Origin of the sequence: Actinomyces israelii (assembly GCF_030253495.1) — a bacterium.
Taxonomy (GTDB): domain Bacteria; phylum Actinomycetota; class Actinomycetes; order Actinomycetales; family Actinomycetaceae; genus Actinomyces; species Actinomyces israelii.
Genome location: NZ_CP124548.1, coordinates 1,087,276 through 1,144,805 on the forward strand (window position 1 = coordinate 1,087,276; position 57,530 = coordinate 1,144,805).

Annotated in this window: 47 protein-coding genes (2 of these 47 only partly in view); 19 read left to right on the forward strand and 28 right to left on the reverse strand. The window is 73.5% G+C overall.

Features of this window, described 5'->3' with window-relative positions:
- From modB to AIF0345_RS04500, 7 genes are all read right to left on the reverse strand, one after another.
- On the reverse strand, positions 1-181 hold the 5' portion of the coding sequence (gene modB / locus AIF0345_RS04470) for a molybdate ABC transporter permease subunit (protein WP_285297374.1). It extends 1,970 nt beyond the left edge of the window; 181 of the gene's 2,151 nt are visible here — the first part of the coding sequence; its start codon is at positions 179-181; its stop codon lies off the left edge, out of view.
- A gap of 84 nt (positions 182-265) precedes the next feature.
- Positions 266-1,216 (reverse strand): molybdate ABC transporter substrate-binding protein, encoded by a 951-nt coding sequence (modA, locus tag AIF0345_RS04475; protein ID WP_285297376.1) that lies wholly within the window; start codon positions 1,214-1,216, stop codon positions 266-268.
- A gap of 375 nt (positions 1,217-1,591) precedes the next feature.
- Entirely contained in the window at positions 1,592-2,386 is a 795-nt protein-coding gene (gene narI / locus AIF0345_RS04480) for a respiratory nitrate reductase subunit gamma (RefSeq protein ID WP_285297378.1), read from the reverse strand.
- Entirely contained in the window at positions 2,383-3,270 is an 888-nt protein-coding gene (gene narJ / locus AIF0345_RS04485) for a nitrate reductase molybdenum cofactor assembly chaperone (protein WP_285297380.1), read from the reverse strand. The genes narI and narJ overlap by 4 nt, the downstream gene beginning before the upstream one ends.
- A 2-nt stretch (positions 3,271-3,272) precedes the next feature.
- A complete protein-coding gene (gene narH / locus AIF0345_RS04490; RefSeq protein ID WP_285297382.1) occupies positions 3,273-4,880 on the reverse strand; it encodes a nitrate reductase subunit beta in 1,608 nt (535 codons plus the stop codon).
- Positions 4,880-8,641 carry a nitrate reductase subunit alpha gene (locus AIF0345_RS04495; protein WP_285297384.1) on the reverse strand — a complete coding sequence of 1,254 codons (3,762 nt, stop codon included), beginning with the start codon at positions 8,639-8,641 and terminating at the stop codon, positions 4,880-4,882. The genes narH and AIF0345_RS04495 overlap by 1 nt, the downstream gene beginning before the upstream one ends.
- 111 nt (positions 8,642-8,752) lie before the next feature.
- Entirely contained in the window at positions 8,753-10,084 is a 1,332-nt protein-coding gene (locus tag AIF0345_RS04500) for an MFS transporter (protein WP_268916512.1), read from the reverse strand.
- A gap of 276 nt (positions 10,085-10,360) precedes the next feature.
- Between AIF0345_RS04500 and AIF0345_RS04505 the strand changes: the two genes are divergently transcribed.
- Positions 10,361-10,969 carry a MogA/MoaB family molybdenum cofactor biosynthesis protein gene (locus AIF0345_RS04505; protein ID WP_285297386.1) on the forward strand — a complete coding sequence of 203 codons (609 nt, stop codon included), beginning with the start codon at positions 10,361-10,363 and terminating at the stop codon, positions 10,967-10,969.
- A 63-nt stretch (positions 10,970-11,032) separates the two neighbouring features.
- On the opposite strand, the gene mobA is transcribed toward AIF0345_RS04505, so the two are convergent.
- The 7 genes from mobA to AIF0345_RS04540 all read right to left on the reverse strand — a co-directional run bounded on the left by mobA (position 11,033) and on the right by AIF0345_RS04540 (position 19,531).
- Positions 11,033-11,722, reverse strand: a complete 690-nt coding sequence (gene mobA, locus AIF0345_RS04510) for a molybdenum cofactor guanylyltransferase (RefSeq protein WP_404976000.1) — start codon at positions 11,720-11,722, stop codon at positions 11,033-11,035.
- The gene (locus tag AIF0345_RS04515) at positions 11,722-13,155 is read right to left on the reverse strand and encodes a proteasome accessory factor PafA2 family protein (protein ID WP_285297388.1); all 1,434 of its coding nucleotides are present in this window, start codon (positions 13,153-13,155) and stop codon (positions 11,722-11,724) included. Before AIF0345_RS04515 ends, mobA begins: the two co-directional genes overlap by 1 nt.
- Positions 13,152-13,337, reverse strand: a complete 186-nt coding sequence (locus AIF0345_RS04520; RefSeq protein ID WP_043561330.1) for a ubiquitin-like protein Pup — start codon at positions 13,335-13,337, stop codon at positions 13,152-13,154. Before AIF0345_RS04520 ends, AIF0345_RS04515 begins: the two co-directional genes overlap by 4 nt.
- 1 nt (position 13,338) lies before the next feature.
- Complete coding sequence (locus tag AIF0345_RS04525; protein ID WP_285297390.1) at positions 13,339-15,180, reverse strand: proteasome accessory factor PafA2 family protein; 1,842 nt, start codon at positions 15,178-15,180, stop codon at positions 13,339-13,341.
- A complete protein-coding gene (gene arc / locus AIF0345_RS04530; protein WP_285297392.1) occupies positions 15,177-16,799 on the reverse strand; it encodes a proteasome ATPase in 1,623 nt (540 codons plus the stop codon). Before arc ends, AIF0345_RS04525 begins: the two co-directional genes overlap by 4 nt.
- A 716-nt stretch (positions 16,800-17,515) precedes the next feature.
- A complete protein-coding gene (gene moaC / locus AIF0345_RS04535; protein ID WP_268916517.1) occupies positions 17,516-18,034 on the reverse strand; it encodes a cyclic pyranopterin monophosphate synthase MoaC in 519 nt (172 codons plus the stop codon).
- Positions 18,035-18,103: 69 nt separating this feature from the next.
- Positions 18,104-19,531 carry a molybdopterin molybdotransferase MoeA gene (locus tag AIF0345_RS04540; protein ID WP_285297395.1) on the reverse strand — a complete coding sequence of 476 codons (1,428 nt, stop codon included), beginning with the start codon at positions 19,529-19,531 and terminating at the stop codon, positions 18,104-18,106.
- Between the two features lie 178 nt (positions 19,532-19,709).
- On the opposite strand from AIF0345_RS04540, the gene AIF0345_RS04545 reads away from it, so the two are divergent.
- Positions 19,710-20,186, forward strand: a complete 477-nt coding sequence (locus AIF0345_RS04545) for a molybdenum cofactor biosynthesis protein MoaE (RefSeq protein WP_285297397.1) — start codon at positions 19,710-19,712, stop codon at positions 20,184-20,186.
- Between the two features lie 14 nt (positions 20,187-20,200).
- On the opposite strand, the gene AIF0345_RS04550 is transcribed toward AIF0345_RS04545, so the two are convergent.
- The 3 genes from AIF0345_RS04550 to AIF0345_RS04560 all read right to left on the reverse strand — a co-directional run bounded on the left by AIF0345_RS04550 (position 20,201) and on the right by AIF0345_RS04560 (position 22,562).
- The gene (locus AIF0345_RS04550) at positions 20,201-20,485 is read right to left on the reverse strand and encodes a MoaD/ThiS family protein (protein ID WP_043561326.1); all 285 of its coding nucleotides are present in this window, start codon (positions 20,483-20,485) and stop codon (positions 20,201-20,203) included.
- 473 nt (positions 20,486-20,958) lie between these two features.
- The gene (gene moaA, locus AIF0345_RS04555; RefSeq protein ID WP_285297399.1) at positions 20,959-22,179 is read right to left on the reverse strand and encodes a GTP 3',8-cyclase MoaA; all 1,221 of its coding nucleotides are present in this window, start codon (positions 22,177-22,179) and stop codon (positions 20,959-20,961) included.
- 80 nt (positions 22,180-22,259) lie between these two features.
- Positions 22,260-22,562: a DUF2249 domain-containing protein gene (locus AIF0345_RS04560; protein ID WP_043561324.1), complete on the reverse strand. Its 303-nt coding sequence runs from the start codon at positions 22,560-22,562 to the stop codon at positions 22,260-22,262.
- A gap of 149 nt (positions 22,563-22,711) precedes the next feature.
- Here AIF0345_RS04560 and AIF0345_RS04565 point away from each other — a divergent pair, with 149 nt between their 5' ends.
- From AIF0345_RS04565 to AIF0345_RS04575, 3 genes are read left to right on the forward strand one after another with little or no spacing between them, the layout of a single operon-like run.
- Positions 22,712-23,740 carry a hypothetical protein gene (locus AIF0345_RS04565; RefSeq protein ID WP_285297401.1) on the forward strand — a complete coding sequence of 343 codons (1,029 nt, stop codon included), beginning with the start codon at positions 22,712-22,714 and terminating at the stop codon, positions 23,738-23,740.
- Between the two features lie 3 nt (positions 23,741-23,743).
- Entirely contained in the window at positions 23,744-25,102 is a 1,359-nt protein-coding gene (locus tag AIF0345_RS04570; protein ID WP_285297403.1) for a hypothetical protein, read from the forward strand.
- Complete coding sequence (locus AIF0345_RS04575; protein ID WP_268916523.1) at positions 25,095-26,669, forward strand: multicopper oxidase domain-containing protein; 1,575 nt, start codon at positions 25,095-25,097, stop codon at positions 26,667-26,669. Before AIF0345_RS04570 ends, AIF0345_RS04575 begins: the two co-directional genes overlap by 8 nt.
- Before the next feature lie 23 nt (positions 26,670-26,692).
- Here AIF0345_RS04575 and AIF0345_RS04580 read toward each other — a convergent pair whose 3' ends face one another.
- From AIF0345_RS04580 to gabT, 3 genes are all read right to left on the reverse strand, one after another.
- Positions 26,693-27,421 (reverse strand): helix-turn-helix transcriptional regulator, encoded by a 729-nt coding sequence (locus AIF0345_RS04580; RefSeq protein WP_043561322.1) that lies wholly within the window; start codon positions 27,419-27,421, stop codon positions 26,693-26,695.
- 61 nt (positions 27,422-27,482) lie between these two features.
- Positions 27,483-28,976, reverse strand: a complete 1,494-nt coding sequence (locus AIF0345_RS04585) for an NAD-dependent succinate-semialdehyde dehydrogenase (RefSeq protein WP_285297406.1) — start codon at positions 28,974-28,976, stop codon at positions 27,483-27,485.
- Positions 28,977-29,006: 30 nt separating this feature from the next.
- Entirely contained in the window at positions 29,007-30,332 is a 1,326-nt protein-coding gene (gene gabT / locus AIF0345_RS04590; RefSeq protein ID WP_285297408.1) for a 4-aminobutyrate--2-oxoglutarate transaminase, read from the reverse strand.
- A gap of 296 nt (positions 30,333-30,628) precedes the next feature.
- Between gabT and AIF0345_RS04595 the strand changes: the two genes are divergently transcribed.
- From AIF0345_RS04595 to AIF0345_RS04615, 5 genes are all read left to right on the forward strand, one after another.
- Positions 30,629-32,344, forward strand: coding sequence for a PucR family transcriptional regulator (locus tag AIF0345_RS04595; RefSeq protein ID WP_285297410.1), 1,716 nt, complete (start codon positions 30,629-30,631; stop codon positions 32,342-32,344).
- Positions 32,345-32,615: 271 nt separating this feature from the next.
- Complete coding sequence (locus AIF0345_RS04600; protein ID WP_285297412.1) at positions 32,616-34,043, forward strand: aminobutyraldehyde dehydrogenase; 1,428 nt, start codon at positions 32,616-32,618, stop codon at positions 34,041-34,043.
- Positions 34,044-34,060: 17 nt separating this feature from the next.
- Entirely contained in the window at positions 34,061-34,915 is an 855-nt protein-coding gene (locus AIF0345_RS04605; RefSeq protein WP_268916528.1) for a universal stress protein, read from the forward strand.
- Positions 34,912-36,477, forward strand: a complete 1,566-nt coding sequence (locus tag AIF0345_RS04610; protein WP_285297414.1) for an APC family permease — start codon at positions 34,912-34,914, stop codon at positions 36,475-36,477. The genes AIF0345_RS04605 and AIF0345_RS04610 overlap by 4 nt, the downstream gene beginning before the upstream one ends.
- 211 nt (positions 36,478-36,688) lie before the next feature.
- Entirely contained in the window at positions 36,689-38,056 is a 1,368-nt protein-coding gene (locus AIF0345_RS04615) for an aspartate aminotransferase family protein (protein WP_043561297.1), read from the forward strand.
- Positions 38,057-38,104: 48 nt separating this feature from the next.
- Here the strand turns inward: AIF0345_RS04615 and rsgA are convergent, their stop codons facing one another.
- From rsgA to AIF0345_RS04645, 6 genes are all read right to left on the reverse strand, one after another.
- Positions 38,105-39,193 (reverse strand): ribosome small subunit-dependent GTPase A, encoded by a 1,089-nt coding sequence (gene rsgA / locus AIF0345_RS04620; RefSeq protein WP_043561294.1) that lies wholly within the window; start codon positions 39,191-39,193, stop codon positions 38,105-38,107.
- A complete protein-coding gene (gene aroA / locus AIF0345_RS04625; protein ID WP_285297417.1) occupies positions 39,190-40,656 on the reverse strand; it encodes a 3-phosphoshikimate 1-carboxyvinyltransferase in 1,467 nt (488 codons plus the stop codon). The genes rsgA and aroA overlap by 4 nt, the downstream gene beginning before the upstream one ends.
- A 27-nt stretch (positions 40,657-40,683) precedes the next feature.
- Positions 40,684-42,903: an NADP-dependent isocitrate dehydrogenase gene (locus AIF0345_RS04630; RefSeq protein ID WP_285297418.1), complete on the reverse strand. Its 2,220-nt coding sequence runs from the start codon at positions 42,901-42,903 to the stop codon at positions 40,684-40,686.
- Positions 42,904-42,995: 92 nt separating this feature from the next.
- A complete protein-coding gene (locus tag AIF0345_RS04635; protein WP_285297420.1) occupies positions 42,996-43,490 on the reverse strand; it encodes a DoxX family membrane protein in 495 nt (164 codons plus the stop codon).
- Between the two features lie 162 nt (positions 43,491-43,652).
- Entirely contained in the window at positions 43,653-44,339 is a 687-nt protein-coding gene (locus tag AIF0345_RS04640) for a hypothetical protein (RefSeq protein WP_285297422.1), read from the reverse strand.
- Between the two features lie 111 nt (positions 44,340-44,450).
- On the reverse strand, positions 44,451-46,037 hold the full coding sequence (locus AIF0345_RS04645) for a serine/threonine-protein kinase (protein WP_285297424.1): 1,587 nt from the start codon (positions 46,035-46,037) through the stop codon (positions 44,451-44,453).
- 494 nt (positions 46,038-46,531) lie between these two features.
- Between AIF0345_RS04645 and AIF0345_RS04650 the strand changes: the two genes are divergently transcribed.
- The 8 genes from AIF0345_RS04650 to AIF0345_RS04685 all read left to right on the forward strand — a co-directional run bounded on the left by AIF0345_RS04650 (position 46,532) and on the right by AIF0345_RS04685 (position 51,942).
- A complete protein-coding gene (locus AIF0345_RS04650) occupies positions 46,532-47,233 on the forward strand; it encodes a sigma-70 family RNA polymerase sigma factor (RefSeq protein WP_043561281.1) in 702 nt (233 codons plus the stop codon).
- Positions 47,233-47,568: a mycothiol system anti-sigma-R factor gene (rsrA, locus tag AIF0345_RS04655; RefSeq protein ID WP_043561278.1), complete on the forward strand. Its 336-nt coding sequence runs from the start codon at positions 47,233-47,235 to the stop codon at positions 47,566-47,568. The genes AIF0345_RS04650 and rsrA overlap by 1 nt, the downstream gene beginning before the upstream one ends.
- A 213-nt stretch (positions 47,569-47,781) precedes the next feature.
- Positions 47,782-47,856, forward strand: a complete 75-nt coding sequence (locus tag AIF0345_RS16805) for a 50S ribosomal protein bL37 (RefSeq protein WP_404976001.1) — start codon at positions 47,782-47,784, stop codon at positions 47,854-47,856.
- A 248-nt stretch (positions 47,857-48,104) separates the two neighbouring features.
- Positions 48,105-48,830: a GntR family transcriptional regulator gene (locus tag AIF0345_RS04665; protein ID WP_268916536.1), complete on the forward strand. Its 726-nt coding sequence runs from the start codon at positions 48,105-48,107 to the stop codon at positions 48,828-48,830.
- 212 nt (positions 48,831-49,042) lie between these two features.
- Positions 49,043-49,759, forward strand: a complete 717-nt coding sequence (gene deoC / locus AIF0345_RS04670) for a deoxyribose-phosphate aldolase (protein ID WP_043561275.1) — start codon at positions 49,043-49,045, stop codon at positions 49,757-49,759.
- A 410-nt stretch (positions 49,760-50,169) separates the two neighbouring features.
- The gene (locus tag AIF0345_RS04675) at positions 50,170-50,565 is read left to right on the forward strand and encodes a hypothetical protein (protein ID WP_285297429.1); all 396 of its coding nucleotides are present in this window, start codon (positions 50,170-50,172) and stop codon (positions 50,563-50,565) included.
- A gap of 9 nt (positions 50,566-50,574) precedes the next feature.
- Positions 50,575-51,492 carry a LysR family transcriptional regulator gene (locus tag AIF0345_RS04680; RefSeq protein ID WP_285297431.1) on the forward strand — a complete coding sequence of 306 codons (918 nt, stop codon included), beginning with the start codon at positions 50,575-50,577 and terminating at the stop codon, positions 51,490-51,492.
- Between the two features lie 48 nt (positions 51,493-51,540).
- The gene (locus AIF0345_RS04685; protein ID WP_285297433.1) at positions 51,541-51,942 is read left to right on the forward strand and encodes a hypothetical protein; all 402 of its coding nucleotides are present in this window, start codon (positions 51,541-51,543) and stop codon (positions 51,940-51,942) included.
- A 96-nt stretch (positions 51,943-52,038) separates the two neighbouring features.
- Here AIF0345_RS04685 and AIF0345_RS04690 read toward each other — a convergent pair whose 3' ends face one another.
- Both AIF0345_RS04690 and AIF0345_RS04695 read right to left on the reverse strand, forming a co-directional pair.
- Complete coding sequence (locus AIF0345_RS04690) at positions 52,039-52,629, reverse strand: GDSL-type esterase/lipase family protein (protein WP_043561266.1); 591 nt, start codon at positions 52,627-52,629, stop codon at positions 52,039-52,041.
- Positions 52,630-52,828: 199 nt separating this feature from the next.
- Complete coding sequence (locus AIF0345_RS04695) at positions 52,829-56,614, reverse strand: multifunctional oxoglutarate decarboxylase/oxoglutarate dehydrogenase thiamine pyrophosphate-binding subunit/dihydrolipoyllysine-residue succinyltransferase subunit (RefSeq protein ID WP_285297435.1); 3,786 nt, start codon at positions 56,612-56,614, stop codon at positions 52,829-52,831.
- A gap of 431 nt (positions 56,615-57,045) precedes the next feature.
- On the opposite strand from AIF0345_RS04695, the gene AIF0345_RS04700 reads away from it, so the two are divergent.
- Positions 57,046-57,530 carry the 5' end (the start) of a hemolysin family protein gene (locus AIF0345_RS04700; RefSeq protein WP_268916542.1) on the forward strand. 892 nt of this gene lie beyond the right edge of the window, so only the first 485 of its 1,377 coding nucleotides appear in the window; it begins with the start codon at positions 57,046-57,048; its stop codon lies off the right edge, out of view.

Here is a 57,530-nt window from a genome sequence, read left to right on the forward strand (position 1 = left end):
ACAGCAGCTGGGGCAGCCGCCCCCAGGCGACGCGCGTGCCCAGGCCCACCAGGGGCAGGACGATCGCGCAGGCGCCCAGGACGGCCAGGGCGGTGACGAGCACCGGCAGAGGGGCGCGAGCGGCCCGCCCACGCCGGGACGGGGCGCGGGCGGGCCGCCGGGAGGATGGCAGTCGATTCACGGGACCAGGTCTACTGCGCCTGCGCCCCGTGCCGCATGACCAGCGTCATTCGGCACGGGGCGGTGGCGTCGGACGCGGGCGGCCTCACGGCGTGGCGGTCTCGGTGTCCGGCTTGTTGCCGGCCTCATCCGGTTTGCCGGTCCTATTGGGAGATGCCGCCTCGGACGCCTCCGGAGCGGCAGAGGGCATGGAGGACGGGGCGGCGGTCATTGCGCCGCTGCTCGGCGCGGCGGAGGCGCCTCCGGGAGCGCCGAAGCCGTACTTGGCCAGGATCTCCTGGCCGGTCGTCCCGGTGACGGCGTCGATGAAGGCCTTAGCGCCCTCCGGGTTGGTGGGGCTGGCGGTGGCGGCGATGGGGTAGTGATTGATCACGTTGTTGGCGGGGATGTCGATCTTCTCCACCTTGTCCCCGGCGGTAGTCGCGTCGGTGACATAGACGAGGCCGGCATCCGCCTCGCCGGACTCGACCTTGCCCACCACATCCTTCACCTGCTGCTCCTCGGAGACCGGGTTCAGAGTGATTCCCTTGGCATCTGCGAGCTTGTGAGCGGCCTTGCCGCAGGGGACCTCGGGGGCGCAGATGACGAGGTTGGCGCCATCCAGAGAGGAGTCCAGGCCGGTGATCCCCTTGGGATTGCCCTTGGGAACGATAAGGGTCAGGACATTGGTGGCGAACTCGGTCTGCTCGCCCACCAGACTCTTGTCGGCGGCGTCCTTCATGGTGGAGTCGTTGGCGGTGGCCAGCACGTCGGCGGCCTGCCCCTCGGCCAGGGCGGTCACCAGGTCCTGGGAACCTTTGAAGTCGAAGGTAATGGTCAGATCCGGGTTCTCCTCCTTGACCTTGTCGGCGATCTCCGGGAAGGCCTCCTTGAGCGAGGCGGCGGCCAGCACGGTGACTTCACCGCTGATCCCGGATGCGGCGCCGTCGGAGGCGCCTGCTGTCGAGTCCGTGGGGGACGAGCCTCCACAGGCAGCCAGTGAGATGGCGGACAGAAGGGCGACGGTGGCCAGGGCCGCGCGGCGGTGCATGCGCATGAATGGGTCCTTTCATCTGGGGATCCGTACGGGAGCGAGCTCGCGTCGACCGACGATGGTTGACTCGACCTCAGAGCGCTAGTGACGCATCACTCAACTAGGATCTCATGCCGATGACCGGGATGGAAGGACATGATTTCGTTCGCCCGAAAAAATTGATCGTCGTTGTCTTTCGATTATTGCGGTACTGGTTATCTTCCGACGGGCGGAACACGGCAGCGGGACGCCCCGGTGCGCGACTGCCCCCGCCGCGCACGGCCCGGAGAACCGATCTCGAGCCGGAAGCGAACCGATCTCGACGCGGAATACGGCCGATCTCGGCGAGTGGGAGTGGAGCGGGGGCGCCGGGCGGAGCGAGCAGGGGAGCCGGGCGGGTCAGGCCCCCTGGGAGGGGGCGACGTCGTCGGCGCCCTGGTTGCCGGTGCCCTGGGTGCGCACGGGCGTCCACCCGCGGCGCGGCGCGGCAGCGGAGGTTGCGCCCTCCCGGGAGCGGTAGACGACGTAGGGCCGGGTCACGTACCCCAGCGGCGCGCTCACGACGTGGACCAGCCGGGTGAAGGGCCAGACGGCGAACAGCAGCAGGCCGGCCACAATGTGCAGCTTGAACACCATGGGCACGTCCGCCATGAGCTCGGGCTGGGGGTTCAGCAGGAAGATCGAGCGGAACCAGGGGCTGATGGTCTCACGGTAGTCGTAGCCGCCGTGCAGGCCGCCCAGCAGCTGGGTGGACACCGTCGCCCACGCCCCCAGGCAGATCGGCACGAGCAGGAGGACGTACATGATCTTGTCGTTCGTCGTCGTCGCCAGGCGCACCGACTTGACCACGATGCGCCGGTAGAGCAGGCCGGCCAGCCCCACCAGCGTCATAATGCCCGCCAGCGTGCCGGGGATGACCGCCATGAGGTGGTAGACGTGCTCGGGGACGCCCGCCGCCTCGGTCCAGTCCTTGGGGACGCCCAGGCCCATGACGTGCCCGGCGGCCACGAACAGGATGCCGAAGTGGAACAGCGGTGAGGACCAGCGCAGGATCCGCGACTCGTTCCACTGGGAGGACCGGCTCGTCCACCCGAACTGGTCGTTGCGGTAGCGCCACACCAGGCCCGCGCCCAGCAGGAGGAACGAGAGGTAGGGCAGGGCGGTCCACAGGAAGTACTGCTCGAAGGTGCTCATGATCGGGGCTCCTGGGCTGCGTGTCGGTGGGGACCGGGGTCGGCCTCGGGGGAGGGCCCGGTCCGGGTGAGCCGCTCGGGCCGCGCGGGCGTCGCGAGGAACGCCGGGCCGACGGCGGGGCCGGCCGCCGCGCCGACCGGACCGACCGGGCTGGTCGGGCCGAGGGGCCTGATCGGCGTGGTGGGGAAGGGCAGCGTGTCCGTCACCCCGACGGTCTCGGTGGGCGGCCCGGCCGCCACCAGCGCCCGCACCCGGTCGGCCGTGGCGGCGTCGATCTCGGGCAGGGTCATGGAGACCGCCTCGACGATCCGGGCGTAGGGCGAGCCGGCGTCGACCAGGGCGGCGCGCAGCACCTCGATGCCCTCGCGGTGGCTGGACAGCAGCGTCTGGGCCACCTCATCGCCGCTGCGCGCGCTCAGCTCCAGGACCACGGGCAGGTAGTCGGGCAGCTCGTCGGCGGCCATCTCGTAGCCGGCCGCCGCCAGCGCCTGCTTGAAGGCCAGCAGCGCCGCCCCGCGGTGCCGGGTGTCGCCCACCGCGTAGTAGGTCAGGTACAGGCAGCAGCGCCGGCGCCGGTCGAAGGTCTCCACGTAGTGCTCGGCCAGCGCGCGCGCCCCCCAGGAGCGGGCCGTGGCCACGAACTCCTCGATGGGGGCGGCGGCCGCCGCGGGAGGGGCGTCCGGGCCGGCCAGGGCGGCGGCGACCGCCCCCAGGCGCTCCTGAAGGGCGTCCTCGGCCGGGTAGTCCAGCAGCAGGGAGGCCGACATGTGCACCGTGGCCCGCTGCGGCGCCGTCAGGGCGATCCGCTCGGGCGCGGCCAGCGGAAGCGGCGCCCGCACGAAGGAGGGTCTGCGGATCCGCTTGGGGGACGTGCTGGGGACCATGGTCAGCGGGCCCCGCCCGAGGCGCCCACCCCGGCCAGGCCCGGGCCGGCGGCGGGGACCGGGTCGCGGCGCACCGTCGGCATGGGCAGGGCCACCGGGGCGGAGCCGTCCTGCCCGAAGGAGGCGACGTCGGAGTGGCAGCCGGCCGGGGCGCCCTCGCCCAGCAGCATGCGCACGTCCTCGCCCATGGCCTCCATGCCGCGGGGTATCTCCGGCTTGGAGGTGGGGATGACGTAGCGGTCGTCGTACTTGGCGATGGCCAGCAGGCGGTACATGTCCTCCAGGTCCTGTCCGCTCACGCCCACCGAGGCGGCGATGGCCGACGGCGCCCGCCGGCCCAGGCGCACCTCGCGCATGTGGGAGCGCATGGCCGCCAGGCGGCGCAGTGAGCGCTCGACCGGGTCGGTGTCCCCGGCGGTCAGCAGCCCGGCGAGGTACTCCAGCGGGATGCGCATCTCGGCCACCGCCGTCAGCAGCACCCTGTGGTCCTCGCCGTCCAGGCCTGCTGCCGCGACCTCCTCGACGACCGGGCTCAGCGGCGGGATGTACCACACCATGGGCATGGTCCGGTACTCGGGGTGCAGCGGCAGGGCGACCTCGTAGGTGGTGATGAGGTCCCAGACGGGGGAGGCCTGGGCCGCGGTGATCCAGGTCTCGGGGACGCCCTCGTCGCGGGCGGCGGCGATGACCTCGGGGTCGTGCGGGTCCAGGAGGATCTCGCGCTGCGCCGCGTACAGGTCCCGGGGGTCCTCGACGGCGGCGGCCTGCGAGACGCGGTCGGCGTCGTAGAGCAGGACCCCGAGGTAGCGCAGGCGGCCCACGCAGGTCTCGGAGCACACGGTCGGCTGGCCGATCTCCAGGCGCGGGTAGCACAGCGTGCACTTCTCGGCCTTGCCGGTGGCGTGGTTGAAGTAGACCTTCTTGTAGGGGCAGGCGGACACGCACATGCGCCAGCCGCGGCAGGCGTCCTGGTCCACCAGCACGATGCCGTCCTCGGTGCGCTTGTACATGGCCCCGGACGGGCAGGCCGACACGCAGGTCGGGTTCAGGCAGTGCTCGCAGATGCGCGGCAGGTAGAACATGAAGGTCTGGTCGATCCGGTGCTGGACCTTCTGGCTCATGCCCGCCAGGACCGGGTCGTCGACCAGGGTCTCGGTCGAGCCGCCCAGGTCGTCGTCCCAGTTGGGGCCCCACTCGATGGTGGGCATGTACTCGCCCGTGAGCTGGGACCTCGCCCGGGCCACCGGCAGGGTGGGGGAGTCCTTGGGGGCCGAGAGCAGGCGGTCGTACTCGTAGGTCCACGGCTCGTAGTAGTCCTCGACGCCCGGCATGTCCGGGTTGGAGAAGATCTGCGCGAGGCGGCGCAGACGCCCGCCGGAGCGGGGCACCAGGCGGCCGCCCGGGGTGCGCCTCCAGCCGCCCCTCCACCGCCCCTGGTCCTCCCAGCCCCTGGGGTAGCCCACCCCGGGGCGGGTCTCGACGTTGTTGAACCACATGTACTCGGTGCCCCTGCGGTTGGTCCAGGCCTGCTTGCAGGTGACCGAGCAGGTGTGGCAGCCGATGCACTTGTCGAGGTTCATCACCATGGCGATCTGGGCCATCGCCTTCATCAGAAGGTCACCTCCTGGTTGGTGCGACGACGGATGAGGGTGACCTCGTCGCGGTTGTTGCCGGTGGGGCCGATGTAGTTGAAGGCGTAGGACAGCTGGGCGTAGCCGCCGGCGAAGTGGCTCGGCTTGAGCACGATGCGGGTCAGCGAGTTGTGCGTGCCGCCGCGCCTCCCGCTGGTCTCGGTCACCGGGGTGTTCATGGTGCGCTCCTGGGCGTGGTGCATGAAGACAGTTCCCTCGGGGATGCGGTGGGAGACGACGGCGCGGGCCGCCACGATGCCGTTGCGGTTGTAGGCCTCGACCCACTCGTTGTCCCTCACCCCGATCTTGTCGGCGTCGGCCGGGCTCATCCAGATGGTCTGGCCGCCCCGCCCCAGGGTGAGCATGTAGAGGTTGTCGTAGTACTGGGAGTGGATGGCCCACTTGTTGTGGATTGTCAGGTAGCGCACCGCCACCTGCGCGGTGCCGGCCGGCGAGGTGGACACCGAGCCCGGCGCGGCCTCCCCGTACAGCGAGGCGAAGTCCAGCGGCGGGCGGAAGACCGGCAGGGACTCGCCCATGTCCCGCATCCAGTCGTGGTCGAGGTAGTAGTGCATGCGGCCGGTCAGGGTGTGCCACGGCTTGGCGTGCTCGACATTGACCACGAAGGCGCTGTAGCGCCGCCCGCCGTGCTCCGACCCGGACCACTCGGGGGTGGTGATGACCGGCTGGGGCTTGACCTGGGTGTCGGCGAAGGTGACCTGCTTGCCGGCCTCCTCCTCGCTCAGCTCGATTAGCGGGGTGCCGGTGCGCTTGGACAGCGTCCTCCACCCCTGGGTGGCCAGGCGGCCGTTGGTCGCCCCGGACATGTGCATGACGGCGTCGCCCGCCTTGATCGGGGTGTCGATGAGCGGGCGGTCGGCGCCCGCCCCCCGGCCGGTGCCGTGGGCGCGGCGCAGCTTGTCCATCTCCTCATCGGCGATGAGCATAATGCCCTTGGCCGGGATGCCCGGCTTCTCCACCAGTGGGCCGATGGTGTCGAACTTGTTGAGGATCTGGGTGTAGTCCCGCTCGACGGGCACGAGCTTGGGCATGGTCACCCCCGGCACCCACCCCTCGGGCAGCGAGGAGATGTCCCCGTGCGCCATGGTCATGGCGTCGGGCGTGTCGTGGGTCAGGGGCACGGCGATGACGTCGGTCTGGGTGCCCAGGTAGCGCGGCGCCCAGGCGCTGACCATGGCTGCGAGCTGGCGGTAGATGTCGAAGTCGCTGCGGGCCTCCCAGGGCGGGTCGATGGCCGCGTTGAAGGAGTGGATGAAGGGGTGCATGTCCGTGGTGGACAGGTCGTACTTCTCGTACCAGGTGGCCGCGGGCAGGACGACGTCGGAGTGCAGCGTGGTGGAGGTGTTGCGGAAGTCCGCCGTCCACATGAGGTCGAGCTTGCCCTCGGGGGCCTGCTCGCGCCATGTCATGGTCACCGGCCGGCGGCCCGGCGGCGTCTCGGCGGCGCTGACGTCGCCGCCCGTGCCCACCATGTGGCGCAGGAAGTACTCGGTTCCCTTGGCCGAGCTGCCCAGCAGGTTGGTGCGCCAGGAGGCCAGGATACGGGGGAAGTTCTCCGGGGCGTCGGGGTCCTCGGCCGCGAAGCGCAGCTCGCCGCGCTTCAGCTGGTCGACGACGTAGTCCTTGGGCGCCATGCCGGCCTGCCTGGCCTGCTGGCCCAGCAGCAGTGGGCTGCGGTTGAAGGTCGGGTAGGAGGGGGTCCAGCCGCGTCTCATGGCCTCGACCATGGTGTCCGAGGCGGTCTTGCCGGCCAGCCTCCCCGCTCCCAGCGGGGAGGCGAGGCGCTCGGCGGGGGTGTTGTCGTAGCGCCACTGGTCGGTGGTCAGGTACCAGAATCCGGTGGAGATCATCTGGCGGGCCGGTCGCTGCCAGTCCAGGGCGAAGGCGAACTGCGCCCAGCCGGCGATGGGGCGGACCTTCTCCTGGCCCACGTAGTGGGCCCAGCCGCCGCCGTTGACGCCCTGGGTGCCGCACATGGAGGTCAGTGCCAGGACCGTGCGGTAGAGCTCGTCGGCGTGGTAGTAGTGGTTGATGCCTGCGCCCATGACGATCTGGGAGCGGCCCCTGGACTCCACGGCGTTGGCGGCGAACTCGCGGGCCACGCGGATCATGGCCGGCCCGGGCACGCCGGTGAGCTCGCTCGCCCACGCCGGGGTGCCCGGCGCGGTGGCGTCGTGGTAGTCCGCGGGCCACTGGCCCGGCAGGCCCGCCCGCTGGACGCCGTAGCCGGCCAGGAGCAGGTCGTAGACGGTGGTGACCAGGCGGCCGTCGGGCAGGCGGGTGGCGGGCACCCCGCGGCGCACGACGCCGCCGCCCACGCTGCCGGTGGGGGTGGAGGACCCGGGCAGGTCGAAGCGGGGCAGGAGCACCTCGACGCCCTCGACCGGGGTTGTCGTGACGGCCAGCTCGGAGATGCTCATGATCGGGGCGACGCCCTCCATGAGCAGGTTCCACCTGCCCTCCCCCTCGGGGGTGAAGCGGTCGGCGAGCGTCCCGCCGGGGTCGGCCGGGCCGCGGCGGCGGTCCCACACCAGGGGCCGGAACTCGTTCCTGGGCCGGCCCTCGGCCGCGCCCGGCACGGTCTCGGCGGTGACGAAGCGGCCCGGCACGTACCCGGTGGCGTCGGGCGAGACGTCCAGCTCCAGCAGGAAGGGGGAGTCGGTGTAGCGGCGCATGTACTCCAGGAAGTACGGCTCGTGGCGGCCGACGTGGAACTCCTTGAGGATGACGTGCCCCATGGCCATCGCCATGGCGCCGTCGGTCCCGGGGGCCACGCGCAGCCACTGGTCGGCGAACTTGGTGTTGTCCGCGTAGTCGGGCGAGACCACCACGACCTTCTGCCCGTGGTAGCGGGCCTCGGTCATGAAGTGGGCGTCGGGCGTGCGGGTCAGCGGCAGGTTCGAGCCCCACATGATGAGGTACTGGGAGTTGTACCAGTCTCCCGCCTCGGGGACGTCGGTCTGGTCCCCGAAGACCTGCGGGGAGGCCGGGGGCAGGTCGGCGTACCAGTCGTAGAAGGACAGCATGGTGCCGCCGATGAGCTCGTGGAAGCGCCCGCCGGCGCCGTAGGAGAGCATGGACATGGCCGGGATGACGGAGAAGCCGGCGCAGCGGTCCGGCCCCCAGGTGCGGATGGTGTGGACGTAGGCGGCGGCGATGATCTCCATGGCGTCGTCCCAGCCCACGCGCACCATGCCGCCCCTGCCGCGGGCCGACTTGTAGGCCCGCGAGATCTCCGGGTCGGCGGTGATCTCGGCCCACGCGGCCACGGCGTCGCCGCCCTGGCGCTCCTTGGCGGCCCGGAAGGCGTCGAGCAGCACCGAGCGCACGTAGGGGTAGCGGATGCGGGTGGGGGAGTAGGTGTACCAGGAGAAGGCAGCGCCGCGCGGGCAGCCGCGGGGCTCGTACTCGGGCATGTCCGGGCCCGTGGTGGGGTAGTCGGTGATCTGCTTCTCCCAGGTGATGATCCCGTCGGTGACGTAGACCTCCCAGGCGCACGAGCCGGTGCAGTTCACCCCGTGGGTGGAGTGGACCATCTTGTCGTGGCTCCACCGGTGCCGGTAGAAGGTGTCGGCCTGGCGCCCGCCGGTCAGGAACAGGCGACGGGCGTCCGAGCTGGCCTGGCCGCGGCGCAGGTAGGACCCCAGGGCGAGCAGGGCGGGGGCGCTCTCGACCTGCGTGCCGGGTCCGGCAACGAGTGGGTCGGTGGAGGTGGTCATCGTCTGTCTCTCCCTGTTGTCACTGTGTGGGTCGGCTGCGGGTCGGCTGCGGGTCGGCTGCGGGCCCGGGCGGCGGGGCGCCCGGCCGGTCGCCCGCCGTCGTCGTCGCCGTCAGCCCGGGAACGGCGCCCCCGGCCGGGCGTAGCGGAGCCAGCAGATGACGGCGCACAGCAGGCAGTAGGCCACCGAGATCCAGTACCAGGCGGTGGCGCCCAGCGACGCGATGGCCGCCCCCACGATGAAGGGGCCCAGGGACGCGATGGCGGCGGTGAAGCCGATGGCGCCGCCGGCCTGGCGCTTGGGCATGATCATGGGCATCTGCTTGAAGGTGCCGGCGTTGCCCAGCCCGGCGAAGAAGAACATCGCCAGCATGGACCACAGGAATCCGGGGAACTGGGCGGGGTCGGTGGGGTGGAGGAAGAAGGCCGCCACCGCCAGGGTCGCGCCCATGCCGATCACGGAGACCAGGGTCCACACGGCGCCGCCGAAGCGGTCGCACAACGGCCCCCAGCACATGCGCACGACCGAGCCGATGAGGGGCCCCAGGAAGGCGTAGGTGGCGCCCAGCGGCAGGAGAGAGCTGTCGAAGGTGGCGGCCAGGGACGAGCTCGGCCCGTAGGTGTTCTTGATCAGCAGCCCGAACTGGGCTGCGAAGCCCGAGAACAGGCCGAAGGTCGCCACGTACAGCAGGGTCATGTACCAGGTGTCGGGGTTGGAGAAGATGTCGATCTGCTGGCGGATATTCGCCTTGACGGGCACGTCCTTGAGCAGGGCGAAGGCCAGGAGGGCGGCCACGATGGTCCAGGGGACGAAGAAGACGGCGATGTTGTGGACCCACACCGGGCCCTCGCCTGCGCTCTGCGGGGCGACCCAGGTGATGCCGAACAGGCCGAAGCCCATGAGCCAAGGGCCTATGAGCTGGATGACGCTCATGCCCATGTTGCCCACGCCGGCCTGGAGGCCGAGGGCCGTGCCGGACAGGCGCCTGGGGAAGAAGTATCCGGTCGAGGGCATGTAGCCGGAGAAGGAGCCGGCGCCGAGGCCGCAGGCGAAGGACAGGGCCAGCAGCACCCCGAAGCCGGTGGTGCTGTCCTGCACGGCGAAGAACCAGCCGAGCATGGGCAGGGCGTAGAGCAGGGAGGAGTAGCCGACGAGCCTGCGCGTGCCCACGATCGGCGGCAGGAACATGTAGAGCAGGCGGATGAGCCCGGAGGACAGGCCCGGCATGGCGGCCAGCCAGTACAGCTGGCCCTCGGTGAGGCGGAAGCCGATCTCGTTGAGCTTGGGGGCGATCGCGCTGGGCAGGAACCACACGCAGAAGGCCAGGATCATCGAGTAGGTGGTGATGATCAGGGTCCGCCACGCGATGGGGGCGGACCAGCCCTCCGGCTCCTCGGGGTTCCATCCGGTGAGGACCCTGCCGCTGGTGTCGAGCGTGCTCATGAGACTCCTGTGGTGACGCGAGGACAGAGCGCGGTCAGCGTGATCGTGGCCTCGGGCCGCGTTGTCCGGGGCGGGCGCCACGAGGCACGAGTCCTCGTGGCCCAGATTGTTCCATGATGCCGGATCCGGGGCTCGGGCCACGCCGGCGCGGCCCGAGCCCCGTCATTCCGATGGTTGTTCAGGAGCATTTTTTCACGGAAGGCGCCGTATATAGCAAATGTCTCGTGCCCTAATAGATGCGGTGCGCCGTCGGCGCGGCCCCGTTACGGTGTGTTCATGCCCGACAGCACCGACAGCACCCGCCCCGACCGGCCCGCGACCTTCGGCGCCCGCCCGCACGGGGGCCGTCGGCCCTCCGCCGACGAGGTCGTCCAGAAGGCCCTGCACCCGCTGCCCGAGCCCGTCAGGGGCGCGGTCATCACCGTCTCGGACCGGTGCGCGAGCGGGGCGCGCGAGGACACCGCCGGGCCCCTGGCCGTCCGGCTCCTGGCCGGGCACGACGTCGTCGTCGACGAGGTGCGCGTCGTGCCCGACGGGGCCGAGCCGGTGCGCGCCGCCATACGGGCCGCCGTCGCCGACGGCGCCCGGGTCGTGCTCACCACCGGGGGCACCGGCGTGACCCCCCGGGACCTGACCCCCGAGGGCACCGCGCCCCTGCTGGCGGCGCGGCTGGAGGGGCTGGAGGCGCAGGTCCGCGCCCACGGCCTGACCAAGACGCCGCTGGCCGGCCTGTCACGGGGCCTGGTGGGGGTCACCGACCGCGGTGAGGACGGCGCCCTCGTGGTCAACGCGCCGGGATCGCGCGGCGGGGTCAAGGACACCGTGGCCGTCATCGGCCCGCTCGTGCCGCACGTCCTGGAGCAGCTCGGCGGCGGGGACCACTGAGCCGCCGCCGAGCTCCCGCGGGACTGGACTGGCAGTGAGCCGTTACTGAGCCGCCGCCGGGCCTCACCCGCGGTCCCAGGCGCGCACGTCCTCCCAGGTGTCCAGGTCGCGCGCTGCGGCCCGCAGGTCGCCCAGGTCCACGCGGACGACCGCCAGCCCCCCCAGGGCCCGACGCACGGAGACGTCCCGCAGCGCCACGCCCCCCGGCGCCGCGCACCGGGTCAGTGCCGCCGTGCGGTAGACGCCGAGCAGGTACTGGACGTGGTCGCCCTCCAGCGCGCAGGCGCCGTCAGCTCCCCGGGACGCCGCCGCGACCAGGGCGGGCAGGGCCCGCCAGGACTCCGGCGCGTCGCAGGTGACGACGGCGGTCAGCGCCGCTGGCCCGGGGTCCTGCGCGAGCCGCGCGAGCCCGGCGGCGATGCCCGCGACCGGGCCGCCCAGCGGCGGGTCCTCCAGCGCGCGCAGCACGCCCGCGGGCAGTGCGACCCCTCCGGGGGCCACGACGACGACGCGGCCCGCGCCCGGGCCCCCGCCTGCCGGCGGCCCCGCCGGTCCCGCGCGCCCGGACAGCTCCTTCAGCCCGGCCAGCACGTGGTCGAGCAGCCGGGCCCCGCGGGCGACGACGTCGGGCTTGGAGGCCCCGCCGAGCCGCCTGCCGGTCCCGCCCGCCAGCACGACGACGTCGACCCCCTCCCCGCCCGGCAGGCTCGTGCCCGCCAGGCCGTCGGCGTCCGGGCCGCCCGCGCCGTCGATCACGCCGGTCCCAGGGCCTCGATCTCGGCCAGGAGCGCCTCCACGCCCGCGTCCTCGGTCTGCCGCGGGTCGGGCAGGTCGATCTGGGGGCGGGGCGGGTCGTCCAGGCGCACGTGCGCCCAGCCGATCGAGGCGGCCCGACCGGTGCGCTCGCAGGCCGCGACCACGCGGCCGCGCAGGACGGCGCGGGTCCCGCGGGGCGGCCGGGTGCGGGCGTCCGCCACGTCCCGCGGAGCGGTCAGGGGCGTCATGAGCCCGGCGGCGCTCAGGGCCCCGCGCAGGCCGGCATCCGCCGACAGGTCGTGGTAGGCCAGCTCGGCGCGCCGTACCCGCGGGTCGCGCCAGCCTGAGGGGGAGCGCTCGGCGACCCGCGCCAGGACCCGGTGCTTGATCGCCCAGTCCAGCTCGGTGGCCACCGGCCCCGGCCGGCCCGAGCGCAGCGCCTGCGCGCCCCGGCCCGCCAGGTCGAGCACGCGCGCGGTCAGCCCGTCGGCCTCGTCGGCGGCCGGAGAGGCCAGACGCTCCAGGACGAGCTCCACCAGGTCGGGGCAGGTGATGTCGCTGCGGCCGCCGACCCGCCGGCAGGCGGTGTTCGGATCCTGGTTCCACACGTGGGCGGCGCGCGCCGGGTCGGCCAGCTCGCAGTCGGCCAGGTCCCACTGGCCGCGCTCGACCAGGGTCAGGGCCGCGTCCACCAGGACGACCTTGAGGGCGGTCGTCCACGGGCTGACCGCGGAGTCCCCGGCGACCACGTGCAGGCGCCGCCAGCGGCTCGCGTCGGCGTGCGGCTCGTCGCGGGTGTTGACGAAGGCGCGCTTGCGGGTGGGGTCCGCCGAGGCCGCGCCGTGGATGTGGTCGGCACGCGCCGAGTAGCGCATGGGCCCCAGCGGACGGCTGAGATCGTTGGTGCCACCGGCCTCGGGCCGGCCGCCGTCGGCGGGCAGCGCCCCGGCGCCGGCTAGGACCTGGCGGGCCGCCAGCAGCCCCACCAGCCCGCCCAGGGGCAGGGGGGCGTTGCGCCCCACCTGGTAGTTCTCGTGGCAGCCGAAGGTAGCCCCCCACGCGTCCGTGTTCGACTTCAGCAGGTGGATGCGCGCGCCGCGGGGCTCCAGACGGGCGTTGGCGGCTCGGGTCATGGAGGCCAGCACCGCGTCGCCGGCCAGGTCCTGGGCCACGACGTCGCTCACCCACACGCACTCCGGCCCCGCGTACTCCGGGTGCTGGCCGACGTCGACGTACAGGCGCGCCCCGCTGGTGGTGAAGCGGTGCGTGCCGCTGCGCGGGGAGGAGACGTCGCGGAAGACCTCCTGCACCGCCTCGTCGACGCTCAGCGGCGCGCCCTCACCTCCAGGGGCCAGACGTGCGCTGGTGACCCCGTACTCTGTCTCGATCCCCACGGCGCGGTGCAGGCGCCCAGCGGGGGCAGGCCTCACTGGCCGCCCTTCTGCCTGAAGCTCTGCACGAAGGTCAGCGCGTTGACCTCCAGGACGTCGTCGATGCCGTCCAGGACCTCGTCCAGCCCCTGGGCCGCCGCGCTGGGCGCCACCGGCGTCGGGGCCGGCTCCGGCTCGGGCGCGTCCTCGCGCGAGACCTCCTTGTGAATGCGATCAGCCATGTCACTGCCTCCTTGTGCTGCCGGCTGTGCTGCCGGTGCGCCGGGCCTCGTGCCCGGCGTCGTCGTCGCCCGCCGGTACCCGGGCGGCGGGCCGCCGCGGGGCGGACGGGTCCTCGCCGGAGCCGGCGTAGAAGCCCTCGTCCCAGGCGTAGGTGCGCGGCTCGTCGGGGATGTCGATCCCCAGCGCCTCCAGGGTCGCGATCAGGCGCGCGCCCTCATCGCCGTCGGTGCCGTCGGTGCCGCGCCCGAGCGCCCGCTCCACCTCCGCGGCGGTCGGGTGGGCTGGGTCGGCCAGAGTCACCCGCAGCAGGTCGGCGGCGCCGATGTCCACCACGAGCGAGGTCCAGCTCGCCGCCCACACCCGATCGGGGAAGGCCCTCAGGAACGCGGCCCGTCCTCCGGCGCGCGTGTCGGCGGGCGCCTGGTCCACGGCGGCGCTCACCGCCGCGTCGTCCACGACCCGGCGCACTGAGCCGGCCCGCTCCAGGGCGGCCGTGAGCGAGGACGCCGGATCGACGACGCCGAGCTGCAGGTCGGCCGCCCGGATGCGGGCGTCGTCCCAGCCGCAGCCGTAGCGGGCGCGCAGGCGCTCCAGCACCGCGAGCTTGGCGCACCACTCCACCAGGTGCGCCGCCTTGAGCGGGTCGTCCTCCAGAGCGTCGAGGGCCTCGCCCCACAGCGCCAGGACCTCGGCGGTCTCCTCGTCGAGCGCCTCGGCGCCGCCGGCCGTCCGGGCGGCGGCGGTGATCTCCTCCAGGAAGGCGCGCTGGATCTCCAGGGCGCTGGCCCTGCCTCCGGCCGCCAGCTCGCAGCGCACCCGCAGCCGGGGGTCGTGGGAGAAGGCGTGCAGCGCGCTGACCGGGTCGGCGAGGGCGACGCGCTCGGCCAGGTCGTGAGCCCGCTCGGGGTGGTTCTCGACCAGTGACAGCAGCGCCGCCATGGACCCGGTGCGCAGCAGGCCCGTGACCGCCAGGGTCGAGGAGTCGGCGGTGATCACGTGCAGGCGCCGCCAGCGGCCCGGGTCGGCATGGGGCTCGTCGCGGGTGTTGACGATGGGGCGCTCGCGGGTGGTGTAGATCGAGACCTCCTGCTCGATGTAGTCGGCGCGCGCGAAGACCTGGAACCCGGGCGTCCGGCTCTGCGCGCCGATGCCGACCCGCCCGGAGCCGCCGATGACCTGCCGGGTGACCAGGAAGGGCAGCGTGACGGCGGTGAGCAGGTCCCAGGGCACGTCGCGGCGCACCGCGTAGGACTCGTGGGCGCCCCAGGCCGCGCCGTGACCGTCGGTGTTGTTCTTGATCACCTGGACCCGCGAGCCGCGCTCCCGGCTCAGGGCGGTCTCGGCGCGGTGCATGAGCAGGTCCCCGGCCCGGTCGTACAGGACCGCCTCGCGGGGGCCCATGGCCTCGGGGGAGGCGTACTCGGGGTGGGTGTGGTCCACGTAGAGCCGCGCCCCGTTGGCGGCGTGGCTCGCCGAGCCCCGGTAGTAGTGGGACTCGAAGGGCGTCACCCGCTTGACCCAGCGCGTGGGCGAGCCGGTCAGCACCGCCCCCGCCTCCCGGTCCGTGCGGGCCTCAGGGGCCAGGTCGCGATCGGCGCCGTCGCGCGCGTCCCTGGTGGGAAGCTCGCCGGAGTAGTCGAAGCGGCAGCCGGCGCCGGCCAGCAGCCCCCGGCCGGTGGCGGCCGGCACGTGATCGGTGGACGGCGCGCCGCCGGCGGCCGCGTCACGCGCGTAGGTGAACAGCAGGGCGCGCGCCATCTGGTCGGGGTCGGCGCCCGGGTCGTCGCGGTCGATGAGGGCGTACTCGGTCTCCACGCCCATGATCCTGCGCACGGTGATCATTGTGTTTCCTTCCTGGGGGCCGGGGCGAGCGCGATGACCGGGTCGGTGCGCTGGCCGCGCCCGACGACGCGCGCCCACTCCTCGGGGTCCGAGGCGCCGGGCAGCTCGGCGGACTCGGCCACCTCGGCGTGCAGGGCCTGAAGCAGGTGGGCGGTGGTCAGCCCGCGGCGGCCCGCCAGGGCGTCCTTGACGGCGGCGGCCTTGGCGCGCTCGACGATCGAGGCGATCATCGCTCCGGAGACCAGGTCCGCCAGGTGCCAGGTCTCCACCGCCCCCGAGCGCCGGTGGACCTCCAGGACCGCGGTGTCCGGGCTGCGGGAGAACAGGGTGTCCAGCAGCGCCTCGCCTATGGCCCGCACGGCCCCGCTCACGGACCCGGCGGCGGCGAGCTCGTCAGGGTGGATCGGCAGGTCCTCGGTCAGGTAGCGGCTCAGGATCTGGCGGCTCGCCTCGCGGTCCGGCCTGTCGATGCGAATGCGCACGTCGAGACGGCCGGGCCGCAGGATCGCCGGGTCGATCATGTCCTCGCGGTTGGAGGCGCCGATGACGATGACGTTGCGCATCTCCTCCACGCCGTCGATCTCGGCGAGAAGCTGGGGGACCACCGTGGTCTCGACGTCGCTGGACACCCCCGTGCCGCGGGTGCGGAACAGGGACTCCATCTCGTCGAAGAAGACGACCACCGGCACGCCGCGGGCCGCCTTGTCGCGGGCGCGGGTGAAGATGAGGCGGATGCGCCGCTCGGTCTCCCCGACGTACTTGTCCAGCAGCTGAGGGCCCTTGATGTTGAGGAAGTGGGTGCGCCGGCCGGCGGTGCGTGCCAGGGAGGTGGCCACGGCGCGGGCGATGAGGGTCTTGCCGACCCCGGGCGGGCCGTACAGCAGCAGGCCCCGCGGCGGGCGCAGGCGGTGCTCGACATAGAGCTCGGGGTGGGCCATGGGCAGCTCGATGGCGTCGCGTATGCGCTCGATGGTCGCGTCCAGGCCGCCGATCATGTCCCAGGAGGTGTCGGGGGAGTCGTCCAGGAGGAGGTCCTCGACCTCGCGGCGGGCGATGCGGCTCAGGACGACGCCGTCCTTGAGGTCGGCCATGAGGGCGTCGCCGGGCCGTAGGCGCACGGAGGTCAGGGCGGGGGACAGGCGCAGGACGCGGGTGTCCTCGCTGCGCACGGCGACCAGGACGTGGCGCTCGTCCAGGCGCTGCTCGACGGTGACGAGCTCGCCGACGTCGGCGGGCTCGGCGGTGGCCACGGCGTTGAGGTGCTCGTCCAGGACCAGGGCCGTGCCGGGCTCCAGGCCGCCCAGGGGCAGGGAGGACGAGGCCGTCACCCGCATCCGCCTGCCGGCCATGACGACGTCGATGGTGCGGGCCAGGGCGTCGACCACACCCACGTGCGTGGCCAGTGACAGCGGCGGCGCAGTCAGGCGCTCGATCTCCTCCCGGGCGGCCGCCAGCTCCCGGCGCGCCGACGCCAGGGCGCGGGCCAGGCTGCGGTTCTTGCGCACCAGGACCTCGGTGTCGGGCACGGCCGGATCGGGCGCCGCAGCCCCGGCGCTCCCAGCCTCGGCGGCGTGCCCGGTCTTGTGCGGCTGCGTGCGCGCCGCAGTGCCCTCATCCACGTCTGCTCCTTCGCCTCGGTTCTGCCCGGCCGCCGACGATCCCCAGGGACCGGAATGGCACGCCCGTACCAGAACGAGGTTAGCGTGTTCGACCGCGCGGCAACAGGGGGCGGGCCCGGCCTCCTCGGCCGCCTCAGTCGGCTGGGCGTGCTCGGCGTCGAGGGGAGCTCGTCGTGTGTTCCGTCCGGGCGCCCGGACGTGCGGCCCGCTCGCGGTCCCTGCCGGCCTGTCTTGTCGAGATCGGTCGTGTTCCGGCTCGAGGCCGGTTCGCTTCCGCACTGAGACCGGTTCGCGGGGCCGGGTGGCCGTCGGGCGGCTGTCCAGCCGGTTCTTCACGGCCTCCTGAAGACCGGCCCTGACAGGAAAAGGTGGCTCCTACGCGCTTTTAAGGCGCTCACCGTTCCCGGGTGCGGTGAGGATCGGCATGTTTCCGCGGTTTTGTGGCGCGGGCGGGGCGGTACGGGCAGCTAAAAGTGCGTAGGAGCCACCTTTTCCGCCCGGCACACCGCCCGAGCCCCCTCGCCGGCGCCCCAGAACGCGTCTTGTCCCAGAACCGGCCCAGACGACTGGCTCCGGGAAGCGTCGGGCGACGCGGTCGGGCAGTAGGGCGCTCAGGCGAGGCGGTCCGCCGCCTTCGCGGTCGTAGGTCAGGCGCCGCGGTCGTAAGCCTGAGGCACGACCGCGAGGACCGGACGGAACCGGCCTCTCCCCCGGAATCAATCATCTTGGTCGGCCGGGCGCACCCAGTCGCCCGAGCGGCCCCCCGACTTCGCCGTCACCATGGCCTCGCGCAGCGCCACGCCGCGGTCAACGCCCTTGACCATGTCCACCACCGCCAGGCCCGCGACGGTCGCCGCGGTCAGCGCCTCCATCTCCACGCCCGTGCGGTCGGCGGTGCGCACAGTCGCGCAGATGCGCACGCCGTCGTCCTCGACGGCCAGGTCCACCCGGCAGCCGTGCACGCCGATGACGTGCGCCAGGGGCAGCAGGTCGGGGACCCGCTTGGCCGCCGCGATGCCGGCCACGCGCGCCACGGCGAGCACGTCGCCCTTGGGGACGGCCCCGTCGCGCAGCGCGGCGACGATGCTCGGGGAGCAGACCACGAAGGCGGTCGCGTCGGCGGTGCGCACGGTGGGGGGCTTGGCCGTCACGTCGACCATGCGGGCGGCGCCGGCGTCGTCCAGATGAGTCAGGCGGATAGGCGACGAGTCAGGCAGGCCGGGCTGGTCAGACATTGGCTCCTCCGGGTGATTCCTTCGGGTGCGGACGGGATCATGCGGTCGATCGGCATGTGCCTGTGAGCGTCAGCGCCAGCCCACGGATGCGGCGGGACCGCAGCGCGGGTGGCCCGAGCCCGGCGCCGCCGAGGCGCTCAGGGCGATGAGACCGACCTCGTCGCCCACGCCGACCTCGGGCACATCCTCACCCACGACAGCCAGTGCCTCGGCTGCGGGCAATGAGGCCACAAGGTGCGAGCCAGAGCCCAGCCGGTGGGTCGGCTCGACCCACAGGGTCGTGCTCTCGGGGGCTGCGCCCGGCGCCGGTGGGTCCGCGGTCATTCCGTCCGGGGCGTCGACGAAGCGCACGGGAAGGTACTGGCGTCTGCCCGGGGGAGTCCGCCACGCGGCGGCGGCGCGCACCCGCGTCGGGGCCGCCCCCTGGGCGCGGCGGGCCCCGCCTCCGGTGAGCGGGCGGGGGAGGACGTCGTGCCCGGCCAGGCGCGCCAGGGCCGGGACGACCACGGTGGTGAAGGACACGAGCACGCTCACCGGGTTGCCCGGCAGGGTGATGACGGGCACCTGCCGGGACGTTCCGCCGTCCTCGATGCGCACCGTGCCGTGGCCCTGCGGCTTGCCCGGCTGCATGGCGACCTTGGTGAGGCGCAGTCGCACCGCGCCGTCCGTCAGGATCCCGTCCTCCGCCAGCATGACCAGGGGGTCGAAGGCGCCCGCCGACACCCCGCCGGAGGTGACGATGATGTCGGCCCCATGCGCCGCCTCGGTGAGCGCCTCCGCCAGGGACGCGGCGGTATCGCCGCTGCGGGAGACCGAGGCGAGCCGCGCGCCGTGCTCGGCGACCAGCCCCGCCAGCAGCAGGGAGTTGGAGTCGGGGACGGCGCCGACCGGCAGCGCCCGGCCGGGGTCGACGAGCTCGGCGCCGGTGGACACGATGGCGACCCGCGGCCTGGGGAAGGCGCGCACCGCACCCAGGCCGACCGAGGCGAGGGAGGCCACGGCCGCCGCGGACAGCGGGGTGCCCGCCGCCAGGACGGGGTCGCCGATGCCGACGTCCTCGCCCGCTCGACGCACGTTGAGGCCCGACTTTGCAGCGGCGCGGATCTCGACCTCGACGGGCGGTGGGTGCGGGCCGGGCGCCTGGTTGGTGTCCTCGACCTTGACAACGGCATCAGCGTTCTCGGGCATCATCGCGCCGGTCATGATCCGCTGGGCCGTACCGGGGACCAGGGGCCCGGGGGCGGCGCCGGCGGGCACGTCTCCGGTCACCGGCAGGACGACGGGGGCCTGCGGCGCGGCCGATCCCGTGTCCTGGGCGCGCACCGCGTAGCCGTCCATGGCCGAGTTCGTCCACGGCGGTACCGGCAGGGCGGCCGCCACGTCCTGGGCGAGCACCAGTCCGTGCGCCGCGGCCAGGGGGGTGTCGGCGGCGGGCAGGGGCGCGAGCGCGGCGAGGACCTCGGCGACGTAGGCCTCCACACTGAGCATCTCGGGCATGGTTCTCCCTTCGGGGCCGGTTGACGGCGGCGGCGCGCGGGCGGGGCGCGGAGCGACGGTATATTCCCGAGGCTCATCATGCCCGTCCGCCGGGCTCGACGGCGCGCGGCGCACCCGGGACGTGTAGCGTCCCGTCCGGGGCGGGCGCGCCCCGGGGAACCGTTTGAGAGGAGCGACTGTGGCTGATACGGCTGACACCGCTGGGCCGGGCGACCGGCCGGGCGGCTGGGGCGCCGCGTGCGTCGTGCGGGCCGGGCTCGCCTCGGAGCCGGTCTCGGCGGCCGAGCTCGCCGCCGCTGTCGAGGACCGGGCGGCCGGCGCCGTCGTCACCTTCGACGGCATGGTGCGCGACCACGACCGCGGGCGGGGCGTGAACGGCATCGTCTACTCCGCCCACCCGAGCGCCGAGGAGGTCGTGGCGCGGATCGCCCACGAGGTCGCCGGGCGGCCCGGCCTGCGGGCGCTCGCCGTCGTTCACCGGGTCGGTGACCTGGGGATCGGGGAGACCGCGCTCGGCGTCGCCGTGAGCGCGGACCACCGCGCGGCGGCCTTCGAGGCCGCCCGCGACATCGTCGAGGAGGTCAAGAGGCGCCTGCCGGTGTGGAAGCACCAGATCTTCGACGACGGCACGCGCGAGTGGTCCAATACCGCCTGAGGGCGGGCCGCGCCTCACCCGCCGGCAAAAGGCGGCAGGATGTCAATACGGTCGCCGTCGGCCAGGGGCGCCAGCGAGTCCGCCGGCGTCGAGAGGGCGTTGACCAGGTAGCTGGAGACGCCGATGATCCGCGCCATCTCCAGGCCGCGTCCCGCGAGCTGCTCGCGCAGGGCGGCCAGCGTCGTGCCGGCGGGCAGCTCGAGGCGCTCCTCGGTGCGCCCGGCGGCCTCAGCGGCGGCGGCGAAGTAGCGCAGCTCGATGGCGATCATCTCGCCGGCGTGCGGCGGGGTGGTGGTCATGTCGGCTCCTCTCGGGTCCGGGCTCTGAAGGGGGGCTCGTGGCTGCACGCGGGGCGGGCCGTTCGGTGCTGGTCGCGTGGATGGTACCCGCCGTCGGCTCCCCGGGGCGGGACCCGTCGGGATGCTGGCCGGCCGCCTGCCGTGTGCAAGAGTGTGAGCCGTGGACCTGGACGCCGCGTGGGACATTGTGGAACGAGCGCCAGCCGAGCACGTGCCGGCGGTCGCAGCCGCGCTGCGGGGGGCTGGAGGACATCGAGCGCCTGAGCGCGACGGTCGGCCGCGAGCTGCCGGCCGACTTCCGGCCGACTTCGTGGCGAGCCTGCGCCGTCATGACGGCCAGGACAACCCGACCCGGTTCCTCGACCTCATTGACCACTACACCCTGCTGGGCGTCGAGGACGGCGACGGGATCTGGCTCGATGACGACTGACGCCCGGACCGACCTCGGCGCTCAATGCGACCGATCCCGACGCTCAGCCGCCGATGGCGGACATGGTGCGCGCGGGCCGCACGAAGCCGCCGGCCGCCCGGCCCGGGGCGTCCGCGCCGTGGGCAAGCGGCTTGCGCCAGGTCGCCCCGGCCCAGACCCGGATGAGCTCGTCGTCGCTCGCACCGGCGCGCATGGGCCCGCGCAGGTCCGTCTCCCGTGCCGAGAACAGGCAGGTCATGACCCGCCCGTCGGCCGTCAGCCGCGTGCGGTCGCAGTCGGAGCAGAAGGGCGCGGTCACCGAGGCGATGACCCCCACCGTCCCGGCCGGGTAGGGCCCGTCGCGATCCGCGCCGGCGGCGACGTCCCACACCGCCGCCGGGCGGCGGTCCGGCCTCCCGCGGGCGCGCAGCCCGAAGCCCGCGGCGCCCAGGGCCTCCAGGATCTGCCCGGCGCCGACCACGTCCCCGGCCCGCCACGACTCGCGCGGCCCCAGCGGCATGTGCTCGATGAAGCGCAGGCTCCACCCGCGCCGCAGGCACTCGCCCAGCAGCCGGGGGGCGCGCTCGCCCAGGGTGCCGGGCACGGCCACGGCATTGACCTTGACCGGCGACAGGCCCGCCGCCTGCGCCCCGGCGGCGCCGCGCAGGACCCCGTCAAGGCGGTCGCGGCGGGTCACGCGCGCGTACTCGCCCCGGTCCAGGGTGTCGATGGAGACGTTCACCCGGTCCAGGCCCGCGGCGCGCAGGCCCGCGGCGCGCCTGTCCAGGCCCAGTCCGTTGGTCGTCAGGCCGATGTCGGGCTTGCGGCCGCGGCGCGTGCGCAGCCCCGCCACCGCGGCGACGATCTCCTCCAGGTCCCGTCGCAGCAGCGGCTCCCCGCCGGTCAGGCGGATCCGCTCCACGCCGAGGCGCTCGACCGCGATGCGCGCCAGCCGCGCGATCTCCGCGGTCGTGAGCAGACTGGGCGCGGGCAGCCACTCGAGCCCGGCGGCGGGCATGCAGTAGGTGCAGCGCAGGTTGCAGCGGTCGGTGACCGACAGGCGCAGGTCCCGCACGGTGCGTCCGTGGCGGTCCGTCAGCCGGTCCGGGACCGCGCCCCCCGACGTCGTCGGCACCTCCTTGAGCGCCGCGGGGTCCCATGCGCCGCCGTGCTCAGGGGAGGACGGTTCCGCGGGCGCTGCGACGCGCACCGCCGGCACCGGCAGCGCCACAGGAGGGCGCACGGCCGGTCCGGCGACGCGTCCGTCGTAGGGCGGAGGGGCCATGGCTGAAGGATACGGGGCAGTGCAGGACGGGTCCGCACCGCAACCGGTGCGTCAGGGCCGACCCGCAGCGGGGGCGCCGCTCAGGCGACGCGCAGGATCTCGACGCGGGCGTAGCCGTCCTCGGCCTCCAGGAGGGTGTGCTGGAAGGTGAGCGGCAGCCGGTCGATCTGGTCGAGCAACGGGGTGGGCACGTGCGGGGCCACCAGGTCGAAGCCCTCGCCCACGTTCAGCGAGGTGGCGGCGCCGATGACGGCGGCGTGGCGCAGACGGTGGGGGATCGCGCGGGCGTCGAGGGTCAGGCGCTCGGAGCCGTGCTCCTGGCACCCGCAGGCGTGGGCGTGCCTCTTCTCCTCGATCGGGATGAGGTCGGGGGTCTCACTCATGGCGTTCTCCTTGCAGTCGTGGGTGCGGCCGCCGCCGACGGCGCACCGGGCGCGCGACCTGCGGCGTGAGCCGAAGCGCGTCGCGAGATCATTGCCCGGCCTGCCACTATTTTATTACGGTGACTGTTGTGGAAAAAAGTGGGGCGAGTGTGTCGAAGGACCCAGGCTCGGCCGCCTCCGCCCGAGCCCCCCAGGCGCCGACGCCGGTCGTCCCGGTTCGTCCCGGTCCGCCCCGGCCGACGTCCGGGCTCATCGTCCTGGCCCTCGCCCTGGTCGGCGCCTGCCTCCTGGCCGGACTCGACGCCGTGCTGCTGAGGCTGGGCGCGTGGGCGCCGGCGGGCGGCGCCGCGCTCGCGGCCCTGCGCGACCCTCTCCTGCTGGTCGGCCTCCTGGGCGCGGTCATCGCCCTGGGGCGGGTCGCGGCCGTGGGCGAGACCTGGGCCCTCCTCGCGCCCATCGGCTGCGCCTCGGGCTGCCTGGCCCTGGTCGCCGGGGTTCCCGAGCCGGCCGGTCAGGTCCTGGCGCTTCTCGGTTCTGCGGCCCTGTGCGCCGTCGACGCGCGCCTTCACCAGCGCGCCGCCTCCGTCGCCGTGGACGTCCGGGCCATGGGCGCCATCGCCCTGATGCTGGGGAACCTGCTCTGGTTGCGCGGCATGGCGATCGCGACCTGCGTCCCCTTGTGGCTGCTCCTCCCCGTGCTGGCCGTCGTCGGCGAGCACCTTGAGCCCGCCGCCCCGGGCTCATCGGACGCCGTGCCCGGCACGGTCGTCCAGGAGGTCCTGCGCGCCGTGTCGGCGGCTGCCCTGCTGGGCGCCTGCATGCTGGGCGTCACCGAGTCCGCCCGCCTCGTCATCGGCCCCGCCCTGCTCGCCATGGCCGTCGTCATGGCCCGCGACGACGTCGCCCGCGGCGCGATCCGCGTCACCGGCGCCGCGCGCCTCGCCGCGGCCTGCGCGCTCACCGGCCGCCTGTGGCTCGCCGTCGCCGGGCTGGCCTGGACCCTGAGCCCCCTGGACGCCGGCCCCGGGGCCGGGCGAGGCGCCTATAAGACCGTCGCCCCCGCCATCGTCCTCGGCTGGGTCCTCTCCATGATGACGGCGCGGATCACCACCCGCGCCGCGACCGCTCCGGCCGCAGGACGTCCCGGGGCCGGCCCGGCCGCCGCACGGAGGCCCTGAGCCGTGCCCGCCTCAGGCGCGCGCCCCGCCCGCAAGCCGTCTCGCCGCAGCACCCAGGTGCGGCGCAACAGCCTCGTCGTGGCCTGGATCGTGGTCGCCGCCGTGCTCGCCGTCCTGGTCATCGGCGGACCGCTGGGCTCCTGGGGAACGTGGCTGCCCCTGCACGCCCTCATGCTCGGCGGCATCGGCTCGGCGATCACGGTGTGGTCGGCGCACTTCGCTGACACCCTGCTGCACCGCCCGGCGCTGGGCGGGGCCGCCCTGCTCGACGCCCGGCTGTACGCCCACGGCGCGGGCACGGCGCTCGTCCTGGCGGGGACCACCGCGAACCTGTCCGCCCTGACTGTGGTCGGCGCCACGGTCGTCGCGCTCGCCGCCCTGACGGGCGCACTGGCCATCGCGGTGCAGTACCGCCGCGCCGTCGCGCCGCGCCTGGCGGCCCTGGCGGTCCACTACGCCGTCGCCCTGACGCTCCTCGCGCTCGGCGCTGCCCTCGGCTACCTCACCAGCCGGGCCGGGGCCCGCGGCCGCGCCCACCTGTCTGACATCCTCTACGTCGCCCACACGACCACCATGCTCCTGGGCTTCGTCGGCACCACCGTGCTCGGCACGCTCACCGTGCTGTGGCCCACCATGCTGCGCACCAAGATGGAGCCCGGGGCGCCGCGCTGGAGTGCCCGCGGACTGCCCCTGCTCGTGGCCGGCACCGCGCTCGTGGCGGCCTCCGGGGCGCTCGCGCCGCTGGCCGCGCTCGGCATGGCCGTCTACCTGGCCGGGGCGTGCGGCGTCATCGTGCCAGCGGCCAGGAGCGCTCGGCGCGTGCCGCCCACCTCCTTCGCCACCGCCTCGGCCACGGCCGCGGTCGCCTGGTTCCTCATCGGCGTGGTGCGTATCGGCACGGGCGTCGGGGCCCTGGCACTCGGCGACGCCGGGCCCGCCGACCGGGCCGCCGCCGCCCGGGAGGTCATCCACGGCGTGCGCGTGCTCCTGGCGGCGGGCTTCGCCCTGCAGGTTCTCGCCGGGGCCCTGAGCTACCTCAGCCCCGTCATGCTCGGCGGCGGCCCGGCGACCACGCGCGCGACCAACGCCATCATGGACCGTGCGGCCGCCTACCGCGTCGTCGCCGCCAACGCCTGCCTCGCCCTGGCGCTGATGACCGCCCTGCCCTGGGAGGTGCGCCTGAGCGGGGCGGTCACCGCGGGAGCCGTTGCCGCCTACGTCCCGGTCGGCATGGGGATGAGCGTGCGCGAGGCCGTGCGCCGCACCCGCGGGCCGTCCCCGCGGCCGGGACCCGGCCGGAGCCCCGCCGCGCACCGGCCCCCTCAGGCTCAGGAGAGTATTCGGGAGAGAGCAGATGAGTGACAAGCCCCCCGCCGATTCCGACGCCACCGGCGCCGGCCCCGGCCGGTCCGCCGGCTCCGCCAGAGCCGGCGGCCAGTCCGGCCGCGGCCGGGTGCACCGCGGGGCCGTGACCTCCGGCACGGCCCCGGCCGTCGGCCCCGGCCGTCGCGCCGCCTCCGCGCAGGACGCCGAGGACGCTCGCCGGGACGCACGCGCCGTCGACCGCCGCGGCGCGCTCTTCGGGCTGCTCACCGCCGGGGCGGCCGTCGTCGTGGGCGCCGCGGTCGGCGGCCGCGGGGTGGGGACGCGCTCGGTGACCGCCACGGGCAGGACCGTCGAGGCCGCCGTCAGTGTTGAGGGCATGCGCTTCGTGCCCGACACCGTCACGGTCTCCCCCGGCGACCGGCTCGTCATCACCCTGAGCAACACCTCCGACCAGGTCCACGACCTCGTCGTCGAGGTCTCGGACGGCGGCACCGCCACCACCGGGCGCGTCGCGGCGGGGGCCACCGGCACCCTGGATGCGGGCGTCGTGGCCGGACCGCTGGAGGGCTGGTGCTCGGTCGCCGGGCACCGCGCGCAGGGCATGGTCTTCCACGTCACGACCGGCGCCCAGAGCACTGCGGCGGGTCACGAGGACCACGGCGACCTCGGCGGCCCGGCGGCCCCGGCCGGCGGCCCCTCCGACGACTCCGACGACGCGGTGCCCGACTACTCGGCGGTCCTGCCCGACGACGTCCCCGCCTTCGACGCCGTCCTGCCCGCGGCCGGGACGGGCACTCTCCACGAGCACACCTTCACCGTCACCGAGCCCGTCGGCTACGTCGGCGGCGGGGTCACCCAGAGGCGCCTGACCTTCAACGGCCGGGTCCCCGGGCCGGTGCTGCGCGGCAGGGTGGGCGACACCTTCAGGATCACCCTGGTCAACGACGGCACCATGAGCCACTCCCTCGACCTTCACGCCGGTGTCGTCTCCCCGGACGGGGTCATGCGCTCGATCAACCCCGGGGAGCGGCTCGTCTACGAGTTCGTCGCCCAGCGCGCGGGCATCTGGCTCTACCACTGCTCGACGGCGCCCATGAGCGTGCACCTGGCCGGCGGCATGCACGGCGCCGTCATTATCGACCCGCCCGGCCTGGGCGAGGTCGACCACGAGTACCTCCTGGTCCAGTCCGAGATCTACCTGGGCCCCGAGGGCGGGCAGACCGATGCGGCCAAGGTCGCCGCCAAGACGCCCGACCTGTTCGCCTTCAACGGCATCGCATTCCAGTACCGCGACCGGCCGCTGCCCGCCAGGCCCGGTGAGCGCATCCGCTTCTGGGTCCTCAACGCCGGGCCGTCGGAGCCCATGAGCTTCCACTGCGTCGGGCTCCAGCTCGACCAGGTGTTCCTCGAGGGGGCCTGGAGCCTCGGGGGACCAGGCCGGATCGGCGCCGCGTGGTCCGGCGGCGGGCAGGCCCTGGGCCTGCAGCCCGCCCAGGGCGGCTTCGTCGAGGCCGTGCCGGCCGAGCCCGGCACCTACACGTTCGTCTCCCACTCCTTCGCCGACATGGAGAAGGGCGCCATGGGGAGGCTGGTTGTCGCGTAGTGAGCGGGACGGGCGGGACCCGCTCAGGCGGGCGCCTCCCCGTGCTCGACGACGACGCGGCAGCCGTCCTCGCACAGCGGCACCAGCGTCAGGCGGGTGCGCGCGCCGGTCTCGCCGGCGGAGGAGCGGTGCAGGCCCGCGCGCTCGTAGACCTCGTTGAGGTAGCCCTCGTGCATGACGCACACCAGCGGGTGGGGGGTCCGGCCGCGGGACACCAGCGGGCACGCCTTGAGGACGAGGGCGTCCCCGTGGGGCTCGGGCGCGAAGCCCATCATGGACAGGGCCGGCAGGAGGCCCGCGGTGCGCCGGGTCGGGCCGGCGCCCTGGCCGGAGTCCCCGACATCCTGCACCGACGGCGTCATCTGCGCCCAGCGCCGCCCGATCGCCAGCGCGAGCTCGTGGGCCCGGGGGCCGGTGCCCAGCGTCTCGGCGACGGCGTCGAGCAGGGTGAGGTAGGAGTCCAGGACCTCCTCCGGGTTCGGGGCGGTCGAGGCGTAGCGCAGCGCGGGGCGGCCGCGCCTGCCCGTCGGCTTGGAGGAGACCTCGACGAAACCGGCGTCGACGAGCGCGTCGAGATGCTCGCGCACGGTGTTGTGATGGAGGTCCAGCGCGGAGGCCACCTCGGCGGCGGTCATCGGGCGGTGGGCCGTCTCAATGAGCTCGAGGACACGACGCCGGGCGACCGTCAGCTCGGTGCGCGCCGACAGGTCCGCCCATGAGGGGCGCGGTAGGCGCGCAGAGACATCAGACACGCGGTGAGCCTAGCGGGAGCGACAACGCTCGCACAAAGCGCTCCCCTCCGGCCGGGGCGCCTCAGTCCCAGGCGATCGACCAGTACTGGGTCTCCTGGAACTCCCGGACGCCCTCGCGGGCGCCCTCCCTGCCGATGCCGGACTCCTTCAGGCCGCCGAAGGGCGCGGCCGGGTCCGAGACCAGGCCCCGGTTGATGCCGACCATGCCGAACTCGAGCCTCTCGGCCAACCGCATCGCCCACCCCAGGTCCCCGGAGAAGACGTAGGAGGCCAGCCCCGCGTCGGTGCCGTTGGCCCAGCCGAGCATCTGCTCCTCGTCATCCCAGGCGATGACCGGGGCCACCGGGCCGAAGATCTCCGTGCGCACGATCTCGGCGTCGGGGGCCACACCGGCCAGGATCGTCGCCGGGAGGAACGCCCCGGGCCCCGTCGGGCACTCGGAGCGGGCGGCCACGCGGGCCCCCGCGGCGACGGCGCGCTCGAGGAGCTCGGTGATCGCGTCGCGGGCCCGCACCGTGATCATCGGTCCGATCTCGCACCCGGCCGGTCCCAGGGCCGGGCCGACCCTCAGGGCCCGCACCGCCCGGGCGAGGCGCTCGACGAAGGCGTCGTGGACGTCGGCGTGCACGTAGAAGCGGTTGGCCGCGGTGCACGCCTCGCCGGCCCCGCGGAACTTGGCCTGCACGGCGCCGGCCACGGCGGCGTCGAGATCGGTGTCCGGGGCCACGATGAAGGGGGCGTTGCCGCCCAGCTCCATGGAGGAGACCAGGACCTTGTCCGCCGCCTGGCGCATGAGCGTCCTGCCCACCTGCGTCGAGCCGGTGAAGGAGACGGCGCGCACGCGGGAGTCCTCCAGCCAGGTCGTGGAGATCTGCGCCGAGCGGGTCGAGGGCAGGATGTTGACCACCCCCGCGGGCACGCCCGCCCGCTCGATGAGGCGCCCCAGGGCGACCGCCGTCAGGGGCGTCAGGCTGGCGGGCTTGAGGACGACGGTGCACCCGGCGGCCAGCGCCGGGGCGATCTTCCGGGTCGCCATGGCGGCCGGGAAGTTCCAGGGCGTGATCATGGCGACCACCCCGATGGGCCGGTGGGTGACCAGCGTGCGGGTGCCTCCGGCAGGGGAGGGGCCGAAGCCGCCCTCGGTGCGCACCGCCTCCTCGGAGAACCAGCGGAAGAACTCGGCGGCGTAGCGGATCTCGCCCAGGGCGTCGGCGAGCGACTTGCCGTTCTCGGCGCTGATGAGGGCCGCCAGGTCGTCCTCGGCGTCGATCATGAGCGAGAACAGCGAGCGCAGGAGCTCCCCGCGCAGGCGGGGCGCCGTCGCGCCCCATGCGGGCAGGGCCGCGGCGGCGGCGTCGACGGCGGCCCGCGCGTCCTCCAAGGTGGCGTCGGCGACGGTCGCGAAGGGCTCTCCGCAGGCCGGGTCGACGACGTCGAATGAGCCGTGGTCGGAGGCGGCCCGCATCGCACCGCCGATGAGCAGGCCCTCCCGGGCGTCGATGCCGGACAGGACGCCGCTCAGGCGGGGCGCGGCCTCAAGGGTTCGGTAGGTCATATCGGTTCCTCCTCGGTTCTCAGGGGGCGCTCAGGCGCGGGCGGACGCCAGGGCGTCGTGGATGATGGCCAGGCCCCGGCGCAGGAGGTCGTCGGGCATGGTCAGCGGCGGCAGGAGACGGATGACGTTGGAGTCCGTGCCGCAGGTCAGGACGATGACCCCCCGCTCGCGGGCGCGGGCGGCCACCTCGCCGGTCAGGGCGGCGTCGGGGCGCCCCGTGCCCGGGTCGATGAGCTCCAGGGCGAGCATGGCGCCGCGCCCGCGGACGTCGCCGACGCGGGGGTCCTCGGACCGCCAGCCGCGCAGGATCTCCAGGCCGATCTGCTCGATGCGGCGGGCGCGGGAGGCCAGGTCCTCGTCCTCGATCATGTCGAGGACCGCCAGGGCGGCGGCGCAGGCCACCGGGTTGCCGCCGTAGGTGCCGCCCAGGGAGCCGGGCCCGGCGCAGTCCATGATCTCGGCGCGGCCGGTGACGGCGGACAGCGGCAGGCCCCCGGCGACGCCCTTGGCGATCGTGACCAGGTCGGGGACGACGTCGTCGTGCTCGCAGGCGAACCAGCGGCCCGTGCGAGCCATGCCGGACTGGATCTCGTCGACGATGAGGACCGCGCCGCTGGCCGCGCACCACTCCTGGAGGGCGCGCAGGAAGCCGGGTGCGGGGACGACGAAGCCGCCCTCGCCCTGGATGGGCTCGATAATGACGCAGGCCACCTGCTCGGCGCCGATCTGCGCCTCGATCCGGGCGATGGTGCGCTCGGCCGCTTCCGGCCCGTCGAGCCCGTCGCGGAAGGGGTAGGAGCCGGGCACCCGGTAGAGCTCGGGGGGGAAGGGCCCGAAGCCGGCCTTGTAGGGGGCGGCCTTGGCGGTCAGCCCCATGGTCAGGGCGGTGCGCCCGTGGAAGGCGTGGTCGAAGCAGACGACGGCCTGGCGCCCGGTGTGCCTGCGGGCGAGCTTGACGGCGTTCTCCACCGCCTCCGCACCGGAGTTGAACAGGGCTGTGCGCTTGGGGAAGTCGCCGGGGGTCAGGGCGTTGAGGCGTTCGGCGACCGCGATGTAGCTCTCGTAGCGGGTCACGGCGAAGGATGTGTGCGTCAGGCGGTCGACCTGGTCGCGGACGGCGGAGGCGACGGGGGCGGCGGCGCCGCCGACCGTCGTCACCCCGATGCCGGAGCCGAAGTCGATCAGCCGGTTGCCGTCGACGTCCTCGAGGATGCCGCGGTCGGTGGCGGCGGCGAAGGTGGGCATGGCCGCGCTCATGGCGCGGGGCACGGCGTCTCGCGCCCGCTCGGCCAGCGCCCGCGCCCTGGGCCCGGGCATGGGGGTGGAGATGAGCTCGTCCTGGGGCAGTGTCGTCATCGTCGTGCCTTCCTCGTCGGGGCTGTGTACAGGCCGTGCGGCTCGTGCCGGGCGTTGTGCGCCGAGGGCGGCGGTGACAGCGCTGGCATCGCGTGCGGGCCCGGCGCACCAGGAAGTCAAGCACGGCACGGCCCCCGTCATCCGGAGCAATATGCTCATGTGGGCGCCCTCTGGTGTGCGACATGCACTTCGGGTGCGGCCGCGAGAGCGGCTGAGACCCCCGCCGCCCCGCCGCGGGGCCCCGACCGGCCGTTCGCGCAGGCGGACGACCCCGGGGGTGTGCTTGGATGCCCGACATGGTCACCGTCGCTCAGCTCCTCGCCGATCCCCGCCTGCGCCTGCGTGCCGTCCACCTGCCGGATCCCGAGCGGCGGGTCGAGTGGGTGGCCGCCACCGAGCTCCTGCACCCGGCCTCCTACCTGGAGGGCAGCGAGCTGGTCCTCACGACGGGGCTGGCGATGGCCGGGGTGCCGGCCGCGGTCTGGGCGTCCTACGCCGACGAGCTCGTCGAGGGCGGTGCCGCAGCCCTCGGCCTGGGCACCGGCATCGCCTTCCAGGCCATCCCCCTAGAGCTCAGGCGCGCCTGCGAGCGCGGCGGCCTCAACCTCCTCGAGGTCCCCCACGAGGTGTCCTTCACGGCCATCAGCCGGCGCGTCGGCGCCGGCCAGCCGCGCGGCGGCGAGCCCGGCTCCTCCGGCGAGCCCGGCTCCTCCGGCGAGCGCGCCGACGACCGCCTCGTCCTGGCCCAGCTGACCAGGGCGGCCGCCCGCGGCAGCGACGTGGCCGTCCTGCACGCGCTGGCGGCCTGCGTCCACGGCGAGGCGGCCCTGTACTCCGCGCACGGCCAGGTGCTGTCGGGGCCCTACGGCGTCGGCAGCCTCCTCGACGAGCGCCTCGTCGTCGAGACGATCTCCCGGATCCGGTCCCGCGGGCTGCGCGGCGCCGCCGGCGTGGAGGAGGGGAGGGTCCGCCTGACAGTGCGCCCCATAGGGCTGACCGGGGAGCCGGGCACCTACCTCGTCACCGCCGTCGACCGGGACGAGGCCGGCCCGGTGCACCTGGCGGTCGAGCTCTCGTGGTCTCTGCTCAACCTCGCCGAGGAGTCCTCCCGGGGGCGGGCGGCGGTGCTCGCGGACCTGCGCGCCGCCGGCCTGCGCCACCTCCTGGAGGGCCGGATCCGGGAGGGGCTGGCGGTGCTCGGGCAGGTGCCCGGCTGCCAGGCCCTGGGGCGCACCGGCACCTGGCGCATTGCCGTCGCCCTGGGCGAGGAGGGGCGGGGCCCGGCGCTTCTCCAGGCTCTGGCCCGCGCTGCCGAGGGCGGGACGGGAGCGTCGGGCCCGGCGGGCTGCCTGGTGTGGGCTCCGGCGACGCGGGTCGACGGCGGCGACGGCCCTGACGGCCCTGACAGCCCTGACGGCCCTGACAGCCCTGACGGCCCTGACGGCCCTGACGTCTCCGAGGGAGTCCTCCTGGCCGGCCCGGCGACGGCGGTGGACCGGCTGCTCGCCCCGCCGAGAAGGGCGGGCGCGGCCGCGGCGGGCGGCCGCGGCCCGGCCTCCGCGACAGGGGCGCGGGCCGCCCTGACCGCCGCCCTTGGCGCCATGAGGATCGGGGTCAGCGCCCCCGGGCGCATCGAGACCCTCTCGCAGGCGCGGGCCCAGGCCGCCCACGCCGCCCGGGGCGCCCGCGGCACCGGACAGGTGCGCGACTGGGGGAGCCTGGGCGGCGTGGACGCCATCGACCTCATCTCCCCGGCCGACGCCCGCGTCCTCGTGACGGCTCAGCTGCGCGCTGTCGCGGAGCGTCCCGAGCTCCTGGAGCTCCTGGAGGCCTACCTCGCCGAGGGCGGCGCCACGGGGCGGGTGGCCTCGCGGCTCGGCATCCACCGCAACTCCCTGCCGCAGCGCATCCGGCGCCTGCGCCGGGCCCTCGGCGTCGACCTGGACGACGCCACGGTGCGCTCCAACCTGTGGATGGCCCTGAGGCTGCGCGAGCGGGTCGGGGCGGACTGACGCCCGCGCAGGCCCGCGAGCGCGCGGGTTCAAGCCCGCAGCGGGGATCGGGCGCGTGAAGATTGTGCATCTTGCACCTGTGGACGGATAAGACACGACGTTACTATCCGGACATCTCTTGGGACTCAAGTCCTATGTTTCCGCGGTGTTGCGGAGCATGAGGGGCTGCGCCGGGGCGCGACCCGCCCGCAGCAGTGAGCAGGAGACGGGCCGCCCGTCCTCGGTAGCGGCTCCAGCACAGTCCGCACGCACACGAACGGAGAGACTCACCATGAGCCTGTCCCCCCTACCCAACTACATCGACGGGGCGCCCGTCGCCTCCCGCGCCTCCTCCGCCCTCGAGGTCAAGGACCCCCGCACCGGCGAGACCGTCGCCCTGTGCCCCGTCTCCGTCCAGGAGGACGTCGACGCCGCCTACGCCGCCGCTCAGCGGGCCTTCGCCGCCTGGCGGCTGACCACCCCGGCGCAGCGCCAGGAGCTCATCCTGCGCCTGGCCGACGCCGTCGAGGAGGCCGCCGCCGAGATCGTCGCCGCCCAGCAGCGCAACACCGGCCAGCTCGCCTCCCTCATCCGCAGCGAGGAGGTCCTCACCGGCGCCTCCCAGCTGCGCTTCTTCGCCGGAGCCGCCCGCATGGCCTCCGGCCTGGCCTCCGGGGAGTACGCCGAGGGCCTGTCCTCCCAGCTGCGTCGCGAGCCCATCGGCGTCGTCGGCCAGGTCGTCCCCTGGAACTACCCCTTCATGATGCTCGTGTGGAAGGTCGGCCCCGCGCTGGCCGCCGGCAACACCATCGTCCTCAAGCCCTCCGAGACCACCCCCGAGTCCGCCCTCGTCTTCGCCCGCATCGCCGGGAGGATCCTGCCCAAGGGCGTGTTCAACCTCGTCCTGGGCGACGCGACGACCGGCCGCCTCATGGCCTCCCACCGCGTCCCCGGGCTCGTCGCCCTGACCGGCTCCGTGCGCGCCGGCTCGGACCTGGCCGCTCACGCCGCCGGCCACCTGACCCGGGTCCACCTCGAGCTGGGCGGCAAGGCCCCCGTCATCGTCTTCGACGACGCCGACCTCGAGGCCGCCGCCGAGGGCACTGCCACGGCCGGCCTGTTCAACGCCGGCCAGGACTGCACCGCCGCCACCCGAGTCCTGGTCTCGCGCGCCGTCGCCGAGGACTTCACCGCCACCCTCGTGCGCCGCGCCGAGGCCCTGCGCACCGGGCCCATCCCCGAGGAGGAAGCCTTCTTCGGCCCCCTCAACAACGAGCGCCAGCTCGAGCGGGTCTCCCGCCTCGTCCAGGAGCGGCCCGCCCACTCCACGCTGCTGACCGGGGGCCACCAGGTCGGGCGGACCGGCTACTACTACGCCCCCACCGTCATCTCCGGCCTGCGCCAGGAGGACCGCCTCGTCCAGGAGGAGATCTTCGGGCCCGTCCTGACCGTCCAGGTCTTCGACGACGACGACGAGGCCCTCGCCATGGCCAACGGCGTGGACTACGCCCTGTCATCCTCCATCTGGACCGCCGACCACCGCCGGGTCCTGCGCTTCTCCCGCGACCTCGACTTCGGCTGCGTGTGGGTCAACACCCACATCCCCCTCGTCGCCGAGATGCCCCACGGCGGCTTCAAGCACTCCGGGTACGGCAAGGACCTGTCGGTCTACGGGGTCGAGGACTACACCCGCGTCAAGCACGTCATGAGCGCGCTGTGAGGACGGGGGGCACACACATGCGCATCCTCACCGCCTTCACCCACTCGCTGGGGGGCCAGGACGCCTACGCGCTCGCGGCCAGGCTCTCAGACGCCCTCTCCTGGCCGATGGACATGGTCTCCATCATCCGCGGCGGCACCCACGGGGCCATCACGGAGGGCTCGGACATCGCCTACCAGGACGTCGTCCTCCAGCAGGTCGTCCAGTGGATGGACGAGGTCACCTACGTCCGCCCGACAGAGCTGCCCGTCACCAAGCACCTTCGCTACAACGACTCCTTCCCCGAGGGCCTGATCGAGACCGCCGTCGAGCTCGGCTCCTCACTGCTCGTGGCCGGCGGCGGACGCCACGGCCTGACCGGGCGGGTCTCCCTGGGCAGCATCGGCCAGACCCTCCTGAACGCCTCCCCGGTGCCCGTGGCCCTGGCTCCCCGAGGCACCCGCTTCGACCGCGAGGCCGGCGTCGAGCGCATTACCGTCATGCTCGGGGAGTCCGGCGGCTGGCAGCCCGTCCTGGGCGCCGCCAGGACCTACGCGCAGGCCTGCGGCGCCCCCCTGCGCCTGGTCACCGTCGCCACGCGCGACTCCCCCGACGACGCCCGCATTATCGAGCGCGCCGAGAGCTGGCTCGATGAGGCCCGGCTCACGGTGGACGGGCTGGAGGACGAGCGCGTCGTCATCGTCCGCGCCGGGGACATGGGCTCGGCGATCGTGTCGATGGACTGGAAGCACGAGCTGGCCCTGCTCGGATCAGCGCGCCTGGCCCGCAGAGGACTCCTCTTCCTGGGCCCCACCGCCAACAAGATCATGCGCAACCTGCCCGTGCCCCTGGTCGCCGTGCCCAGCGCCCCGGAGGGCGGCGAGGAGACATGAGTGGCGACTCCGCGGCCCGGGGGAGCGCTGACATGTCCCGCAAGGGGCTGGCCGCCGGCTCCGTCGGGCTGCTCGGCGCCATCGTCATCGGCGTGTCCTGCGTGGCCCCCGCCTACACCCTCACCGGGGCGCTGGGGCCCACGGCCTCCGAGGTCGGGGCCCAGGTGCCCGCCATCTTCTCCGTCGGCTTCATCCCCATGCTGCTCGTCGCCCTGGGCTACCGCGAGCTCAACCTCTACATGCCGGACTCCGGGACCTCCTTCACCTGGGCGACCCGGGCCTTCGGGCCCTGGGTGGGCTGGATGGCCGGGTGGGGGGTGATCGTGGCGACCGTCGTCGTCCTGTCCAACATCGCCGCCATCGCGGTCGACTTCTTCTACCTCATGCTCGCCCAGCTCCTGGGGCGCCCCGACATCGCCGGGCTGACCGACGTCCTGCCCGTCAACATCGCCACATGCCTGGTCTTCATCGCCCTGGCGACCCTCGTGTCCTACCGGGACATGCAGACCACGCAGAGGCTCCAGTACGCCCTGGTCAGCTTCCAGCTCGTCGTCTTCGTCGGCTTCGGCCTGGTGGCCCTGATCCGCTGGCTGACCGGGACCGCCTGGAACCCCACCCCCATCCAGCTGGACTGGTTCAACCCCCTGGCCGTGCCGGACTCCTCGACCTTCATCGCCGGCGTCTCCCTGTCCCTGTTCATCTACTGGGGGTGGGACGTGTCCCTGACCGTCAACGAGGAGGTCGAGGACTCCGGCAGGACGCCCGGCAAGGCCGCGGTGCTGACGGTCCTGGCCATCGTGTCGGTCTACATCGTCGTCACCCTCGGCTCGATGACCTTCGCGGGACTGGGAGAGGAGGGCATCGGGCTGGGCAACCCCGACATCCAGGAGAACGTCTTCTTCGCCCTGTCCGAGCCGGTCCTGGGCCCCTTCGCGATCCTGATGTCGCTGACGGTCCTGACCTCCTCCGCGGCCTCGCTGCAGTCCACCTTCGTCTCGCCCTCCCGCACCCTGCTGGCCATGGGGCACTACCGGGCGATGCCCGCCTACCTGGGCAGCATCTCGCCGCGCTTCTACACGCCGGGCAACGCCACGATCGTCTCGGCGCTGTCCGCGGCCACGTTCTACACGATGCTGAGGATGGTCTCCACAACCGTCCTGTGGGACACGGTCCAGACGCTCGGCGCGATGATCGCCTTCTACTACGGGCTGACCGCCTTCGCGGCCGTCTGGTACTTCCGGGGCCACTGGTTCCGATCCCCGCGGGACTTCTTCTTCCGCTTCCTCGCCCCGGGCCTGGGCGGCACGATCCTCGCCGCCATCCTGGTCATGACCCTCAGGGACTCCATGGACCCCGCCTACGGCTCCGGCTCCCAGATCCTGGGATTCGGGCTAGTGTTCATCCTGACCGTCGGGCTCATCGCCCTCGGCCTCGTCCTCATGATCATCCAGCGCCTGCTCGACCCCGCCTTCTTCCGCGGCGAGGTCCTCGCCGTCTCCGACGCCGTGGCCGACGATGCAGGCGCTGCGGCCATCACCGAGGAGGAGGCCGTGCCCGACTGACTGACCGCGGTCGGCGCCGGCCGCGCGCCGGCGCACCGCACGTCCTCGCGCGACTCACGCGTATCCACAGTACCTCGCCAGTACTTCACGAATACTTCGCCATCTACTTCCCCAATAACCCCCTGACCGCGCCAGGCCGGCGAGCAGGGCCGATGCAACCAGCACAAGACAGCGTGGACGCCAGGCCGGCCCACACGAAGGAGAAAGAGCAATGAGCATCAACATGGAGCGCGTCGCCGAGCTGACCGAGTCCGAGGGCAGGCGCCTCAACGAGCGCACCCGCGGATCGCAGCGCATGTACGAGCGCGCCAGCGAGCACCTGGCCGGAGGCGTGGCCTCCTCCTACCAGCTGCGCGACCCGTGGCCCATCTACCTCGAGCGCGGCCAGGGACCCAGGGTCTGGGACGTGGACGGCAACGAGATGTGGGACTTCCACAACGGCTTCGGCTCGATGCTCCAGGGGCACGCGCACCCGGTCATCGGCCGGGCGGTGGGCGAGCGCTACGCCCTGGGCACCCACTTCGCGGCGCCCACGGAGGACGCCGTCGTCGTCGGCGACAACCTCGCCGAGCGCTGGGGCCTGCCCAAGTGGCGCTACACGAACTCCGGGTCGGAGTCCACCATGGACGCGATCCGCATCGCCCGCGCCTACACGGGCCGCGACACGGTGATGAAGATCTTCGGCTCCTACCACGGCCACCACGACACCGTCATGGTCTCCATCGGCGTGCCCTACGACCAGATCGGCGACCACGACGCGCCCGCCTCCCTGTCCTACGGCGCCGGCATCCCGGACGCCGTCGTCCGCATGACCGTCCCGGTGCACTTCAACGACGCCCGGTCCATGGAGCAGCGCATCATCCAGCTCGAGGCGGAGGGCCGCAAGCCCGCCTGCGTCATTATGGAGCCCGCCATGATGAACCTCGGCGTCGTCCTGCCCGAGCCCGGCTACCTCGAGGCGGTCCGCGAGATCACCGAGCGCCACGGCGTCGTCCTCATCTTCGACGAGGTCAAGACCGGCCTGTGCATCGGGCCGGGCGGCGCCACCAAGCGCTTCGGCGTCACGCCGGACCTGGTCACCATGGCCAAGGCCCTGGGCGGCGGCCTGCCCTCGGGCGCCATCGGCGGCACCGAGGAGGTCATGAGCGTCGTCGAGGACCACTCCGTCTACCAGGTGGGCACCTACAACGGCAACCCGCTCGTCATGGCGGCCGTGCGCGCCAACCTCGAGCAGGTCCTCACCCCGGAGGCCTACGAGCACCTCGACCACCTCAACGACCGCATCCTGGCGGGCTGCAACCGCGTCATCGAGGCCTACGACCTGCCCGGCTACGCCGTCGGCGTCGGCGGCAAGGGCTGCGTCACCTTCTCCCCGAAGAAGGTCATCGACTACGAGACCTTCAAGGAGCACCAGAACGAGGCCCTGTCCGACCTGGCCTGGCTGTTCAACATGAACCGCGGCATCTTCATGACGCCCGGCCGCGAGGAGGAGTGGACCCTGTCGGTCACCCACACCGACGAGGCCATCGACGCCTACGTCGACTGCTTCGAGGAGCTCGCCGAGGCGATCACCTCCTGACCGCCTCCCGGCCGGTCCTCCTCCGGCCCGGGGCGCGGGGCCGCCGGCTCAGCGCCCCGGGCCGGCCGGCAGGGTCGGGTCCTCCGCCTCCAGGGACGGGGCGAGCAGGCGCCGGAAGGACTCCACCCGCGCCCGGCGCGCCTGGGCCGGTCCCGCCCCGGCCCACTCGTCCAGGGCGCAGTCCAGGGCGCCGGCCTCGTGCGTGCACCCGCGCGGGCAGTCCCGGGCGACCTCCGCCAGGTCGGGGAAGCCGCGCAGGACGTCGGCGCTGCCCACGTGGGCGACGCCGAAGGAGCGCACGCCCGGGGTGTCGATCACCCAGCCGCCGCCGGGCAGCTCCAGGGCCTGAAGGGATGCGGAGGTGTGCCGCCCGCGTCCGGTCACCTCGTTGACGCGGCCGGTGGCCCTGTGCGCGCCGGGCACCAGCGCATTGATGAGCGTCGACTTGCCCACCCCCGAGTGGCCGACGAGCACCGAGACCCGCCCGGTGATCGCCTCGCGCACGGCCCGGACTCCGCCGCCCGCCTCCGGGGCGTCCTCGCGGTCGGAGGGGCCCAGGCGGGTCGCCACCGAGCGCACCCCGAGCGGCCCGTAGAGGTCCAGGAGGGGGCCGGCGTCGGCCAGGTCGGACTTGGTCAGCACCAGCAGCGGCTCCATGCCGGCGTCGTAGGCGGCCACGAGGTAGCGGTCGATCATGCGCGGGCGCGGCGCCGGGTCGGCCACCGCGGTGACGATGACGAGCAGGTCGGCGTTGGCCACCACGGGCCGCTCGCTGCCCGCGGCGTCCCCGTCCTCGGCGGAGCGGCGCAGCAGCGTGCGGCGCTCCTGGATGCGCACCATGCGGGCCAGCGTGCCCCTGCGGCCGGAGACGTCCCCGACGACGGCGACCCGGTCCCCGACAACGACCCTGCCCCGCCCCAGCTCGCGCGCCTTCATGGCCGTGATGTCGCCGGTCCCGTCCCCGGTCAGGGCGGGGTCGGCCAGGCGGATGCGGTAGTGGCCGCGATCGATGCGGATCACCGTGCCGACGACGGCGTCGTCGTGGGCGGGGCGCCGCTTGGTGCGCGGGCGCGAGCCGCGGCCGGGCCGCACCCGCACCCGCGGGTCGTCGGTGCCGATGTCGCGCCGGCGCGTCACCGGGCTCCGCCTTCCCGGCCCGGCTTCCGCTGCTCCTGCGGCCCCCGGCCCAGCATGCCCGCCCACAGGGCCGGGAAGCCCGGGAGGGTCTTGGAGGTGCACGCGACGTCGTCGAGCTCGGTGCCGGGCACGCCCAGCCCGACCAGGGCGGCGAAGGCGGCCATGCGGTGGTCGCCGTAGGAGCGCATGAGCGCCGGGCGCAGCCGCCAGCCCGCGGGCAGGGCGTCGATGGCCAGGCCGTCGTCGGCCTGCCGGGCGACGCCGCCGACCCGGGTGATCTCGGCGACCAGGGCCGCCAGGCGGTCGGTCTCGTGGCCGCGCAGGTGGGCGATGCCGGTCAGGCGGGAGGCGCGCCCGTTGGCGGAGGCCAGCAGTGCCAGGGCCGCCACGGCGGGCGCGAGCTCGCCGACGGCGGACAGGTCCGCGTCGATGCCCCGCAGGCCGCCCGCGCCCGACCCGTGCGCCACGAGGGTGCGCGAGCCGTCGGCCCCGGCGCGCAGCTCGACCTCGCCGCCCAGGCGCACCAGCAGCTCGCGCCAGGAGTCGCCGCCCTGGGTCGTGGGGGCGGGCCAGTGCGGGACACCCACCTCGCCGCCCGCGACCAGCGCCGCCGCCAGGAAGACCCCGGCGTTGGACAGGTCCGGCTCGATGCTCGACTCCCCGCCGCGGGGGCGCCCTGGGCGGACGGTCCACGTGCGCCCGCCCCCGGAGCCCGCGGCAGTGGCGTCCGGCTCCTCGGGTTCGTCAACGACGATGCCGCGCTCGCGCAGGGCGGCCACCGTCATGGCCACGTGCGGCAGGGAGGGGACGCGCCCGACGGCGGTGACGGCGAGCCCGCCGGGCAGCAGGGGGGCGGCGAGCAGCAGGGCCGACAGGAGCTGGGAGGAGCCGGAGGCGTCCACGCCCACCCGGTGCGGCCGATCGGGGCGCGCGGGGTCGGCCGGCCCTGCCAGGGCGCCGCCGTCGGGGCCCACGCGCACGGGCAGACGGCCCGGCTCGCCCAGACAGGCCACCTCGGCGCCCAGCCCCGCCAGGGCGTCCAGCAGCGGACCGAGCGGGCGGTTGCGGGCGGCCTCATCGCCGTCGAAGACGACGGGCGCGTCCGCGAGCGCCGCTAGCGGCGGGACGAAGCGCATGACGGTCCCGGCCAGGCCGCAGTCGATGCGGCCGACGCCGTCGGGGCCGGCCTCCACGTGCAGGGGCAGCGGGGCGGGGCGGACGCGCAGGCGGGTCGCCTCCCCGTCGAGCCGTTCGAAGCGGGCGCCGAGCGCGGTCAGGGCCGCCTCCATGAGCTCGGTGTCGCGAGAGCGCAGCACCCCGGTCAGCGTCGTCGGGCCCTCGGCCACCGCGGCCAGCAGGAGGGCGCGGGCGGTCAGCGACTTGGAGCCCGGCAGGGCGACGGTCGCCTCCAGGGGGCCGCGGGCGGCCGGGGCGGGCCAGGGCCCGGCGGGGGACATGCTCATGCGCCTATCGTGCCAGGACCGCCCGCCTCAGAGCGCGTCGATAATGCGGTTCAGGGTCTTCGAGGGGCGCATGACGGCGTCCGCCCTGGCCGGCTCGGGGCGGTAGTAGCCGCCGATGTCCACCGGACGGCCCTGCACGGCCACCAGGTCGGCCTGGACGGCCTCGTTGGCGGCGCCCAGCGCCTCGGCCACCGGCGCGAAATGCGCCGCCAGCCCGGCGTCGGCGTCCTGCGCCGCCAGCTCGCGGGCCCAGTACAGGGCCAGCCAGGCGTGCGAGCCGCGGTTGTCGATCCCGCCCAGTCGGCGCGCGGGGGAGCGGTCGTTGTCGAGCAGCGTCGTCGTCGCCGCGTCCAGGGCGTCGGCCAGCACCACGGCGCGCGCGTTGGCGCCGACCTGGGCGACGTGGCGCAGCGCCTCCGCCAGCGCCAGGAACTCGCCGAGCGAGTCCCACCGCAGGTAGTTCTCCTCCAGCAGCTGGCGCACGTGCTTGGGGGCGGAGCCGCCCGCGCCCGTCTCGTACAGGCCGCCGCCGCTCATCAGCGGCACCACCGACAGCATCTTGGCGCTCGTGCCGACCTCCAGGATGGGGAACAGGTCGGTGTTGTAGTCGCGCAGCACATTGCCGGTCACGCTGATCGTGTCCTGCCCGCGCCGGGCCCGCTCCAGGGACAGCCGCGTGGCGGCCACCGGGTCGAGGACGCGGATGTCCAGGCCCTCGGTGTCCTCCTCGGCCAGGTAGCGGCGGACGAGCCCGGCGATAACGCGGTCGTGGCTCCGCTCCGGGTCCAGCCAGAAGACGGCGGGCGCCCCGGTAGCCCGGGCCCGGGCGACGGCCAGGCGCACCCAGTCGCGGATGGGGGCGTCCTGGGTGGTGCAGGCGCGCCAGATGTCGCCCGCCTCGACGTCGTGGGACAGCAGCACCGTGCCCGGCTCGGCCCCGGCGCCGCGGACGGCGGCCACCTCGACGCGTCCGGCGGTCGGGATGAGGAAGGTCTTGTCGTGGCTGCCGTACTCCTCGGCCCGGCGGGCCATGAGCCCGACGTTGGGGACCGTGCCCATGGTGGCGGGGTCCAGGGCGCCGTGGGCCTTGCAGTCCTCGATGACGGCTTCGTAGACGCCGGCGTAGGAGGAGTCGGGGATGACGGCCAGGGTGTCGGCCCTGTCGCCGGCCGCGTCCCACAGCTTGCCGCCGTTCCTGATCATGGCGGGCATGGAGGCGTCGATAATGACGTCGCTGGGCACGTGCAGGTTGGTGATGCCGCGCTCGGAGTCCACCATGGACAGGCGAGGGCCCGCCGCCAGGTCGGCCTCGATGGAGGCACGGATCGCCTCGCCGTCCTCCAGGGCGTCCAGCCCGGCCAGGATGGAGGCCAGCCCGTCCTCGGCGCGCAGCCCGGCGGCGGCCAGGGCCGTGCCGTGGGCGGCGAAGGTCCGCGGCAGGGCGGCGCGCACCGCGTGGCCGAAGATGAGGGGGTCGGAGACCTTCATCATGGTGGCCTTGAGGTGGATGGAGAACAGGACGTCCTCGGCCCTGGCGGCGGCGAGCTGGGCGGCGAGGAAGGCGTCCAGCGCGGCGGAGGACATGCAGGTGGCGTCCACGACCTCGCCGGCCGTCACCTGCAGCGACTCGCGCAGGACGACCGGCGCCCCGCCGTCGGCCGGCACGAGGCGGATCTGCAGGCTCCCGGCCTCGGGGACGACGACGCTGCGCTCGTTGTGCCGGAAGTCGCCGGCCTCCATCGTGGCCACGCGGGTGCGCGAGTCGGGGCTCCACGCCCCCATGGCGTGCGGGTGGGAGCGGACGTAGGCCTTGACGGCCCTCGGAGCCCGGCGGTCGGAGTTGCCCTCGCGCAGGACCGGGTTGACGGCGCTGCCCTTGACGGCGTCGTAGCGGGCGCGGGCGTCGCGCTCGGCGTCGGTGGAGGGGGAGTCGGGGTAGTCGGGCAGGGCGTGCCCGCGGGCCTGCAGCTCGGCGATCGCGGCCCTGAGCTGGGGCAGGGAGGCGGAGATGTTGGGCAGCTTGACAATGGTGGCGCTCGGGGAGGCGGTCAGCGCCCCGAGGGCCGCGAGGTCGTCCTCGGCCAGGTCGAAGGCGGCCAGGATGCGGTGCGCCAGGGAGATGTCGGCGGTGGCCACGCTCACGCCCGCGGCGCGGGTGAAGCCCTGGATGATCGGCAGGAGGGAGTGAGTCGCCAGCATGGGCGCCTCGTCCGTCCAGGTGTAGATGACGTTCGGCTGGTCGCTCATGCACATGTCCTTCGCTGATGGCCCGGTGGCGCTGTACGCGCTCACCCTAGACGATCGAGCCCGCACGGGGCGCGCGCCCCGTGCGCCGCCCGTCAGGCGCGGCTGGCGCGCCCGGCCACCCAGGCCGCGGCGATCGCCTTGCGCTGCCGCTTATGGTTCTCGAACCGCCAGGTCAGGGACGGACGACCCTCCCGGTCGACGACGGCCAGCAGGAGCCCGGCCCCGACCGCGCCGCCGCGGGCCAGGCCCGACAGGGCCTCCTTGCGCGCCTGCGCGCCCTTGACCGCCCACACCGGGTTGTTGATCAGGGTCAGGGGAAGGTTGAGGGCCGCCAGCACGGTCGCGCAGGTGCGCGGGGCTCGGCTCGTCGCCAGGCCCAGTCCGGCGGCGACACTCACCGCACCGCAGGCCCTGGTGAGCATGCGGGCGTCCGAGGTGAGCACCGGCGGCAGGCCCGCCTTCTCCAGCAGCGGTGAGACCTTCTCGAAACGCTCCACGTGGCGCGCGGGCCGGGTGAGGGCATCGATCCCGTCCAGGACGAAGGACGCGGCGAGCATCGGGCGGGCGAAGGCGCGCAGAATGTTCATGACACCATCCTGGCCCACGGGAGCGCTCGCGGCCAGGTTCTCGCCGCATGTCCGCCGGCCGACTCCAGGCTCCCGCCGAGTACCCGTCGGGAGGGCGCCGGGCCTGCGGGCGGGCGCGGGGAGACGGCGCCTCGTGCGGGGCGGTGGGTCGGATGCCGGTGGTCAGTGGGTCGTTCTGAGCCCGCTCGCCGTGAACCCGTTTCCCTTCCACGACAGATCGGCGGAGCCGATCCCCGTGAAGCACAGGTGGCACTGGCGGTCCCCGCTGACCTCCTGATTGACCCACTCGAGGTGGGCGGCGCCCTCTGATGTCGTGATTGATGCGATCATGCCCGCCTCGGCCCCCGAGTCGATATCGCGGAGACTGATGCTGCCCGCCAGGGACAGGGTCTCCGTGTAGGCCGCGATGTCCGTGTGGAAGAGGTCGGTGCCCCCGCGGTGGCACTCGAGCGGGACCAGGGTGAGGGGGCCCGCGCTCGTGCTCATGACGATGGCGGGATGCCGGAGGAAGGCGAACGCCGTCGTGCCAGTGGAGTCCTGAGCCGACGCATAGCTGTTCGCGAACGACGCCGTCGTGCCGTCGTCGGCGATGCACCCCTTGGGAAGGGGCAGGCGCGCGCCCCTCAGATCCGGAGCGCCCGGGGCGTCCTGCGCCAGCGGGTCCAGCGTTTCGGCGCCGGAGGGGCTCGCTCCGCCGGAGGCCGCACCGGCCGCGGTTTCCGAGGAGGAGTCCGCCGGCTCCTCGGTCGGGGCGCTGTCGGCGCTCCCACCCCACGAGCAGGCACCGGTCAGGGCGAGTGCAGTCGCAATGCAGGCGGTTGAGAGGACGTGGCGAGGGCGTGGGTGCATGGGGCTCGATCCTCACACGAGAGTGCGGACGGTGATAAGGACGTGAGAATGCGGCAAAAGTGATGGATGAGTGAGGCGGTGGCCGGGGGTCGGCTGCTGCTCAGGCGCCTCCTAGCGGTCGATGAAGCTGATGGAGTCCACCTTGTTCCCCTCCGCCTCCAGGACCACGAAGGGGGTGGGGCAGCTCGCCTGACACGAGAAGTCGATCCGGCAGGCAACCTGGTTCTCGGCCACCTGGATTCCGGCTGCCGTCGCGTCGGCATTGTTCATGCAGGTATTGATGCTGTAGCCCGCCGACGCGTTGTGGACGATGTAGTCGCGAGCCGTCTGGTAGCCGGCGGCCGGTGACGGGTCCTCCAGCTGCTGACGCGCCTGAGGAGTCGTCTGGCGCCATATGCTGGTCTCGTCGGACTGCTTGAGCGACTCGACGAATGACGTTGCGACGGTGCTCCTGTCGTTTGCGACGCCGTCGCCGTCCGCGGGCGCCCCGACGCCCTCCTGCGATGCGGCGCCCGTCGCCCCGACGCCGTTGTGAGACGGGTGGGTGTAGATGTAGGCGGAGGCCCCGACGGAGCCGGCGATCGCCAGGATGCTCACCGTGGCCACGGCGATCGGCAGCGATGATGAGCGCTTGTGCGGACGTGGTGGCGGTGGCGGCGCGGGAGCGCGGCGTTCCGGATACCTGGGGTATGCGGGCTGGGCGCCGGGCTGGGGCGGGGGCGCCGGAGGGCTTAACGTGGTAATGGTCTCGGCGACCTCCGGGGTCTGAGGAATCTGAGGCGCGGGCGCGGCATTCTTCTGCGGCGGCGCGGGCGGGGGAGAGGAATCCGGCGCGCAGGGCGAGGATGACAGGGTGGGGGCTGCGGGAATTCCCGACAGTGCGATTGACAGGTACTTCAGGGCGTGCTGCGCCTCGTTTATGCTGGGACGTGCCGCCGGGTTCTTGTCCAGCATCTTGCTGATGAGGTCCCACAGCGAGTCGGGGATCCCCTCGGGGCGCACGGGCGCCATGAGGATCTGGGCAGCGATGACGTAGTTGTAGGTTCCGCTGAAAGGGGTGACTCCGCACGACAGCTCGTACAGTATGATTCCCAGGGAGTAGACGTCCATGGCGAAGGACGGGCGGGCTCCGCCGTTCACCTCCGGCGCCATGTACAGCGGCGTCCCCGCGCCTACGGCGGTGCGCGTCAGCACCGCCGAGTCGCAGATGGATGCGACACCGAAGTCCACGATCTTCGGTGTCTCGGGGGATGTGGAGGAGTCCATGAGAATATTCTCGGGCTTGATGTCCCGGTGGACCACTCCGGCATTGTGCACGGCTGCGATTCCTGCCGATATCTGGGCCCCCAGCCAGGCGACCTTTTGGGGGAGCAGGGCGCCGCGCGATTTGATGGTGTCCCGAAGGCTGTCGCCGTCGACGTAGTCCATGACGAGTCCGAGCGTATTCCGCTCGACGACGATGTCGTGCACCTCGATGACGTTCGGGCCCGCGGCCCTCTTAAGAGCGCTTCGCTCCTTGAGGAACGCGTCTATGACACTGCTCTCGGCGGTTATGGACTTGTGCAGCACCTTGAATGCGAGCGGCCGCGGAGAATCTTTCGAGTGGCCCTTCCAGACTTCTCCCTGAGCCCCTGAACCGATCTGCTCATCCAGTATGTAGGTGCTGCCGAGGTACTGAGAAGATGGAGATTCTGTCATGAGATCTGCCTGGTTCCGCGAAGAAGAGAAGAGGATATGAGAAGAAGGAACAAGCCCGGTGAAGGAGAGGCTACCAGAAAGCGCGGAGCGGTGCACCGGCCTATGGAGGGAAGGCGCAATGACCTGCCGGCGCGTCCGGGGCGGGCGGCCGGGGGCGCCTGGGGCGGCCCCGGGCCGCACGCCTGCCGGGGGCGGCCGGGGCGGACGCCGCGCCGACCGGGCGGGGAATGAAACCGGGGTGCCCGCCTGTTGGTCAGGACGTGACTGCGAAACTGCCGATCAGACCGCCCGGCCCGACGGCGTCGTACCGCGCGGGCCCGTCTCGCACCCGCGCGCCGGTGGGCGGGCCGCGGCGCCGAGGAGACCGATCGACACCTTCGGAGCGTCATCCGCGTGCCGGCGCGCAGGGCGGGGACGTCCGCCGGGGCCGGCCGAGCGCTCTGAGCGGCGCCGATTGCGGGCGCGGGTGCCCAGGGGCGTTAGGCTCGTGGACGATGACGGACACCGACGACTCGCGCCCCGACGGCGCCCCGCGCGAAGACGGCGACGCGGCCACCGACCTTCTCACTGACATCGACCCCGACGGCTCCGGCGACCTCGACCGGGCCCCCGAGGACGAGTCCGAGGAGGAGCGCGCCGCGCGCTTCGAGGCCGACGCCCTGCCCTACCTGGACCAGCTCTACGGCGCGGCGATGCGGATGACGCGCAACCCGGCCGACGCCGAGGACCTGGTCCAGGACGCCTACGCCAGAGCCTTCGCCTCCTTCCGCCAGTACCGCCCCGGCACGAATCTCAAGGCCTGGCTGTACCGGATCCTGACGAACACCTTCATCAACTCCTATCGCAAGAGGCAGCGCGAGCCGCTGCAGTCCGACGCCGACGCCGTCGAGGACTGGCAGCTGCACCGCGCCGCGTCCCACGACTCCACCGGGCTGCCCAGCGCCGAGAACATCGCTCTGGACGAGCTGCCCGACGAGGAGATCAAGGCGGCCTTGTCCGAGCTGAGCGAGGACCGCCGACTGGCCGTCTACCTTGCCGATGTCGAGGGCTTCTCCTACAAGGAGATCGCCGAGATCATGGACACGCCCATCGGCACCGTCATGTCGCGTCTGCACCGCGGACGTCGCCAGCTGCGCGAGCTCCTGGCCGATCATGCCCGTCAGCTGGGCTACACCACGACTCGGGAGGGCCGCTGATGGGCGGATCGAATGAGAAGGACGAGCGCTGCTCGTGCTCGGAGGCTCGCGCGCACCTGGAGCGCTTCCTCGACCACGAGTGCGACGGCGACCTGACCGCGCGCCTGGCCGAGCACGTGGCGACCTGCGAGCACTGCTCCCGCATCGCCGACGCCGAGACCCACCTGCGCGAGATCCTGCGGTCGCGCTGCGCCGAGCAGGCTCCGCCCGAGCTGCGCGCCCGGGTGCTGGGGCGGCTGTCGGTCATGCGGGCGACGACGTCGGCGACCACGGCGACCACGGCCGATGGCACGACGACGGTCCGCAGCCAGGTCGTCCGCTATCGCCTCGGATGACGATCCCGGAGCCGCCGGGCCCCTGTCGCGGAGATCTACCGATATCGAGCCGGAATACTGCCGATCGCGGTGAAGGGGGCGCGGCTGGGAGGGGCGCACGGCGCGCGTGACCGGTGCAACTGGTAGGCGTGTGGTCCGCGATCCCGCTCGTGTGCAAAAATGAGCAGCGTTCCGTGCCCCCTCGTGGGGCGGTCCAGACACGAGGAGGCCATTATGGGCAAGCGCGGTCGCAAGCGTCGTGCACGCGCCAAGAACAGCGCCAACCACGGCAAGCGCCCCAACGCCTGAGCCGGGTCTGCGCGTCCGGCGCCGCACCCGGGCAACCGATGGCGCGGCCGGTCACCCTGCGGTGGCCGGCCGCGCTCGTCATCGTTCCGGCGCGGGTGCGCGGGCTCTGAGGCGCTTGTCGGGCCGCCGGCGGGGCGGCGCGGCCGTGCGCACGCCGCCGGCATCCCGCGCGACGGCGAGGGGACCTGCCCTTGTATATACTGCTGTGGGCCGGTTTCTGGCCCCAGGGTGTCTGTCAGGAGGAGCGCATGCCAGTCAAGGCGACTGCCGATGAGCAGGACAGGCCCCGCTACCGGGAGATCGGCGAGTGGCTGGAGGAGGAGTGCGGGAGACTGCCGGTGGGCGCCCTGCTGCCCTCGGAGTCCCAGCTCGCCGACAGGTTCGCCGTCAGCCGTATGACCGCCCGGCACGCGCTGGAGAGGCTGCGCGAGAGCGGCCGGATCGAGCGCCGGCGCGGCGTCGGCAGCTTCGTGGCCGCCCCGCAGCTCCACCGCCCCGACGCGCTTCTGCGCTCCTTCACCGAGGAGCTCCGGGTCCGCGGCATGGCCGCCTCGTCGGCCGTCCTCGAGGCCGGCCTCGTCGTCCGGCCTGTTGAGGCGCGGGCGCTCGGGATGGATCCCAAGTCCACCCTGGTCTTCATCGATCGCGTCCGCTGCGCCGACGGCGCGCCCGTGGCCCGGGAGCGGGTGCACCTTCCCGAGAGGTACCGCGCCGTCCTCGAGGCCGATCTGGCCGGCGGCTCCCTGCACGCCGCCCTCAGGGGCGCCGGCGCCGTGCTGGCCAGGACCAGCGGCGTGGTGACCTCGCGCCTGGCGACGGCGGAGGAGTGCAGGCTCCTGCTGGTTGACGAGCCGACCGCGCTGCTGGTCGAGACTCGGACGGTCACCGATCCGGAGGGCACCCCCGTCGAGACGACCGAGACCGCCTACATCGGCGCGCGCTGGGCGATCGACACCCTCGGCTCGGTGGGCTGACGCTCTCGCGTCGACGGATCCGGCGGGGGCGCTCACCGCGGGCGCCCCCGCCTCTGCGTCCGGGGCCAGGACGGGCGCGCGGACGTGGTGCGGATCGCGCTCCCGCACCCTGTCCAACAGGATGTATATACAGGTATGGTTCTCGCTGAGGCGCCCGGGGAAGTCCCTTCCGCCTCCCGCACCCGTGAGACCGCGCAAGAAAGAAGACACCCATGCACCCCACCAAGCCCGCCGCCGAGATGACCCGGGACGAGCTCGCCGCCTACATCGACTACTCGATCCTCAAGCCTGAGTTCACCACCGCGGACGTCGAGCGCGAGGTCCGCGCCGCCGTCGAGCTCCGCTGCAAGACGGTGTGCATCAATCCCGCCCACATCGAGACCGCTCTTCCCCTCGTGGCGGGCACTGGTACGGGGATCTGCGTCGTCATCGACTTCCCCTTCGGCACCTCGAGCACGCGCTCCAAGGCGGCTCAGGCCGAGATCGCCCTGGAGCACCCGATCGAGGACCTCGACATCGTGATGAACTACGGCCGGCTGCGCGGCGGCGAGATCGAGCGCGTCACCGAGGACCTCAGGGCCGTCGTCGAGCTGTGCCACGCCAAGGGCGTCATCGTCAAGACCATCTTGGAGACGGACGCGCTGACCGACGACGAGATCCGCGCAGCGGCCGAGGCCGCCATCGCCGCCGGCACCGACTTCATCAAGACCTCGACCGGCTTCTACACCGGCACGCCGACCCACGGCGAGCGCACCGGCGCCTTCGACGACATGGTCCGCCTCATGCAGGACGCGGCCGCCGGGCGGGCCAGGGTCAAGGGCTCCGGCGCCATCCGCGACCGCGAGCACTTCCTGCGCCTGATCGACATGGGGATCGACCGCATGGGCGTGGGCTACCGGTCGGTTCCCGTCGTCCTCGGCCAGGAGTGACGGCGTCCCGGGCGGTACCCTCGGCACGTGACAGGCCCCCTCGACGACGACGGAGCCGGCGGCGGGGTCGCCGCCCCGCTGCCGCAGGGGCGACAGCCAGGACGGTGCGAGATGCCTTCGGGACGCTTGACGGACAAGAAGCAGTGGACCCTGCGGGGCGGCTCCCTCCTGCGCCGCGTCCTGGTGTGCGTCGTCGGGGAGATCATCACCTCGCTCGGGATCGCGATCCTCCTCATCGGGCACGCCGGCGTCGACCCCTACACCGCCTTCCTGCAGGGCGTGGCCCACCTGTCCGGCCTCTCCTTCGCCGCGGTCGTCCCGATCGTCAATATCCTCCTGCTCGTTGTGGTCGTCCCCTTCGACAGGACGATCTTCGGCCTGGGAACCGTCCTCAACTTCACCATGGTGGGGTGCTGGTCGATTTCTTCCAGGCCGTCTACGCCGAGTACCTCACGTTCACGTACACCGTTGCCGGAATGCTCGTGTGCCTGCTCATCGGGATGGGCCTGTTCAGCCTGGGCGTATCGATGTACATCACCTGCGACCTGGGGCAGGGGCCCTACGACGGCATCGCCCCCGCGATCAACCGGGAGCTCCCGCGGGTGAGCTACCGCGCCTTCCGCGTGACCCAGGACGTCCTCGCCATCGCCCTCGCGCTCGTCCTGACCGGCTTCGACCTCTCCCTGGGGATCGTGGCCGTCGGGACGATCGTCATGGGCTTCTTCCTCGGCCCGATCATCGGCCTGTGCAACACGAGGATCTCCAGCCGCCTGGTCGGCCAGCCGCCGGGGCGGGTCCCTCCGTAGACTGCCGGTGTGAACGACCGACTCAGTCCCGAGGGCCTGCGCTACGCTCAGGCGGTCGCTCGAACCGGCTCCTTCAGCGCGGCCGCCCGGGAGCACAGCCTTACGCAGCCGGCGCTGTCCAACGCCATCCGCCGTCTGGAGGAGGCTCTCGGCGATCGGCTCTTCGAGCGCAGCACGCGCGGGACCACTCCCACCGCCTTCGGCGCGGCGATCCTGCCCAGGGTCGATGCCGCGCTGGCCGCGCTCGACGCCGTTACCGCCGAGGCCCGCCACTGGCACGCTCCCGAACCGCTCCCCGTGCGCGTCGGCGTCTCCCCGCTCATCAGCGTGGGCGTCGTAGCCCGCGCCCAGCGCGCCGTCGCCGCCCTCCCCGGCCGCGGGAAGGACTCCCTCGTCCTGCGCGAGGCCGACCTGTCCGAGCTGTGTGCCGCGCTTGACGACGGCGAGCTCGACCTCATTGTCGTCCCCGCCGTTCTCCCGCTCACCCGCTGCCGACACCGCGTCATAGGCAGCGAGCCCGTCGTGCTCGTCGAGCCGGAGGTGGGCGACGCAGGAGCCCCTTCTGCGGCGACTGCGGCCGCCCGCGTTGACGAGCTTGCGCACCGCACCCTTCTTCTCGTCCCCGACACCTGCGGGCTGACGACCTTCACCCGCGGCCTGCTTGCCGACCGCGGCCTGCCCCTGCGGGCCTACTCGGGAGAGGCCGCCAGCTACCGGGTGCTCGAGGGCTGGGCGGGGATGGGGCTGGGCAGCGCGCTCCTGCCCCGCTCGAAGGTGACCTCCGTCGAATCGCGTGCGCGCCCTGTGGTCGATGTCGACGGCGCGGCCATCACCATCGCCTACGAGGCCGCCTGGGACGGCGCGTCGCCGATTGCGGACGAGCTCGAGTCCCTGGCCGGGGGCCTAGCCTCCGAGGGCGGCCCATAACCGGGCGCGCAGGGCGGCCGCCCCGGCGCCGGGGTATAACGTCGCGTGATGCCGGCATCAGCCAAGAGCCTCTACCGGCGCCGCCGCGCCGATTCCTACGGTGTGGGCAGTGACGCGCCGGCGGCCGACCGGCACCGGGCGCCACCCGACATCGAAGGAGCCACCATGACCGCCTACCTCCAGGTCACCATGACCATCGACCCGGCCGACCGCGCCGCCGGCGCCAGGATCTACTCCGACTACAAGCAGGAGTTCCTCGACACGGTCCCCGGCGCGGAGAGCAAGGAGCTGCTCGTCCGCGACGAGGACGTCCAGGCCCTTCACGGCTTCGAGACCGTCGAGCAGGCCGGCGCCTACCTGACCAGCGAGCTGTTCACCGCCAAGGTCGTCCCAGGCCTGACCCCGTTGTTCAAGGCCGACCCGGACATCCGCGTCTACGCCGTGGCCTGAGCCGAGGCGCGAGGGCCGGGACCGGCTCAGCGCGGCGGACAGGGGGCGAACCGATCTCGAGCCGGAGATGAACCGATCTCGGCGCAGGGGAGGCGCTCAGGAGGGCTGGGACACGCCCAGCCACTCGTACCAGCCGCGGTGCAGCACCAGCCAGGCGAGCAGGCCGTAGCCGGCCTGGCCGGGGTGGTCGCCGCCGGCCGCGGCGACGTCGGTGATCCACTGGTCGTGGTTGCGCAGCGGCTCGAAGGTCTCCACGTAGGGGACCCTGCGCCGGTGGCACACCTCGGTCGCGGCGCGCGACAGGGCCGCCGTCGCGTCGGGGCTGACGCTGGGCAGCGGCGGGGGCCCGACCACGAAGCAGGACCGCTGCTCGCCGGCGGCCTTGTCCAGGATGTTGGCCAGCGCCAGGCGGCTGCGCGCGGGCGAGATGCCGGAGCCGACGTCGGCCACCCCCAGCCCGATGACCATGCGGTTCACCCCGGTGTGGGTGGAGCGCAGGGCCACCTCGGGCGGCCAGCGGTCGGCGAGCTGGACCGTCGTCTCCCGGGGCACGGCCAGCGTCGCCCAGAAGGCCTCCAGGTCTCGGGGGGTGCGTGCCATGACGCGCCCGGCCCACCCCAGGGCCCGAGGGTCGCCGTAGCCGGCTACGAGCTCGTCGCCGATGAAGTGGATCCGGGTCTCGTCCACATGGCTCCTTTCTTCTCGACGGCCATCGGGCCGGACCCAGCGCCGGCTGCCGCGGTCCGCCGTCGTGCAGTTCCTCCTGAAGGAGACGCTACCGCGCCCCGGGCCCGGACGCGTCAACGACGGCGCGTCCCCCCGGGCGGGCAGGCTCACAGGCAGGGCCGTCGGAGCCGGCCGAGGAGGCTCAGGGCCGTCGGGACGGTCAGCCGCGATCGAAGGCCGCCGCCATGAGCGCCGCCTGCTGCGCCCGGTAGGCGCCGGCGCTGCCGACCGCCGGGGAGGCCGCCTCGGTCGGGGAGGCGAGCCGCAGCCGCCTGCCGCCGGTGAGAGAGGCGGGCATGTGCAGGGCGAGCCACGGCCAGATGCCCTGGTTGGCGGCCTCGTCCTGGACGAAGACGAGCTCGGCGCCCGCGTAGGGGGCCAGCGCCTCGGCCAGCTCGGCCTCGGGCAGCGGGTAGAGCTGCTCGAGGCGGACGATCGCGGTGGACGCGTCGCCCCGCTCGGCCCGCTCGTCGACCAGCGCGTAGTACACCCGGCCCGAGCACAGCAGCACCCGGTCGACGCCCGCGCCGGCGGCGACCCGCTCGTCGGTCTCGCCGACGACCGGCAGGAAGGCCCCGGCGGTGAGGTCATCCACCCGGGAGGTCGCGGCCTTGAGCCGCAGCAGCTGCTTGGGGGTGAACACGACCAGCGGGCGGCGCGGACGGGAGTAGGCGTGCTCGCGCAGCAGGTGGAAGTGGTTGGCGGGCGTCGAGGGCATGACCACCCGCATGTTCCCCTGGGCGCACATCTGCAGGTAGCGCTCGATGCGGGCCGAGGAGTGGTCCGGTCCCTGGCCCTCCTGGCCGTGCGGCAGGAGCATGACCAGGCCGGAGCGCTGGCCCCACTTCTGCCCGGCGGAGGCGATGTACTCGTCGATCACGCACTGGGCGCCGTTGGCGAAGTCGCCGAACTGCGCCTCCCAGACCGTCAGCCCCTCCGGGCGCTCCACCGCGTAGCCGTACTCGAAGGCGAGCGCCGCGTACTCGCTCAGCAGCGAGTCGTAGATGCTCAGCGGCGCCTGGTCCGGGGTGAGGAAGTCCAGCGGCGTCCACTCGGCGCCCGAGTCGTTGTCGTGCAGGACGGCGTGGCGCTGGGCGAAGGTGGCGCGCCTGGCGTCCTCGCCGGCCATGCGCACCGGCACGCCCTCCATGAGGAGGGAGCCGAGCGCGATGAGCTCGCCCAGGGCCCAGTCGATGCCGCCCTCACGGGTGGCGCGCCGCCGCCTGGCGAGCATGGCCCCCAGCTTGGGGTGGACCGTGAACCCCTCCGGGTAGGCGACCTGGGCGTCCCCGATGCGCTCGACGACGCGGCGCGGGACCGCGCTGGTCCAGCCGATCATCATGCCCTCGCCGGCGCGCTGGGAGGCGGGCACCTCCAGGCTGGTGGTCTGCAGGCCGACCTTCGTGGGGTCGGTGGCGTCGAAGGAGTCGCTGGAGGCGCTCTGAGCGGTGCCGCCCGAGCGCGCGTGGGCGGCCCGGGTCTCGGCGAAGATCCGTTCCAGCTCGCCGTGGAACTCCTCCTCGATCCGCTGGGCGTCCTCGGCCGCGATGTCCCCGCGTCCCACCAGGTCGGCGGTGTAGACCGTGCGGGTCGACGGCAGGGAGTCGATGAGGCGGTACATGACCGGCTGGGTCATCGACGGGTCGTCTCCCTCGTTGTGGCCGCGGCGGCGGTAGCAGATGAGGTCGATGATGACGTCCTTGTGGAAGGCCGCCCGGTACTCGTAGGCGCGGTGGGCGGCCCGGGCGACCGTCTCGGGGTCGTCGGCGTTGATGTGGAAGATCGGCACCTGCAGCCCCTTGGCCAGGTCGGTGGCGTATGTGGTCGAGCGGGCCGACGCCGCCCCGGTGGTGAAGCCGATCTGGTTGTTGACCACGATGTGCACGGTGCCGCCGGTGCGGTAGGCGGGCAGCTGGCTCATGTTGAGGGTCTCGTAGACCACGCCCTGCCCTGCGAAGGCGGCGTCGCCGTGCACCAGCACGGGCAGCACCGTGTAGCCCTTGTCGCCCAGGCCGATGCGGTCCTGCTTGGCGCGCACGATCCCCTCGACGACGCCGTCGACCGTCTCCAGGTGGGAGGGGTTGGCCGCCAGGGACACGCGCGTGCTCACCCCGTCGGTGCCGGTGAAGACGCCCTCGGTGCCCAGGTGGTACTTCACGTCCCCGGTGCCCGCGCCCTCGATGACGCTGGTGCCGTCGAACTCGTCGAAGACCTGCCCGTAGGACTTCCCGGCGATATTGGTCAGCACGTTGAGCCGGCCGCGGTGGGTCATGCCGATGACGACCTCGTCCAGGCCGTCGTGGGCGGCCGAGTCCAGCAGCCGGTCCAGCAGGACGATGAGGGACTCCCCTCCCTCCAGGCTGAAGCGCTTCTGGCCCACGTACTTGGTCTGCAGGAAGGTCTCGAAGGCCTCCGCCTGCTCCAGCTTGGTCAGGATCCGACGGCGCTCGGCCGGGGTGACCGCCATCCACTCGCCCTCGAGACGCTCCTGCCACCAGGTGCGCTGGGCCGGGTCCTGGATGTGCATGTACTCGATGCCGGCGGTGCGGCAGTAGGCGCGGCGAAGGCGCGCGAGGATCTCGCGCAGGGTGGCGCGCTCGGTGCCGCCCAGGCCGCCGGTCGGGAAGGTGCGGTCCAGGTCCCACAGGCTCAGCCCGTAGGAGGACAGGTCCAGGTCCGGGTGGCGCCGCAGGCGGTAGGTCAGGGGGTCGGTGTCCGCCGCCAGGTGGCCGCGCTGGCGGAAGGCGTGGATGAGCTCGGCCACGCGCGCGGGCTTGCCCGTCTCCAGATCGGGGTCGTAGGTGGCGTCGCGGGCCCAGGCGACAGGCTCGTGCGGGATGCGCAGGGACTCGAAGATCCGCTCCCAGAACCCGTCCAGGCCGAGCAGCTTGCGCTCCACCAGCCGCAGGAACTCCCCGGAGGCCGCCCCCTGGATGACGCGGTGATCGTAGGTGGAGGTCAGTGTGACCACCTTGCCGACACCGTGGCGGGCGAGGGTCTTCTCGCTGGCGCCGGCGAAGGCGGCCGGGTACGCCATGGCGCCCACCCCGACGATCAGGCCCTGCCCGGGCATGAGACGCGGCACCGAGTGCAGGGTGCCGATCATGCCGGGATTGGTCAGTGTGACCGTCGTGCCGCGGAAGTCCTCGACCTCCAGCCCGCCCGCGCGCGCCCTGGCGACCAGCTCTTCGTAGGCGGCCACGAAGCCGGCGGCGTCCATGAGGTCCGCCTTCTTGATGGAGGGCACCAGCAGACGGCGCTCGCCGCCGGGGGCGGGGACGTCGATGGCCAGGCCGAAGGCGACGTGGGCGGGCGCGTGGAGGGCGGGCTTACCGGCGGCGTCGGTGGTGTACGAGACGTTCATGGAGGGCATCTCGGTCAGAGCCTCGACGACGGCCCACCCGATGAGGTGGGTGAAGGAGATCTTGCCGCCGTGGGTGTGGAGGAGGTGCCCGTTGATGATCGCACGGTTCTCGATGAGGACCTTGGCGGGGATGGCGCGGGCGGAGGTGGCGGTCGGGATCGACAGCGACGCCTCCATGTTCTTGGCCGTGCGGGCGGCGGCCCCCCTCATGCGCGAGTCGTGGTCCTGGCAGGCGTCGTCGTCTGACGAGCCGGTGTAGTGGTGAGCCGTGCGCTGGGCGTAGGGCGACGTCGGCGGGGCGGCGTCCGAGGGCGGTGCGGGCGGCAGGTCCGAGCGGGTCACGTCCTGTATGGCCGTGGACGGGCGGCGGGGGGAGGGCCGCAGCGCCGACGACGGGGCCGGTGCGGCCGCGCCGCCCGCAGCGGGATCCGCGGTGTGCGGGCCGGAGGCCGCCGCGCCCTCGAACAGGGCCCGCCACTGCGGTGTCACCGAGGAGGGGTCGGCCAGCCAGGCATCCCGCATCTCCTCCACCATCCACTCGTTGGCTCCGAAGCCTGCGGCGGTGCTGTCCAGTGTCGACACGGTGCGTCTTCTCCTCGTCGCGGGGTCGGCAGCACCCGTCCGCGAGCGCTGTCGCGTGGCGGCGTCGGCGGGTGGGCGGATGGTGCTCGTGCGTCGTCGTGCGTCATCGTACGGGGAGAACCGGGGGTGCCGGGGCGAAACGCGGGACTAAAGACACATTTGTTTCGGGCATGTGACGGGGATGGGGCGGGGGACCGACCGGTGCGACCGTCCAGCTCCCCCACCGCCCAGCTCACGCGCCGCGGGGCGGGTGATAGCGTGCGAGCCACTATGCGATCGGCATCCCGGCGGGCACGCGGACGCGCTTCCCGCCATCATCCGGAACCTGGCCATCCTCATCCCGCGCGCTCGCAGACCCCGGCGCCCGCCGCGCGCGGCGCTCCGCCGACTCGGCAGCCTCCGCCGCCTCTGCAGATCCCGGGCGGTGCCGCGTGACCGACTGGCTCATGATCGCTCTGGGCCTCCCGCTGACCGCGGGCACGGCCCTGTTCGTCTCCGGCGAGTTCTCCCTGGTCGCCCTGGACCCCTCGACCGTCGAGACCCGCGCCGCCGCGGGCGACAGGCGCGCCACCACGGTCCGCAGGGCCCTGGGCCGCATGTCCACGCTCTTGTCAGGCGCCCAGGTCGGCATCACCCTGACCACCATCCTGCTCGGCTACACCATGCAGGACGCCCTGGCCAGGATTCTCGGCGGGCTCATGAGCGCCTGGCTGGCCCAGTCCGTGGCCACCGGCGCGGCCGTGGCCATCGCCCTGGTGGTCGTCAACGCCTTCTCCATGGTTGTGGGCGAGCTCATCCCCAAGAACGCGACCCTGGCCGACCCCATGCGCACCGCCGGGCTCGTCGCCCCCTTCCTCATGGTCTTCACGGTCGTGCTCAAGCCGGTCATCGTCGTCCTCAACGACACCGCCAACCT

Bases quoted from the DNA above. Each gene is read 5' to 3' on its own strand.
- AIF0345_RS04605 (WP_268916528.1), top strand. From the start codon at position 34,061: ATGCGCATCCTCACCGCCTTCACCCACTCGCTGGGGGGCCAGGACGCC.
- AIF0345_RS04645 (WP_285297424.1), bottom strand. From the start codon at position 46,037: ATGACAGAATCTCCATCTTCTCAGTACCTCGGCAGCACCTACATACTG.
- AIF0345_RS04500 (WP_268916512.1), bottom strand. From the start codon at position 10,084: ATGAGCACGCTCGACACCAGCGGCAGGGTCCTCACCGGATGGAACCCC.
- deoC (WP_043561275.1), top strand. From the start codon at position 49,043: ATGCACCCCACCAAGCCCGCCGCCGAGATGACCCGGGACGAGCTCGCC.
- gabT (WP_285297408.1), bottom strand. From the start codon at position 30,332: ATGACGACACTGCCCCAGGACGAGCTCATCTCCACCCCCATGCCCGGG.
- aroA (WP_285297417.1), bottom strand. From the start codon at position 40,656: ATGAGCATGTCCCCCGCCGGGCCCTGGCCCGCCCCGGCCGCCCGCGGC.
- AIF0345_RS04495 (WP_285297384.1), bottom strand. From the start codon at position 8,641: ATGACCACCTCCACCGACCCACTCGTTGCCGGACCCGGCACGCAGGTC.
- AIF0345_RS04610 (WP_285297414.1), top strand. From the start codon at position 34,912: ATGAGTGGCGACTCCGCGGCCCGGGGGAGCGCTGACATGTCCCGCAAG.
- AIF0345_RS04635 (WP_285297420.1), bottom strand. From the start codon at position 43,490: ATGAACATTCTGCGCGCCTTCGCCCGCCCGATGCTCGCCGCGTCCTTC.
- narH (WP_285297382.1), bottom strand. From the start codon at position 4,880: ATGAAGGCGATGGCCCAGATCGCCATGGTGATGAACCTCGACAAGTGC.
- narI (WP_285297378.1), bottom strand. From the start codon at position 2,386: ATGAGCACCTTCGAGCAGTACTTCCTGTGGACCGCCCTGCCCTACCTC.
- AIF0345_RS04520 (WP_043561330.1), bottom strand. From the start codon at position 13,337: ATGGCTGATCGCATTCACAAGGAGGTCTCGCGCGAGGACGCGCCCGAG.
- AIF0345_RS04585 (WP_285297406.1), bottom strand. From the start codon at position 28,976: ATGACCTACCGAACCCTTGAGGCCGCGCCCCGCCTGAGCGGCGTCCTG.
- AIF0345_RS04630 (WP_285297418.1), bottom strand. From the start codon at position 42,903: ATGAGCGACCAGCCGAACGTCATCTACACCTGGACGGACGAGGCGCCC.
- AIF0345_RS04540 (WP_285297395.1), bottom strand. From the start codon at position 19,531: ATGCCCGAGATGCTCAGTGTGGAGGCCTACGTCGCCGAGGTCCTCGCC.
- modA (WP_285297376.1), bottom strand. From the start codon at position 1,216: ATGCGCATGCACCGCCGCGCGGCCCTGGCCACCGTCGCCCTTCTGTCC.
- moaC (WP_268916517.1), bottom strand. From the start codon at position 18,034: ATGTCTGACCAGCCCGGCCTGCCTGACTCGTCGCCTATCCGCCTGACT.
- AIF0345_RS04505 (WP_285297386.1), top strand. From the start codon at position 10,361: ATGCCCGACAGCACCGACAGCACCCGCCCCGACCGGCCCGCGACCTTC.
- AIF0345_RS04615 (WP_043561297.1), top strand. From the start codon at position 36,689: ATGAGCATCAACATGGAGCGCGTCGCCGAGCTGACCGAGTCCGAGGGC.
- AIF0345_RS04525 (WP_285297390.1), bottom strand. From the start codon at position 15,180: ATGATCACCGTGCGCAGGATCATGGGCGTGGAGACCGAGTACGCCCTC.
- moaA (WP_285297399.1), bottom strand. From the start codon at position 22,179: ATGGCCCCTCCGCCCTACGACGGACGCGTCGCCGGACCGGCCGTGCGC.
- AIF0345_RS04650 (WP_043561281.1), top strand. From the start codon at position 46,532: ATGACGGACACCGACGACTCGCGCCCCGACGGCGCCCCGCGCGAAGAC.
- AIF0345_RS04575 (WP_268916523.1), top strand. From the start codon at position 25,095: ATGAGTGACAAGCCCCCCGCCGATTCCGACGCCACCGGCGCCGGCCCC.
- narJ (WP_285297380.1), bottom strand. From the start codon at position 3,270: ATGGTCCCCAGCACGTCCCCCAAGCGGATCCGCAGACCCTCCTTCGTG.
- AIF0345_RS04685 (WP_285297433.1), top strand. From the start codon at position 51,541: ATGCCGGCATCAGCCAAGAGCCTCTACCGGCGCCGCCGCGCCGATTCC.
- AIF0345_RS04550 (WP_043561326.1), bottom strand. From the start codon at position 20,485: ATGACCACCACCCCGCCGCACGCCGGCGAGATGATCGCCATCGAGCTG.
- AIF0345_RS04640 (WP_285297422.1), bottom strand. From the start codon at position 44,339: ATGCACCCACGCCCTCGCCACGTCCTCTCAACCGCCTGCATTGCGACT.
- AIF0345_RS04600 (WP_285297412.1), top strand. From the start codon at position 32,616: ATGAGCCTGTCCCCCCTACCCAACTACATCGACGGGGCGCCCGTCGCC.
- AIF0345_RS04665 (WP_268916536.1), top strand. From the start codon at position 48,105: ATGCCAGTCAAGGCGACTGCCGATGAGCAGGACAGGCCCCGCTACCGG.
- AIF0345_RS04595 (WP_285297410.1), top strand. From the start codon at position 30,629: ATGGTCACCGTCGCTCAGCTCCTCGCCGATCCCCGCCTGCGCCTGCGT.
- rsrA (WP_043561278.1), top strand. From the start codon at position 47,233: ATGGGCGGATCGAATGAGAAGGACGAGCGCTGCTCGTGCTCGGAGGCT.
- AIF0345_RS04560 (WP_043561324.1), bottom strand. From the start codon at position 22,562: ATGAGTGAGACCCCCGACCTCATCCCGATCGAGGAGAAGAGGCACGCC.